Raw genomic sequence first — 57671 nt, 5'->3', positions numbered from 1 at the left:
CCAGCGCCCGCGCATCATCGCGGTGGACGCGATTCCCGACAGCGTCGGCGAGAGCTGGGTGCGCCCGGACATCGCGATCGACGACATCGCCTACCTGCAGTACACCTCGGGGTCCACCCGGGTGCCCGCGGGTGTGGAGATCACGCACCGCGCGGTGGGCACCAACCTGCTGCAGATGGTCGACGCGATCAACCTGGACTGGAACTCACGCGGCGTCACCTGGCTGCCGCTGTTCCACGACATGGGCCTGCTGACGGTGATCCTGCCCGCGGTGGGCGGCAAGTACATCACCATCATGTCGCCGAGCGCGTTCGTGCGCCGCCCCTACCGGTGGATCAAGGAGCTGGCCGCGGTTTCCGACGGCGCCGGAACCTTCGCCGCCGCACCGAACTTCGCCTTCGAGCACGCCGCGGCGCGCGGTCTGCCGAAGAACGGCGAGTCGCTGGATCTGTCGAACGTCATCGGCCTGATCAACGGCAGTGAGCCGGTGACCACCTCGTCGATGAAGAAGTTCAACGAGGCGTTCGCCCCCTACGGGCTGCCCAAGACCGCCATCAAGCCCTGCTACGGCATGGCCGAGGCCACGCTGTTCGTCTCCGCCACCAAGGCCGAGGACGAGGCCAAGGTCACCTACGTCGACCGCAGGGAACTCAACGCGGGCCGCATGGTGAAGGTCGACCCCGGTCACGAGAACGCGATCGCGCAGGTGTCCTGCGGCTACATCGCGCTCTCGCAGTGGGCGACGATCATCGATCCGGAGTCGGTGGAGTCGGGCGGCGGTCGCGAGGTGCCCGACGGGCACGTCGGCGAGATCTGGCTGCACGGCAACAACATGGGCATCGGCTACTGGGGCCGTCCCGACGAGACGGCGGCGACGTTCCAGAACAAGGTCACCGAGCGCCTGTCCGAAGGCAGCCACGCCGAGGGCACCGAGCCGGACGCGAACTGGATGCGCACCGGCGACTACGGCGTGTACTTCGAGGGCGAGCTCTACATCACCGGCCGGGTCAAGGACCTGGTGATCGTGGACGGTCGCAACCACTACCCGCAGGATCTCGAGTTCTCCGCGCAGGAGGCCAGCACCGCGCTGCGTCCCGGCTTCGTGGCGGCGTTCTCGGTGCCCGCCAACCAGCTCCCGGCCGAGGTGTTCGAGCAGGGCAGCCACTCCGGCCTGCAGTTCGACGCCGACGACGCGTCCGAGCAGCTGGTCATCGTGGGTGAGCGCGGTCCCGGTGCGGGCAAGGCCGATCCGCTGCCGATCGCCGACGCGGTGCGCGCGGCGATCTCCCAGCGCCACGGCGTGACCGTTCGAGACGTGCTGCTGGTGCCAGCGGGATCGATCCCGCGCACCTCCAGCGGCAAGATCGCCCGCCGCGCCTGCCGGGCGGCCTATCTGGAGGGAACGCTGCGGGGTGGTTACACCCAGCAGGCTTTCCCCGATGCACCGGAAGAGTAATTGCCAGGGGCGGCCTCGGACCGACCATCGACGCTCGGCGCCGAGCTTCTCGAGCGCCGAGCATCAAACACGGTACGCCCGGTACGCAGACAGGTAGCTTGAGGAATTGATGGCTGACAACGAGGGCACGCCCACCCAGACGACCGACGCCCCACCCGTGGAGACCGTCGCCGACGCGGCGGCCCCGGCCGAGTCCGCGAAGGGCGGCGCGCAGACCGACATGTCGGTGGCGGAGCTGCGTGAGTGGCTGCGGCGCTGGGTCTCCGAGGCGACCGGGCAACCGATCGAGCAGATCACCGTGGACCGGCCGATGGAGGAGTTCGGGCTCGCCTCGCGGGACGCCATCGCCCTCGGCGGGGACATCGAGGAACTGACCGGCGTGATGCTGAACGCGACGATCGTGTACCAGCATCCGACCATCGCCTCGCTGGCCGAGCGGATCATCAACGGCGAGCCGGAGCTGCCCGCGGAGTCGTCCGACGACGCCTTCTACACGGCGGGCTACGCGCCGGGTGAGGCACACGACATCGCGATCGTGGGTCTGTCGACGCGGCTGCCCGGTGCGGGCGACACTCCGGAGTCGACGTGGGAATTTCTCATCGGACGCGGTGACGGCATCCGGGAGCGGCCCGAAGGGCGCTGGTCGGAGTTCCTGGCCGAGCCGCAGTTGGCGGAAGCGGTCGAGAACGCCAACACCAGGGGTGGCTATCTCGATCAGGACGTCGTCAAGGGTTTCGACGCCGAGTTCTTCGCCATGTCGCCGGTCGAGGTCGAGCGGGTCGATCCGCAGCAGCGCCTGATGATGGAGCTGACCTGGGAGGCGTTGGAGCACGCCAGGATTCCGGCCAGCGAACTCAAGGGCGAGCCGGTCGGCGTGTTCATCGGCTCGTCGGGCAACGACTTCATGCTGCTCGCGGCGCTCGGCCTCGGCAGCGAACGCGATCCGAACGTGCCGGTATCGGCCGAGGCCTACGCGATCATGGGCAGCGTCACGTCCATCATCCCCAACCGGGTTTCCTACTTCTTCGACTTCCGCGGTCCGTCGGTGGCCGTCGACACCGCCTGCTCCTCGACGCTGGTCGCGGTGCACGAGGCGGTGCAGGCGCTGCGCAGCGGTGACGCCGATCTGGCGCTCGCCGGTGGCGTGAACATGTTGCTCGCGCCGATGGCCACGCTCGGTTTCGACGCCAATGGCGGCGTCGCCAAGGACGGGCACATCAAGGCATTCTCCAGCGACGCCGACGGCATGGTCCGCTCCGAGGGCGGCGGTCTGGTGGTGCTGAAGCGGCTCGCCGACGCGGAACGCGACGGCGACACGATCTACGCCGTGATCAAGGGCTCCGCGGTGAACAACGACGGGCGGTCCAACGGTCTGCTCGCCCCGAATCCCGACGCCCAGGCAGAAGTGCTGCGTCGCGCCTACCGGGACGCGGGCATCGCGCCGTCGGCGGTGGATTACATCGAGGCGCACGGAACCGGCACCCTGATCGGCGACCCGATCGAGGCCGACGCGCTCGGCCGGGTGGTCGGCCGGGGACGTGCGGCCGACAAGCCCGCGTTGCTCGGTTCGGCCAAGACCAACTTCGGCCACCTGGAATCCGGCGCCGGTGCGGCGAGCCTGGCGAAGGTGATCATGTCGTTGCAGCACAACGTCATTCCGCCGAACATCAACTACGCCGGACCGAACCCGTACATCCCGTGGGATCAGGCGCACCTGAAGATCGTCGACGAGCCCACCGAGTTCCCCCGCTACAGCGGCAAGGCGACCATCGGCATCTCCGGTTTCGGATTCGGCGGCACCAACGCGCACGTCGTCGTCCAGGAGTACGTACCGACCGCGACCGAGACCGAGGCTCCGTTCTCCGAACTCGAGGCCCGGCTGGACGAGGACGCGGTGGCGGAGAGCGCCGACGCGGAGACGGAATCCGCGGCAGGCGACGCCGTGGCCGAGGCGGCCGAAGCCGACGCGGAATGGACCGCCGAGCGCACCGAGCCGCTGCCCCAGATCCTGCCCGTGTCGGGTTATCTGCCTTCGCGGCGTCGTCGTGCCGCCGCCGAGCTGGCCGACTGGCTGGAATCCGAGGCGGGCGCGCAGACTCCGCTCGCCGATGTGGCGCGGTCGCTGGCCAAGCGCAGCCACTGGCGTTCGCGCGGCGTGGTGCTGGCGAAGACGCACGAAGAGGCGATCGCCGGACTGCGCGCCATCGCGGCGGGCAAGCCGGGGACCGGCGTCTTCACCGCCGACGCGCCCGCGGCCATGGGCCCGATGTGGGTGCTGGCCGGTTTCGGCGCGCAGCACCGCAAGATGGGCAAGCAGCTGTACCTGGAGAACTCGATCTTCGCGAAGGCCGTCGACGAGGTCGACGAGCTGGTGCAGGACGAGGCCGGATATTCGGTGCGCGAACTGTTCCTCGACGACAGCCAGGACTACAACGTCGGCACCTCGCAGGTCGGCATCTTCACCATCCAGGTCGGCCTGGCGGCGCTGCTGCGCGCGCACGGCGCGGAACCCGATGCGGTGGTGGGTCATTCCATGGGCGAGGTCGCCGGCGCGTACATCGCCGGTGGTCTCTCGCTCGAGGACGCGGTGCGCGTGATCTGCGCTCGCTCCCGCCTTATGGGCGAGGGCGAGCAGATGATCAGCGACGACGATGTGCGCAACATGGCGCTCATCGAGTACAGCGCCGAGGACGTCGCGAACCTGCTGCCGGAATACCCGGACGTCGAGGTCGCGGTGTACGCCGCGCCGACGAACACGGTGATCGGCGGTCCGCAGGACCAGGTCGCGGCGATCGTCGCCCGGGTGGAGGCGGCGGGCAAGTTCGCCCGGGTGCTGCAGACCCGCGGTGCGGGCCACACCTCGCAGATGGATCCGCTGCTCGGCGAGCTGGCCGCGGAGCTGGCCGGTATCGAGCCGACCAAGCTGAAGACCGGCCTGTACTCGACGGTGCACAAGGAAGAGTTCTTCCGCTCCGGTCACGACCCGATCCACGACGAGGACTACTGGGTCAAGAACATGCGCCACAGCGTGTACTTCACCAACGCGGTGAAGCTCGCCGTGGACGCGGGGCACACGACCTTCCTGGAGCTGGCGCCGAATTCCGTCGCGCTGATGCAGGTGCTGGGCACCACCTTCGCCGCGGGCGTGCACGACGCGCAGCTCATCCCCACGCTCAAGCGCAAAGAAGACGAGTCCGCCGGTGTGATCGCCGCGCTCGCCCAGCTCTATGTCCACGGGCACAAGGTGGATCTGTTCTCGCTGCTCGGTGCAGGCGAGTACGCCGACGTTCCGCGTACCACGTTCGTGCGCAAGGAGTACTGGCCGAAGGTCCAGCTGTCCTCGGGCGGCAACGGCCGGGTTCCCGGTGCGCACGTGGCGCTGCCGGACGGCAGGCACGTCTGGGAGGTCCAGGCCTCCTCGGTGACCGATCTCGCCGGACTCGTGCGCGCCGCGGCGGCGCAGGTGCTCAGCGACGTGTCGCTGGGCGCGTCCATCCCGCACGCGCCGATCCCGGCCGCGGGCACGCTCACCACCACGCTCACCCCGCATCCCGGCGGCGCCTCGGTGCAGGTGCATGCCAAGGAGGGCAGCGCCTTCCGCCTGGTGTTCGACGCCGTGGTCACCTCCGGTGCTCCGCTGCCGGAACCTGTTGCGATCGAAACGGTCCCGGTGCCCGCCGCGCAGCCCCAGGGCGACGCCGACATCGAGGTCGTGGAAACCTTCGGCGACCGGTGGGATCCGAACGGCACGCAGACCGTCGAGGAGCGGCTCGCGCTGATCGTCGCGGAGTCCATGGGTTACGCGGTCGAGGATCTTCCGATGGAGATCCCGCTGATGGAACTCGGTCTGGACTCGCTGATGGCGATGCGCATCAAGAACCGGGTCGAGTACGAGTTCGACATCCCGCAGTTGCAGGTACAGGCTGTGCGGGACGCGAGCCTGCACGAGGTCGGCAAGGTGCTGCGGTACGCGATCGAGCACCGCGACGAGGTGCAGGCGATGGCGGATCAGCAGGCCGCAGACAAGGCCGCGGGCGGTACCGGCGAGCTGGCCGTCGACTCCGATTTCATCGCCACGGCCCGCGCGGCGCTGGCCACCGGGGCCGACCCGGTCGCGGCGGTCACCGGCAAGACGACCGACGCGCCCGAGGCGGTCACCGGCAAGACGACCGACGCGCCCGAGGCAGCACCGGCTGACGCGCCGACGGATTCCGTGACGCCGGAAAGCGCTGTGCCCGAAGCCGTGGCGCCCGCCCCCGAGCCTGCTGCCGCGCCCGCAGCCGTGTTCGGCGGCGCTGCCAAGCAGCCCGCCGACGAGGACGACGTCCCGCCGCGCGACGCCGCCGAGCGCCTGACCTTCGCCACCTGGGCGGTGGTTACCGGTAAGTCGGCCGGAGGTATCTTCAACACGCTGCCGATCCTCGACGAGGACACCGCGGAGAAGCTGGCCGCGCGCCTGACCGAGCGGGTCAAGGCCGAGGTCACCGTGGACGACGTGCTCGATTGCGAGACCATCGAGCAGCTCTCCGACATCGTTCGCAACCTGCAGGACAGCGGCGCGGATGTGGACGGTTTCGTGCGTCCGCTTCGGGCTCGCGCGGAGGGCTCGAACGCGGTTCCGGTATTCGTGTTCCATCCGTCCGGTGGAAACACGCTGGTGTACGAGCCTCTGCTGAAGCGTCTGCCCGCCGACACGCCGATGTACGGCTTGGAACGGGTCGACGGTTCCATCGAGGAACGAGCCCGCCAATACCTGCCCGAGCTGCGCAAGCTCCAGGGTGACGGGCCGTTCGTGCTGTACGGCTGGTCGCTGGGCGCGGTGCTGGCCATGCAGACCGCGCAACTGCTGCGGGCCGAGGGCGCGGACGTGCGCGTGGTCGGCCTGATCGATCTGGCCATTCCGACGCAGGGCGAGGACAACAGCCCCGAGGAGCGGGTGCGGCGGATCGAGCGCTACCAAACCTTCGCCAAGAAGACTTACGGCGTCGACGGCGAATTGGACCGCGAGCAGTTGGAGACACTGGCCGCGGCATCCGACGAAGAGCAGTTCAAGATGATCAGCGACCTGATCAAGATCAGTGGCGCGAAGATTCCCGGTGGCGTGCTCGAACACCAGCGCACCTCGTGGATCGATAGTCGCCACCTCGCCCGTACCCAACCGTCCCACTACGACGGCAACGTCGTGCTCTACCTCGCCGATCGCTACCACGACGGGATGATCGAGCTCGAGCCACGCTTCGCCGACCGGGTGCCGAACGGCGGCTGGGACGAGTACATCCCGAATTTGGAGGTCGTCCACATCGCGGGCGACCACCTGCAGATCATCGACGAACCGCGGATCGGCAAGATCGGAGCCGACCTGACCGCGAAGCTCGCCGCGATCGAGGCGAAAGGGGCCAAGTGAGCACTACTGCCGAGAAACTCGCCGACCTGCGCAAGCGCCTGGATTTAGCGCAGGAGCCGGCGGGTGAAGCGGGCGTGGCCAAGCGGGCGAAGAAGGGTATTCCCAGCGCCCGCGACCGGATCAACATGCTGCTCGATCCGGGAACCTTCGTGGAAATCGGCGCGCTGGTCCGCAAACCGGGCGACTCCGCCGCGCTCTACGGCGACGGCGTCGTCACCGGGCACGGTTTGGTCGAAGGCAGGCCCGTGGCGGTGTTCTCGCACGACCAGACCGTCTACGGCGGTTCGGTCGGCGAGATGTTCGGCCGCAAGGTGGCCGGGATCCTGGAGTACGCCGCCAAGGTGGGGTGCCCGGTGGTCGGCATCAACGACTCCGGCGGCGCGCGCGTGCAGGAGGCGGTGACCTCACTGGCCTGGTACGCCGAGCTGGGGCGGCGGCAGGAGCCGCTGTCCGGGCTGGTCCCGCAGATCTCGATGATCCTCGGCAAATGCGCCGGTGGCGCCGTCTACGCCCCGATCAACACCGACGTGGTGGTGGCGACCGAAGAGGCGTACATGTTCGTCACCGGGCCGAAGGTGATCCGTGAGGTCACCGGCGAGGACGTGAGTCTCGAGGAACTCGGCGGCGCGCGCAGCCAGGCGGAGTACGGCAACATCCACCACGTGGCCAAGGACGAATCGGCCGCGTTCGAGTGGGTGCGCGACTACCTGAGCTACCTGCCGACCAGCTGCCAGGAGCTGGCGCCGATCGTGAATCCCGGCTTGGAGCCGGAGATCACCGACACCGACCTGGAGCTGAACTCGATCGTCCCGGACTCCGACAACTCCGGGTACGACATGCACGAGATCCTGCTGCGCATCTTCGACGACGGCGCGTTCCACGAATTCGGCGCTTCGGCGGGGCGCAACGTCATCACCGGCTTCGCCCGTGTGGACGGTCGCAGCGTCGGCGTGGTGGCCAACCAGCCGATGGTGTATGCGGGCGCGCTGGACGCCCGCGCCTCGGACAAGGCGGCGCATTTCGTGCGTCTGTGCGACGCGTTCGAGATCCCGCTGGTGTTCGTCGTGGACACGCCCGGGTTCCTGCCCGGTGTGGAACAGGAGAAGATCGGCGTCATCAAGCGCGGTGGACGGTTCCTGTTCTCCTACGTGGAGGCGTCGGTGCCGAAGGTCACCGTGGTGATCCGCAAGTCCTATGGCGGCGGTTACGCCGTGATGGGCTCCAAGCAGCTGGGCGCCGACGTGAACCTGGCCTGGCCGACGGCGCGGATCGCGGTCATGGGCGCCGAGAGCGCGGTCAGCTTGATCGGAGCCAAGCAGATCGACGCCGCGCCCGAGGACCAGCGGGCGGCGATTCGCCAGCAGATGATCGATTTCTACAACGCCACCGTGGCGACGCCGTGGGTGGCCGCCGAACGCGGATACGTCGACGCGGTCATCGAGCCGTCGACGACCCGACTGGAAATCCGTCGTGCGCTACAGCTGTTGCGGGACAAGTCCGTTGCCCGCAATCCGCGCAAGCATCACCTGCTGCCGCTGTAGCAACCGGTACACGATCGGGCCGCACCCCTTGGGGCGCGGCCCGATTCGCGTCTGGCGTCTCGAATGATCAGCTGACGGTGACGGATTCGATGACGACGTCGTCGACCGGCACGTCCTGATGCATGCCCGCCGAGGAGGTGCGGACACCCGCGATCTTGTCGACCACGTCGGTGCCCTCGGTCACCTCGCCGAAGACGGCGTAGCCCCAACCCGCCGCGGTGGGAGCGGAGTGGTTGAGGAAGTCGTTGTCGGAGACATTGATGAAGAACTGCGCGGTGGCCGAGTGCGGGTCGTTGGTGCGCGCCATCGCGACGGTGTACTTGTTGTTCTTCAGGCCGTTGTTCGCTTCGTTCTGGATCGGGGCTTTGGTGCCCTTCTGACGCAACCCGGGCTCGAACCCGCCGCCCTGGATCATGAAGCCGGGGATGACGCGGTGGAAGATGGTGCCGTTGTAGTGGCCCGCGTTCGCGTAGTCCACGAAATTGCGCACCGTGTTCGGCGCTTTCTGATCGTCCAGCTCGAGCACGATCGATCCGTAGTTCGTCGAGATATTCACCTTGGTCATACACCCACCTTTCCATCCTTTCGTAGACCGTTGCGTGATACGGGTACTTTTCCGGTAGCGTCCGATACCGACGAACTGGTTTCGTGAGCACATGGGTAACTCGCCGGGTACGCCCAGAACCTGAGTCGCACCTGACGTAGGACCTGAACGCAAATGGCGCGACGCCCCACTAGCACGGCCTAAAGACCCGGAGAGGCGGGGGAGCCAGCTAGCATTGCCAACCGTGCCCGACGCCGCAACCGCTGTACTCACGAAACCTCCCGCCGCCCCGGTGGTGACCCCGAACGATTTCCGGACCGCCCGGCTCATCGCGCTGGTGGCCGGAGTGCTCGGCGCGTTGTTCGCGCTGGCGACGCCGTTCCTGCCGGTCACGCAGACGACCGCGGTGCTGAACTGGCCGCAGGGCGGGACGCTCGGCAACGTGCAGGCGCCGCTGATGTCGCAGGTCCCGATCGACCTGAAGGCGACGATCCCGTGCGAGACGATCGCCCAGCTACCCGAGCGCGGTGGCATGCTGCTGGCCACCGCGCCGCCGCAGGGCGACCGGGCCGCGTTGGAGGCGCTGTTCGTGCGGGTGTCGGAGACCTCGGTGGACGTGGTCGACCGCAACGCGGTGGTGGTGTCGGCCGACCGCAGCCGCATGGGCGAGTGCACGTCGTTGAGTATCGCCTCGGACAGCGACAGCACCTACGGCGTGTTCAACGGGCTCACCAGGCAGGTGGAGCGTCCGATCGAGGGCGGGGCGGCCGGGGCGAACGAGTCGGTCACCGTGCCGGTGGAGGGGCAGCTCGGCGGCGATCTGCGGCCCCAGGTGGTCGGGGTGTTCTCCGATCTGAAGGGCGCGGCGCCGACCGGTTTGTCGTTCACCATGACGGTGGACACCCGCTTCTCCTCCAGCCCGACCGCGATCAAGCTGGTCGCGATGATCGCGGCGGTGCTGTGCACGCTGATCGCCCTGGCGGCGCTGGCCCGGCTCGACAGCAGTGACGGGCGTGGGCACCGCCGGTTCCTGCCCGCGAACTGGCTGAAGCCGACCTGGGCGGACGGCGCGGTGGTCGGCACGCTGCTGCTGTGGCATTTCGCGGGCGCGAACACCTCCGACGACGGCTACATCCTCAGCATGGTGCGGGTGGCCCCGCACGCGGGGTACATGGCCAACTACTTCCGCTGGTACGGCGTGCCGGAGGCGCCGTTCGGCTGGTACTACTACGTCATCCAGGTCTTTTCGGAGATCTCCACCGCCAGTGCCTGGGTGCGGTTGCCCGCGCTGGCCTGCGCGATCCTGTGCTGGCTGGTGATCAGCCGCGAGGTGGTGCCCCGGCTGGGTCGCGGGGTGCGCACCAGCAAGGTGGCGCTGTGGACCGGCGGGCTGGTGTTCCTGGCGTTCTGGCTGCCGTTCGACAACGGCCTGCGCTCCGAGCCGATCGTCGCGCTCGGTGCGCTGCTGACCTGGGTGTCGATCGAGCGGGCCATCGCGACCGGGCGGCTGCTGCCCGCCGCGGTGGCCGTCCTGGTGGCGGCGTTCACTCTCGCCGCCGCGCCGACGGGCCTGATGTGCGTCGCCGCGCTGCTGGCCGGTATCCGTCCGATGCTGCGCATCGTGGTGCGCAAGCACCGGCAGTTCGCCGCGCTCGGCGCCGGTCGGTGGGGCTCGACGCTGCCGCTGCTCGCACCGATCGCCGCGGCGGGCGTGCTCGTGCTGACGGCCGTCTACACCGACCAGACCTTCGCGGGCATCCAGGAGGCCAACCGGGTGCGTCAGGTGACCGGGCCGAACCTGGCCTGGTACGAGGACTACCTGCGCTACTACTACCTGTTCGTGGAGACCGTCGACGGCTCGCTGTCGCGGCGCTTCGCCTTCCTGGTGATGCTGCTGTGCCTGTTCACCACCATGCTGGTGCTGCTGCGCCGCAGGCGGGTGCCGGGTATCTCCAGCGGTCCGACCTGGCGGTTGATGGGCGTGGTCTTCGGGACGATCTTCTTCATGATGTTCAACCCGACCAAGTGGACCCACCACTTCGGCGCGTACGCGGGCATCGCGGGTTCGCTGGCGGCGGTCACCGCGGTCGCGGTCTCGGCGAGCGCCCTGCGAGCCCGCAAGAACCGGGCCATCTTCCTGGCCGGGTTGCTGTTCGTGCTCGCGATCGCGTTCTCCGGCATCAACGGCTACTGGTACGTGTCCAGCTTCGGTGTGCCGTGGTTCGACAAGCGCGTCTCGCTGCACGGCTACCAGTCGAACACCCTCATGCTCGTGCTGTTCGGCGTGGCGCTGGCATTGGTCGGTTGGTACGCGCTGCGGGAGGACTACACCGCGCCGCAGCCGTCGGCCAAGACGGCACGTGGCAGGCGGATCCGCCGGTTCGCGGCGATCCCGCTGACCGTGGTCGCCGCGCTGATGGTCGCGCTCGAGGTGCTCTCGCTGGTGAAGGGCGCGGTCTCGCAGTATCCGGCGTACTCGCTGGCCCGGTCGAACATCGACGCGCTCAGCGGCAGCACCTGCGGCCTGGCCAATGACGTGCTGGTCGAGCCGGACCCGAACGCGGGCAAGTTGCAGCCGATCATGGATCCGGCGCACCCGCCGACGAATCCGTCCGATCCGCTCGCCGGTGTCGATCCGGTCGGTTTCGACCCCAACGGCGTGCCCAATGATCTGTCCGCCGACAGCGTCGAGGTGAAGCCGGGCACCGGGAACACTTCCACGCAGTCGGTCGGCGCGGCGTTCGCGGAGGGGCAGAGCGCGGGCACGGGCGGCGGTCAGGGCGCGCGCGGCGTCAACGGCTCCACCGTCGCCCTCCCGTTCGGCCTGGATCCGGCGACCACACCGATCCTCGGCAGCTACCAGAACGGCGTGCAGCAGCCCGCGAACGTCACCTCGAGCTGGTACCAGTTGCCCGCGCGTTCGGCGGACAAGCCGCTGGTGGTGATCTCGGCCGCCGGTCGCATCCTCTCCTTCGACGACACCGGCGCGATGAAGTACGGCCAGTCGCTGACCGTCGACTACGGCAAGCGGCAGCCCGACGGCAGCGTGCAGAAGCTCGGCACCTACCTGCCGCGTGACATCGGCCCGTTCCCGTCCTGGCGCAACCTGCGGGTGCCGCTGGACGAGATCGCGCCCGACGCCGACGCGGTGCGCATCGTCGCCAACGACCCGATCCTGATCGGGGATCAGTGGCTGGCCTTCACGCCGCCGCGGATGCCGAAGTTGCAGACGCTCAACAGCCTGCTGGGTTCCCAGCAGCCGATCCTGCTGGACTGGGCGGTGGGCTTGCAGTTCCCGTGCCAGCGTCCGTTCGACCACCGCAACGGCGTGGCCGAGGCGCCCGGCTACCGCATCCTGCCGGACCGCCCGCTGGCCATCAGCTCGACGAATACCTGGCAGGCCGAGGAGTTCGGCGGCGTGCTCGGCTTCACGCAGATGCTGGCCAGGTCCATCTCCGTGCCCACCTACCTGAAGGACGACTGGGCACGGGACTGGGGCTCCCTGGAGCGCTACGAGCAGTACGACCGCAGCGCCGTCCCGGCGAAGCTGGACACCGGCACCGCGACGCGCTCGGGCCTCTGGTCGCCGGGCAGTATGCGGGTGTTCTGATCGGGTGAACCACCCGAAACCAAGGCCGCCGCGCAGGGCACCGATCCTGCGCGGCGGCCCTTTCATGAAGGCAGGCCGGTTGGACGTGCCGATATCCGTCGACGTCGCGTTCAGCGAGCTGGCCACGGGCTAGGTGCCCAGAACACAGGGCCGCCGCGCAGGTGAATCCTGCGCGGCGGCCCTGCCGTATGTCGCCGGTGCGTTACCGGGCGCTCAGACCTTCAGCCGAAGGCCGAGCTCGCGCCGGAGCACCTCTTGCGAAGGGAGGCGGCCGAGCACGCGCAGCACCGCAGGCCGCAGCTCCCGTTGTTCCTCTTCGTTGAGCAGTCCGACAAGATCGCGCAGATCCATTTCATCGAATGCCGTTGTCATGGATTCAGATTAAGGCCAGCGGCCCGATTCGTCCTGCGATGCATAGCCACAGGTGGGAGCATATTTTTCAGACCGGACAACCGGTTTATTGGACGGTGCGGTCGTAGCGCGCCCGCGCGGCGATCACGTCGTCCATGCGTGTCTCCGCCCATGCTTTGACCGCGCTCATGACCGGCTGAAGACTGTGGCCGAGCGGGGTGAGTTCGTAGTCGACGCGGACCGGGACTTCCGCGGTGATCCGTCGCTCCACCAGGCCGTCGCGTTCCAGTCCGCGCAGCGTTTGCGTGAGCATCTTGGGACTCACGCCCGCGATGATCCGGTTCAGTTCGCCGTAGCGCAACGGCCCGTCGGCGAGGGCGGCCAACACGAGGCTCACCCATTTGTCGCTGATCCGGTCCAGGAGTTGCCGGGTCGGGCACTCGGCGATGTACGCGTCGTACCGCTGTTTTGCCAGCTCACGGCGCTGCGCCGCGGTCTTCGTCGCCATCGGGAGCACCTCGCTGCCTCTAACGCACTTTCGGGTAACTACTACCCATTGGATAGTAACCGTTCCTAGATTGGTCGGCAGCAGACAGGAAGGAACATCATGCGTGCAGTGGTAGTCCGCCGGCCGGGACCGGAAGCCGTGGTGGAGATCGTGGAAGTGCCGACTCCGCAGCCCGGCCCGGGTGCGGTTCGCATCGCGGTCGCGGCGGCGACGGTGAACCCCGTGGATCTGATGGTGCGGGCGGGCGTGGGCGGCACGCCGTTCGCCGCGCAGCGCGATCAGTGGGGCGTCGGCTGGGATGTCGCGGGCACGGTCGACGCGCTCGGCGCGGGCGTCACGGAGTTCACGGTGGGGCAAGCGGTGATCGGCATCAGCGACCGGCTCGACGTCTCGCTCGGTGCGCAGGCCGACTACGTGGTGCTGGAGGTCGGGAACGTCGCGCCCGCTCCGGTTTCCGTGTCGCCGGTGCAAGCGGCGACCCTCCCGCTCAACGGTCTCACCGCGCTCCAGGCGCTCGACGCGCTGGATCTCGCGTCCACCGACACGCTCCTGGTCACCGGCGCGGCGGGGGCTGTCGGCGGCTTCGCGGTCGAACTCGCGGCGGCGCGGGGTATCCGGGTGATCGCCGCGGCCGCACCCGCCGACGAGGACGCGGTGCGCGCCTTGGGCGCCACCGATTTCGTTCCGCGCCAGGCATCCTTGCCGGATGCCGTCCGCGCCATCGTCCCCGGCGGCGTCGACGCCGCCCTGGACGCGGCCGCCCTCGGCCCGGCGACGCTCGCCGCGGTGCGCGGCGGCGGGCGATTCGCGTCGATCAGCGTTCCCGACACCCCGATCCCGTTGCGCGGCACCAAGGTCCACACAGTCCTGGTCCGCGCCGACCGCACCCGACTCGACCACCTCGTAACCCAAGTAGACGCGGGCAAACTAACCCTCCGCGTAGCGGCGACCCACCCCCTCACCGCCGTCCGAGAAGCCCAATCCCGCCTATCCCTCGGCGGCCTCCGCGGCCGCCTCGTCCTCACCCCCTGACACCCTCCACGAGTGGCACACGGCTGCGGCGGATCGCGAGAAGCCCGCTCCACCGTGTGCCACTCGCGGAGTCAGCGGATGCGGATGGGGTCGTCGGTGGAGAGGCCGGTGCGAGTTCGGGTTGTGGTGGTGATGGGGGCAGGAATGGCGGTGGGGTCGTAGGGGGTGAAGCGTTCGAGGGAGCCCCAGTCGCGAGCCCAGTCGCGGTCGAGGTATGCGGGGACGGTTTGGGATTTCAGCAGCAGGCCGGTCCAGCCGAGTGGGCCGCCGCCGATGTCGTCTTGCCAGGCGTTCGAGGCGTCGGAGCCGACCCGGTCGGGCAGAATGCGCCACTGCGGAATCTCGCCCACGCCGTCCTTGTGGTCGAACGGCCGCTGGCACGGGAAGGCGAGGCCGACGTGCCAGTCGAGTAGCACGGGAGCCTGCGATCCGACCACGGAATTCAGCGTGGCCAGCTTGGGCAGCCGGGGCGGGGTGACGGCCAGCCACTGCTTGGGCGTGATGTCGTTGTCGATCGCGACCAGCCGCACCGCGTTCACTTCCGCCGGCAGCCGGTCCAGCGGCACCCGCAGGTTGCGCCAGGACGGCGCTGGGCCGATGTCCAGCGGATCGATCGAGCCGAGCGTGCGCACCTCGCCGTCCGCGCCACGGACGCCGTACTCCAGGTGCAGTTCCTGTCCGTAGGTGAGCACACCGTCGGCGTCCACCGAGCGGATCCGGCCCGCCGCCGTGATCGCGAGCACCTGGTAGGCGGGGTCGTTGCGCATGCTGTCGGTCAGGTCGAGCCGGTACCACTGGGTGGTCAGCTTCGCCTGCTGTTGCTCGCCCTCCTGGTAGCTGCCCAGCACCGGGGTTCTCGCCGGGTCGAGACCGAACGGCAGCGCGACGGTGCTGCCGTTGATGCCCGCCTGCTCGGTGGTGCCGCCGCCGGTGCCCGCGCCGGTGGTGTTGGTGGTCTTGTTCTCCGAATCCTTGTCCACGGAGTTCGCGCCGCCGCTGACCGTCTCCTCCGCGTCCGCGGTGAGGTCACGCGCGACCCCGTTCGGGGTGAATCCTTTATTCTGCGCGGCCAAGCCGTCCGCAGGCGATCCGGTGAAGGGCTGCAGCAGCGAATCGGCGGTGTCGGTCTCGACGAGCACTTCGTTGGCCAGCGCGCACGAATCCCCGCCGACCGATTGCACATTCGACTTGGTGATCGAGTACGCGGGGTACTGCGTGGCAGCGGCCTTGGCGAGCGAGGCGACCTCGAAGATCACCAGCAGCGCGGCGGCCACGGTCAGCGGCGCGGAGGCCCACCGGTCGAATCGCCGTGGCGCTCCGGGCCGCTCACGCCGGTACGGCTCGCGATAGTGCTGCCATATCGCGACCAGCAGCGCGAGGACACTCAGCCCGAGGAACAACGTGGACAGCCCCTTGCCCGCGACCAACGGCGCCTTGTCCCACCACGGGACACCATAGCTGGACACGTACCACCACCCGTTCGAGCCGGTGAACGTCACGGCGAGCAGGAAGAGCACGGCGGCGGCGAACAACGCGCGGTTGCGCGGCGAGCGAATACCGGTGGTGCCCACCGCGACCGCCGCGAGCGCGGCCAGCGATCCGGCCAGTCCGGCGTACACGCCGAAGTGGTGCGTCCATTTGGTGGGGGTGAACATCATCAGGAACAGCGATGCGAACACGATGCCGAGAATGCGCACCGAGGGGCCGCGCGAGGTGCCCGGAATCCGGCCCTTCCGCAGAACTTGCAGCACGCACACGAGCAGGCACAGCAGCATCACCAGCACGCCGAACCGCCGCGCCAGCGAACCGTCCGGCGAGAGCATGAGCAACGAGTCCCAGCGGGTGCGCTCGTCGAACCACGCGACGTTCGGGCCGACGATCGTGCGCACCCGGGTGGCTTCCAGCACCGTCGCCAAGGTCTGGTCGGCGAAGATCACCACCAGCACCAGCGTGCCCGCGGCGAGGCCGGGGGCGACCAGCGCGGCGAACCGGAACACCGCGCCCGCCCGGGACGGCTCGCGCACCTTCGCGGGGGCGTTCACCGCGGCCGCGGCTTCGGCGGAACCGGCGGCGGCCGCGTCGGCGTCGGGCCCGGTCCGGGCCGGGACGGCGCCGCGAGCGCGCTTGATGATGATCAGCAGCACCGGCCGTGAACCGGCGATCAGCGCCGCGATGCAGATCAGGCCGGTGGGGCCCGCCGCGAGGGAGAACGCGGCGATCAGGACGGCCACCGCGGCGGGCAGCAGCCGTCCGGTCGCGATGGCGCGCTCGATCGAGCACCAAGTGAGCAGCGCGCCCGCCGCGATCAGCGGTTCGGGGCGCAGGCCGTTGTCGTAGGGCAGCCAGAACGCGAGGAAGACCAGGCCCGCCGTCCACAGCGCCACTTTGTTGCGGCGCACCCGCGCGCCTAGGCGGGGCAGCACCTCGCGGCTGATCACCAGCCAGCAGATCACGCCCGCCAGCAGCGTGGGCAGTCGCATCCAGAGACTGGCGTCGGAGATCCGCGACATCCACGCCAGCACCTCGTATGACCACCCGAACGGGGCCTCGGGGACCGCGAACCACCGGTAGTAGTTCGCCATGTAGCCCGCGTGCCCGGAGACGCGCGCCATGTTCAAGATGTAGCCGTCGTCGGACGTGTTCGCCCCGATGACGTGCCACAGCGCCAGCGTGCCCAGCACGACGCCGTCCGCGGGGGTGACCCGCCACCAGTGCGCGGGCAGGAACCGGCGCGGTCGGCGCCCGTCGGCGGTGTCCAGCAGATGCAGTGCGACGAGTGCGATCAGCGTGAACACGGCGGCGGCGATCATGGCGGCCAGCTTCAACGGCGTCGGCGTGGAGGAGAAACGCGAGTCGATGTCCGCGTGCACCTGCGCTCCGGCGAGCCGATCGGCCTTCAGATCGGTGAACACGCCCACCAGCTGCGGCCGGATGTCCCGGCCGACCGTGGACTGGAACGGCGTGCCGTCCTGCCGGGTGACGCCGGTGAGTTCAGCCGTCGTCGCGGCGGCGGTCGACTCGATGCGGATCGTGGCGCAGGACCCGACCTCGGCCAGCGGCGCGGACAACAGCGGGATGTCGCGTTGCACCACCGAGAGGACGCCGTCGGCGACCGAGACCACCAGGCCCTTGGTAGCCGCCCGCCCGGAGGCCACAGGGGCGGTGGACAGCAGCGTGCCGCCCGATCCGAGCTCTCCGGTCATCGAGCAGGGCAGCGTCGCACTGAACCGCAGCGGCTCGTAGGACACCAGCGGCGCCGCCACGCTCCTGGCGCCGGACTCGGGCCAGTCCAGGCTCGCCCGATCCTGCCGCACCGGCAGCAGCGGGGTCAGCAAGGCCAGCAGGAATCCGAGAAGCCCGGAGAGGAGGGCGATCAAGCGGATACGGGTGAACGCTGGAGAAGATCGGTCCGGTCGCACGGTGGTTGATGCTAGCTACCGCCCGGTGTGATGCCGACTGCCCCCGACGCGCGCAGCGAATGAACGTCCCACAGCCAGACGTCCTCGACCCGCGTCGGCGTGAATCCGAGCAGCTGGGTCACGGTCTCCCGCAACACTTCGCCGTTCTTCGTCGCGGGCAGCACCAAGACGTCGGCTTGCCAGAACCGCAGATCGTCCAGCGCACGGGTACGCACGCCCGCGTCGATCGGCGGTACGACTCCAGTGTCCTGGGCCTGTACCAGCAGAGCGGTGGTCGGACGGGCCTCGGGACCGTAGATGCCTTTCTTGCTGGTACCGGTAGGGCCGACGAAGTAGCCGCCCGCCAGCGGGAAGGTGAAACCCGCGTCGGCCTGCCAACGTAGCGCCCGTGCGTCGGGTGGCCGGGGCGGCGGCACCAGGACCACCGATCCGTCGCCGACGTAACGGCGGACGGCGCCGTCGGCGAAGAAGTCCGGTGTCGGCGGTCGCTCGACCACCGGCAGGATGGTCGGGATCAGCGGCAGCAGCGCACCGGTGAGCGCCGCGAACCAGGCCAGCGGCTTCCAGTCCACCGCCGATTGCGTCCATGTCCCCACCGCGCGGTCGCTGGCCAGCGCGAGCACCACCGCGATGGCCGGGATCGCGGCCATGCTCATCCTGCTCTCCAGCACGGTGTTCAGCAGCGGAACATGTTCGGCCCAGCGCCACGGCAGATTGATGCCGGTCGGCTGTTTACCGATCGTGGCGACCGCGCCCAGCGACAGCAGGCCGAAGACCGCGATCACCACGCCCGCGGCCCGCACCACGCGGTCGCGCCACAGCATTCCCACCGTGAACACGACCAACAGCAGCAGCGGCCAGCCGAAGTACGCGTTCTGCTCGGTCGGATTGATCGCCACGTTCGCGCCGGGCGCGAACACGCCGCCCAGCGATTCGGACGGGAACTGCACCAGCGCTTCGAGGTCGTTGCCCATCGGGCCGTGGTCGATCGATCGATAGCTCTGCGGGCCGAAGAATTGCCACCACAGCGGAATCTCGGCGAGTGCCAACGTGATCACCGCGGCCAGCGCGAAAGTCGGGGCGACCACTCGCGTCACGCGCAGCGCGGTGCGCGGAGCATGCGCGTAATACACGATCCCGAACAGGCCGAACGCGATGGCGAAGATCAACAGCGGTTCCTCGCCGAGCGCGATCTGCGTCGCGACCAGAAGTCCGAGAACGGCGGCATCCCGTACCCGCCCGCCCGGCCGCTCCCGTTCCGCCGCGGCCGCTCGCCGCGCCATCCGGATCAGCAGGCCCGCGATGATCGGAAGCAACAGCAGCAAGACGAAATTCGGGTGGGCGTTGGCGTGCGAGATCATTCCGGGCGCGAATCCGCAGAACAGTCCGCCGATCACCGCCGCGACCCGGGACCGGACGAGCTCGCGGACGAACAGGCGATACCACGCGAACGCTGTTCCGGCCAGACCGAGGGTGAGCACGAGTACGAACGTGACGGTCGGCCCGAAAAGCAAGGTGACCGGTGTCAGCGGCACGCCGACACCGAACATGGCCGTGTTGGCCATCATGTTCACCCCGGCCGGGAAATTCTGCAGATCGGTACCGAGCGGGTTGTGCAGGGCGGCCACCGAGTGCGCGGTGACGGCGAAGAACCACTCCCACATCGTCTGGTCCTGACCGCTCTTGATCAGGTATCCGTTGTCGGTATCGCGCCACTGGCCCGACAGCACCGTCGCGGCCAGCGCCAGGTAACCGGCGCATACGAGCAGATCGGCGAGCGGAAGTCGGGACAGCCGCCGGGTACGCGCGGGAGTGGTGAGCACTCCGGTCGCCGTCGCCTCTTTCGTCGCGATCGCGACCGTCGCCGATTCCGCCGGTAGGTCGGTCTCGGCGTCTTGTGCCTGTGTCACCTGCGCATCACTCCTCGCCAGCGCCCTCCGTTGCAACCACGCTGTGCGTGGACCGACAAACGAGAGGGGTATCCACTGCGCGCGAGTTCAACCGCCGCGATTTCAGCGGTGGACGGTGACCAGCGTGAACGGTCCGATGTCGGTGGTGGTGAAACGCGGGTCGGCGAACAGTTCCTTGGGGAAGCTCACCGAATAGCGCGCCACGTTCGGGTCGTTCGGGTAGACGTCCTTGGCCAGCCGCAGTGTGTAGGTGTCGCCGCTGCGCCGGAACAGGAACGCGTCCGGTGCGCGCCACGGGCTCGCCGCGAGCGCGTCGATCAATTCCTGCGGCGTCTTCAGCTTGCTCCAGCTCTCGATGGTCGCCGCCCGGCCCGCGAAGTCGGCGAGCGGGTTGGCGTAGTGGGAGGTGAGCGCCTGGAAGCCGAAGTAGGGATAGAAGGACAGGAAGCTGGTGTCGGCGGTGAGTACCACCGTGTCCGAGCGTGGCCGCCCGGTCTGCGCGGTGAGCGCCGCATCCACTTCGTCATAGAAAGACACGGCCGACACAGGCCGTTTGTCGGCTCGCCTTCCGTCTCCGTCGGTGTCTGTGTAGGCAGTCGTGATCTCCGGAGTCAGCACGTGCGGGATGTCTTGGGCGAACGCCAACGCGCCGATCGTCGCGACGACGATCGCCACCAGCCGGAACCGGGCGGGCTCGTTCAACGCCTGGTAGATCGCCCGCGCGCCCTCCACGAACCCGAACGCGCCCGCGACCGACAGCAGCACCAACAGCACCGGCTCCAGACGGAACGACAGCAACGTGGTGCCCGCCGCGGTCGCGGCCATGGACAGCAGCGCCCACAGGTAGATCGCCGCCACCCCGATGCCCAGCGCCTGCGCCCGTCGCGACGACGCGCCGCGCAGCACCAGCCAGATGATGCCGACCAGGCACAACGCCCCGAGCAGGGAGAACTGGAACATCGGCAACGGCAGTTCCGCTCCCGCTTCGGGCAGATAGTGCTGGGCGGTCCCGGAGCTCGCCGTCGCGCTGCGCAGCGCCTTCGCCAGGTACGGCGCCCACACGACGAGCGCGAACAGCCCGGCGATCACCGCGATCACCACGAGCCGCACCAGCGGCGGCGCCGCCGCGCGCCACGCGGGACGGGTCGGCCCGGTCGCCGCGCGTGCGCGGCGCGGACGGTCGGCGCGCCGCGCACGCACCGCGAGGAAGGCCGCCACCAGACCCATCAGGGCCACCGCGAAGGCCGCCACGAGGAAGTAGAGGGTGTAGAACGTGGCCGCCCAGCCGAGGAACAGCCCCGTGCCGACGACCGCGCCCCAGCCACCGGCCGTGCGATGCTCCTCCGTCACGCCCTCCAGCGGGCGATACAGCGCCCCCCAGGCGAGCACCAGCGCGGGCGGCAGCAGCAGCACGATGACGGCGCTGTAGGCCTCGGGGGCGGCGTAGGCCAGGGTGACCGCCGTGCTCGCCGCCGCGACGCCCACCGCCCAGTCCGCGCGGATCAGCTTCGACCACAACACCAGCGCGACCACCGCGGCCACGGCGAGGAACGTGATCGCGTACGGCTTGAATACTTCCCAGCCGTCCATCCCGAGCAGATTCGCCACCCGCCCGCCGATCCAGAACCAGCCCGCGGGGTAGAACGACGGTAGATCCGCGTACGTCATGTCGCGCAGCGCGGCGGAATCGGTGAGCCGGGTGAGGAACTCGGTGCGGAACTCCTGATCCACCGAGACGCCGAACAGGTACAGCTTCGTCGCCGCCAGCGGCATGCCGACCGTGAACGTGACGAACGTCGAAAGACCCACCCAGGACAGCAGTTTCGCTATCCGGGGCCACTTGCGCAGCCGCAGCAGCGCGATCGCGACCGCGAGCACGACCGCAGCGCCGACCTGCCCGACCGTGGTCAGCGCCCGCGTCACGTTGGAGGAGTTGAACGCGGGCCACTGCACCAGCGAGAACGCGACGAGCCCGACGACGGCCACCACGGCGGCGACCACCGCCGCGAGCGCGGCCTCGCCGACGCCGACCGCGATCTGACGTGCCACGAGTGACCCGCGCCCCGGCGCGGGGGCCGGATCGACGGGACGCGGCGGCGCTTCGTCCGCCGCGGTCACCGTGCTCAACGGACCGCTCCGCGCTCGTCGCACTGGATTACTCGCATGGCGCCTCCGGGTTCACAGGGTCACTCCGTCAGACGATAGGTGCCCGCGCGATCACTGATCACGCGGGCACCATGTCCGAGTTCGGTCGCCGATCAGATCGGCAGTCTGCGGAAGATCGAGCGCGGGATGTGCCGCAGCACCATCATCACGTAGCGGAAGGTTCCCGGCGCCCAGACCAGTTCCTTCCCCCGCTGCGATGCCGCGACCGCCAGCGCCGCGACGTCTTCCTTGTCGACGGTGAGCGGAGCCTCTTTGACATGCGCGGAGAACTGGGTCCGCACCATGCCGGGCCGGATCACCAGTACACGCGGGCCGTGCGGCCGCAGCGCTTCGCCGAGCCCGAGGTAGAAGCCGTCCAGACCGGCCTTGGTCGATCCGTAGACGAAGTTCGAGCGGCGCACCCGTTCGCCGGCGACGGAGGACATCGCGATGATCCGGCCGAAGCCCTGCGCCTTCATCTTCTCGCCGACCAGCACGCCGACGGAGACCGCGGCGGTGTAGTTGATCTGGGCGACTCGCACGGCCTTGGCCTGGTTCTGCCACAGCTCTTCGGGATCGCCGTCGAGGGCGAAGGCGACGATCGCGACGTCCACGTCGCCCGCGTCCCAGGCGGCGTCGATCACCTTGGCGTGCCCATCGGTGTCGAGCGCGTCGAAGTCGATGACCTCGACCTGGCTCGCGCCCGCGGCCTTCATCTGGGCGACCGCGCCCTCGCGCAGCGGATCACCGGGCAGCGCCGCAAGGGTGATGCGCGCGGGCCCCTTCTTCAGGTACTCCGCGCAGATTGCCAAGCCGATCTCCGACGTGCCACCCAGCAGCAGAATCGACTGCGGGTTACCAACGGCATTGATCACTGCAGCTCCAGCCTTCTCGCCATATCGGACATGAAAACGCCTGTGGGGTCGACGCTACGGCGGACCTTGATCCACTCGTCGATCCGGGGATACATCTTGTGGAAGGTCTCGGCGGTGGTCCGCGAATCCTTCGCGGTGTACAGCCGCCCGCCGAACTCCAGCACGCGCCGGTCCAGCTCGCCGACCAGCTCGTTGAGACCGGGCTTGATCGGGAAGTCGACGCAGATGTTCCAGCCCGGCATCGGGAAGCTCAGCGGGGCCTGGTTGCCCGGGCCGAACAGCTTGAACACGTTCAGCGCCGAGTAGTGCCCGGAGGCCTGGATGTCGACAATGATCCGCTTGAACTCCTCGACCGCCTCGGTCGGCACCACGAACTGGTACTGGAGGAAGCCGTTGGAGCCGTAGCCGCGGTTCCACTCCGCGATCATGTCCAGCGGGTGGTAGAACTGCGTCAGGTTCTGCACCTTGCCGGTGTAGTTGCCGCCCATCCGGTAGTAGGCCTCGCCGATGGACATCAGCGTCAGCTTGTTCATCGTCCAGTTCGGGAAGATGTCCGGGACGGTCATCAGCTGCGGCGCGTCGAACTTCAGCGGCTTGCTGCGCAGCCGCTTGGGCAGCTCGTCGAGCTTCGCCAGCCTGCCCCGGGTGATGGTGGCCCGGCCCAGCTTGGGCAGCGGGCTGATCACGTCGAACCAGGCGCTCGAGTAGGTGTAGTCGGCCTCGCTGCCGTCGCTGTGCGCGGCGATGGTCTCGTCGAGGGTCGTGGTCTTCACGCCGTCGTTGAGGAAGTAGGCCGTCTCCGTCGGCACCATCTCGATGGTGGCGCGCAGGATGATGCCGGTGAGCCCGTTGCCGCCGACGGTCGCCCAGAACAGCTTGGCGTTGCGCTTCGGCGTGATGTGCTGCACCTGCCCGTCGGCGGTGAGCAGATCGATCGAGCGCACGTGATTGCCGAAGCTGCCCTCGCTGTGGTGGTTCTTGCCGTGGATGTCGGAGGCGATCGCGCCGCCGATGGTCACCTGGCGGGTGCCGGGGAGCACCGGGACCCAGAGGCCGAACGGCAGCGCGGCCTTCATGAGCTGGTCCAGGCTGACGCCGCCGTCCACGTCCACGATGCGGGTGTCGCGGTCGATCCGGTGGATGTTGTTCAGCGCGGTCATGTCGACGACCAGACCGCCGGCGTTCTGCGCGTGGTCGCCGTAGGAGCGGCCGAGGCCGCGCGCGATCACGCCGCGCCGCAGGTGGGCGGGCTTGCCGTCGTTGTCCTCGGCGACCATGGCGACTGCCTTGGCGATCAGTTCGGGATCGCTGGTCGAGAGCACTTCGGAGGAGGTGGGTGCGGTGCGACCCCACCCGGTCAACGTGCGGGTGCGCGTCGGAAGAGTGAACGCGGTGCCCGCGGCCGGGCCGTCGTTCGCGACGCCGGCGCCTTTGTCGTTCCCGGTTGTCTTGGTGGCGGTCGGAGCTTTCGTGGACATCGGCATAGAGGCTACAGGTATGACGGCAGATGGGGACGCGGTCGCTCTACCCATGGGTAGTGACGAACACGTCGGTTTAGAACCGAAATGAGTGCCCAACCCGGTCCGGCGCTACGCTCGTCGGCGTGCAAGCCGAACCCCAACTGCCGCTTCCGGCCGAGTTGCCCCTGGTCGACGAGCCCGGCGGCACCGAGGTCGACCTCAAGACGCAGATCATCCGGTTCACCCTCACCGGCGGGTTCTCGGCCGTCGTCGACTACGGGCTCTACAGCCTGCTGCTGAACCTGGTCGGTCTCCCGGTCGGCGTCGCCAAGTCGATCAGCTTCGTGGCGGGCACCACAACGGCTTACCTGATCAACCGCCGCTGGACCTTCCAGGCTCCGCCCAGCCGCATCCGCTTCCTCGCGGTGGTCGTTCTCTACGCGGTGACCTTCGCGGTGCAGGTCGGCATCAACAACCTGCTGTACTTCTCGCTGGCCGACGAGTGGTGGCGCCAGCCGCTTGCCTTCGTCGTCGCCCAGGGCACCGCGACCGTCATCAACTTCATCGTCCAACGCTTGGTGATCTTCAAGCTCCGCTGAGTTATCCGCTCGTCGCGGCGTGGTCGGCCAGGAAGGCGCCGACCAGACGATTCACTTCGTCGGGGACCTCCGCGGCCGCGAGGTGTGCGGCTCCGTCGAGGACCACGAGCCGCGAGCCGGGGATGGCGTCGGCCATGACCTCGAGCTCGGGCACGGGGAAGGTGCGGTCCTCGCGGCCTCCGATGACCAGCGTGGGGCAGGTGATCGAGGAGAAGAGGCGCCGCTGGTCCGGGCGGTCGGTCACCACGGATCGGACGGCGTGCACGAGCGACGCCGGATCATTGCGGCGGGCGACGTCGAGAACCTGTCGGACGACCTGCGGGCGCGTGCGTTCGGTCGTCGGACCGAGAAATGCCCGGACCACCGATCCGGTGAGCGGCGGGCGAATCCCGCCGAGTATCCGGACCGCCATCAGCAGCATCCGGTACTGCGCCCGCTGGGCGAGCGGGGCCGATGACGCCGTGCCGTTCATCAGGATCGCGGATTCGACGCGGTCAGGGAAACCGGCGGCGAAGGTGCCGCCGATCATGGCGCCCCAGGAGTTCCCGAGGAAATGGGTCTTCGGTAGTTCCAGCTGATCGAGGATGTCGGCGACGCACGCCGCGCACTCGTCGAAGGTGAAGGGTCGTTCGAGGCGGCTGGACCGCCCGTGCCCGGGCGGGTCGACCGCGATGGTCAGGAAATCCCGGGCCAAATGGTTCACTTGGGCGTCCCAGAGGGCAGCGTCCATGAGAAGGCTCGGCCACATCACGATCGGATCGCCGCTGCCGGTCAGGACGACATGCAGCAGCCCCAGCCGAGTCGGTAGATGAATATGCCTGCGGTCCATGACTGTGCTCATTCCTTGCAGTGAGCGGGCGGCCGATCTGCGTCGCATGTTCCCGCACACGGTGAAACGCCGGTGTCCTGGTCTGTGATCTGTACGATCGGGACTCACGTTAAGCGTGGACCGCTGCGCGCTCGACCTGATCCGTGCACGGGTCTGACGGAAACGCGCACGTCGGTCTGGGAGGTTGCTGGTGTCGGTCGCCGAGCCGTATTTCGTGGGGCGGGTCGATACCGGCGCGGTCCTGCCCCGGGAGTCGGCCGACCTCTGGGCCGAGCACGTCGGTCGTAATCAGGGCACCTTGCAGTGCCGTTTCGCCAGTCCGTCGTCGTTCCGAGGAGCGATGGCCGTGCAGCGATACGCGGGCTATCAGCTGATCGACTTCTGGTCGGACAGCATCGTCTATTCCAGATCCCGTGCGGATATCCGGCGTGACGGCGATGAGGGTCTGAGGGTGATGATCGCGACCGACGGAGAAGTGCGGCTCCGACAGGACGACGCCACCGCCCAGGTGTTGCCGGGGTACGGCGCGGTCGTCACCAAGACGCGTCCCGTCGACTTCGGCCAGCCCCTCGCTGCGCGCGGGTGGGTGATGAACGTCCCCGCGGGCGCTCTGCCGCTCGAAGTCGGCGCGGGACCTGCGCTGATCGACCTGCGCGAGGGCTTGGGCGCGGTCGTCTCAGGCCTGATCAGCGAACTCGGAGAGCAGCGTGCGACTGTCGACGGTCCCGAGTTCGCCGCCGCCTGCGACACGATCATCGATCTGCTCCGCCTCTGCCTGCGCCGCCGCGCCGCGATGCCGACCGTGCTGGCCACGGTGGACACCGCGGTTCGTGACCACGTGCTCCGGCACGCCGACGATCCCGATCTGACTCCGATCGAGATCGCACGAAGCCTCGGTTGGTCACTGCGCCAGGTCCAACTGGCCTTGCATCACACCGGCACGACACCGAGCGAGCTGATCCGCGGCGCGCGGCTCGACCGCGCCCACCGCCGCCTGCGCGAATCTTCCTCCGACCGCACGGTCGCCGAAATCGCCTACGCCAGCGGCTTCCGCTCCCTCAGCGCCTTCGGCTCCGCGTTCAAGGCACGATTCGGGGTCACCCCGCAGGACGTACGATCTCGTTGACGGCGTCCGGGCGCTTCTCGGATCCGCGGAGCGGTGGCCCAAGCCTCGCCCCGAATTGATCAGTCGAGAGAGGTTCGAGTCGAGGAATCGCGCTCAGCCGGTCAGAACGAGCAGTCGGTGGGACGGCCTGCCCAGCCGCCCTTCAGGAATTTGATGACGGCGCAGAACAGATCCTCCGACCAGGAACCCACCGGGGTCACGGCCGAGATCGTGGCGACGGGTGTGGAGACAGGTGCGGCGACAGGTTCCGCGGCGGCCGAGCCCACCGGAACGACGAGTCCTGCGATCACGGCGGTGACGACGACAAGCTTCTTCATCAGGTGGCCTCTTCCGTGGTTGTGGATGGCGGCTCGTAGTGCCGCACAACCGACTGATCGGCAGCAATTACCCCGACGTTACGAAGTATGTTGAGCACCAAGCAATTAGACCTCGCTGTCGGCCAGGCACACGGCTGTGGCATTGCCCGAGAGAGGTCTCGATGATGTGCCGCTCGCGGGCAGGCTGATTGATTGGCTGTGCCAACGATGTATGGTGGCTGTTGTGGAGGAGACACCCGCGCGCCTGGCCGCGAAGCCGAGTTGGCTGGTCACCCAGTTGGCCGTGCACGCCCACCGGTTGGCGTCCGACAGCTTCGGCGAGGTGGGTGCGCGTGGGTACCACTACCGCATTCTGGCCGCGCTGGACGAGTTCGGGGCGGCGAGCCAGGCCGAGCTCGGGCGCCGGTGCAACATGGACCGCAGCGACGTGGTGGCGGCGATCAACGAACTGGCCGGCCAGGGTTTCGTCGAGCGAACGCCGGACCCGGACGACCGAAGGCGCAATATCGTGACCCTCACCGAGGCGGGCAAGGGGCAACTGCGGCGCATGGATCAAGCGCTCGAGAAGGTGCAAGACGACCTGCTCGGACCGCTATCGGCCGAGGACAGAAACGATCTGACCCGCCTGCTCACCCGCCTGCTCGCGCACCATCAGCGGGGTTGACGGGCCTGGTCCACCGCTGGCGGCGCCCGGCAAACCTCGCCGCAGCCGGTGATCCGCCGCGCCACGCCCTTCAGGAGCCGCTGATCGTCGTGTCGGCCAGCTCGCGTTTCTCCGCCTTCGCCCCGAAGTAGTCGCCGCCTTTGGCGCGAATGTTGTCGGTGCCCCACTCGCGTTGTTCGCGCGGGGCGGGGATCAGGTGTGGGATGTGCTTGCGGCAGTGGATGTATGCCTCTTGCACATCGACCACCACCCACTGCTCCGCGGCGCGGCCTTTGTGGTTGACGGGCAGGTCGGGCACGGTGGTGCGAAGTGCCGGGTCGGAGACGATGCGGGCCGAGCCGTTGATGTGCAGTCCGATGAGGTCGCGCACGAAATCGATGAGCAGAATCCCGACGTGCGGATTCTCCAGGATATTGCCGAGACTCGCCATGACGCCGTTGCCGCGGTATTCCGGATAGGCGATCGTGCGGTCGTCTATCACATGGAGGAAACCGGGCAGTCCGGCGCGGAAACTCGAGTCGCATTCGCCGTGTTCGTCGGCTGTGGCGATGAACGCCATATCCATCCGGCCGATGAAATCTATCATCGTCGGATTGAGCCGGTCGAGCACCTGATCATCGTAGAAGCGCTGTGCTCGATCTGCTGTTCCGTACCGTTCTTGCAGCTCACGCTCTCCGTCGCTGCCACTGTGTCCACCGGGCATCGCAGCCCCCTCCGGTCGCCGGAATGCGGGTTACACCAGGCTCGACGTTGAACCGCGGTCGTCTCGAGATCGCGTCCATTTTAGATGAGATCCACGCGGCAAAACGTCGAAATCCCCGTCGAGAATGCCCCTGATTCGGCTGCGGCGCAAGTATTTCCGACGGTTAGCTAAAAGCCGACCGGCCGGAATAATATCCGGCCGGTCGGGATTTGCGGGATCGGTTGGAGAGATGTCAGGCCGGAGTCAGTGTCACCGGAACGCCGTTGAACACGGCGTTGCCGGAGGGCGCGTCGACCACCGAATCATCGGTGAGCACATTGGCATTGACGCCCGCGTGCGTGCGGGCCACGGTCTGCGCGCTGTCGGCGTGGCCCCACCCGTGCGGCAGGCTGACCACCCCGGGCATGATGGCCTCGGTCGGCTCCAGCGGGACCGTCAGCGTTCCGGCGGCCGATTTCACCACCGCCTCGTCCCCCAGCCCCAGTCGCTCCACATCGGCCGGATTGATATGCAACGTGCACCGATTCGATCCGCTCACCAGCGTCGAGATGTTGTGCATCCAGCTGTTGTTCGACCGCAGCTGCCGCCGTCCGATCAGCACGATCTCCGGCGCGGCGTCGGCCAGGCGCGCCCGCATCCGTGCCACGTCGTCCAGCAGCGGCTGCGGGGCCAGGTCCACCCGCCCGCTCGCCGTACGCAGCGCGCCCGGCAGGCGCGGCTGCAACGGACCCAGGTCGATACCGTGCGGGTTGTCCAAGAGCACTCGCAGATTGAGTGTGCCGCCGTTCCATTCGCCGTACGGCCCGAGGCGCAGCATCAGGTCGATGCGCTGCTCGGTGCTGTTCTCGCCGATCAGGTCGCCGCGCCGTTCGGGGAAACCGGCCTTGTGCAGCATCCCCGCGATGACGAGTTCGTCCACGGCGGTGAGCGGATCGATCCCGTCGGAGCCGTCGTGCGGCCTGCCGGTCAGCGCGGCGGCGAGGCGAGCCAGGACGGCGGGTTCGGAAGGCCGGTCACCCAGCGGCACCAGCGGGCGCGAGTAGCGCGTGTAGTTGCGCACGGCGAATTGCAGCAGCGCGAAGTCGTAGTGCGGGGATTGCGTCGGACGCGGGGGAGGCAAGATCACATCCGCGTGCCTGGTGGTCTCGTTCACGTACCGGTCCACGCTCACCATGAACTCGAGCTGGGCGAAGGCCTCGTCCAGACGCGCGCCGCTCGGCGCGGACAGCACCGGATTGCCCGCGACCGTCACCAGGGCACGGATCTGCCCTTCGCCCGGCGTGGTGATCTCGTCGGCGAGCGTCGCGACGGGCAGCTCGCCCATCGCCTCGGGCAGCCGGCGGACTCGACTGGTCCAGCGCCCGGCGCGGAACGGCTTGGTGCGGGGGATGCCGCCGGCCGCGGCGGTGGCGAACATCGCGCCGCCGGGGGAGTCGAGGTTGCCGGTGAGCGCGTTGATCGCGTCGACGAGCCACTGCGTGATGGTGCCGAATTCGGCGGTGCACGTGCCGATACGGGCGTACACCGCGGCGGACGGCGCCGCCGCGAGCTCACGGGCGAGCCGCACGACCGTGGACGCCGGTACGCCGGTGCGGGCCGCGACCGTCTCCGGGTCGAACGTGGCGGCGGCCGTGCGCAATTCGTCCAGGCCGGTCACCTCGACGCGCAGATCGGTCAATTGCTCGGCGAAGAGCGTGTGCACGATGCCGAACAGCAGGTACGCATCGCTGCCCGGCCGGATGAACAGGTGCTCGTCGGCGAGTTTCGCGGTGCGGGTGACCCGCGGATCGACCACCACGAAACGGCCGCCTCTGCCACGCAGCGCCTTCAGCCTGCCCGGGAAATCCGGTGCGGTGCACAGCGAACCGTTCGATTCCAGCGGATTGGCCCCCAGCATCAGCAGGTAATCGGTGCGGTCGAGGTCGGGCACCGGCACGGTGAGCGGATCGCCGAACATCAGCCCACTGGCCACCTGCTTGGGCATTTGATCGGCGGTGCTGGCGGAGTAGATGTTCTTGGTGCCCAGCGCGCGTAGCAACGCCGGTACGTACAGCGTGCCCGCCACGGTGTGCGCGTTGGGATTGCCCAAGTAGGCCGCTGCCGACTGGGTTCCGTGCTCGGCCACGACGGCGGGGAACCGCTCGGCGATGTAATCGAAGGCTTCGTCCCAGGTCACGGTGCGCCAGGCACCGGTAGCGCGGTCACGAATCAGCGGGTCGGTCACCCGGTCCGGGTCCTCGTCGAGATGACCGAAGCTGGCTCCCTTCGGGCAGATGAAGCCTTTGCTGAAGGGATCACTGCGGTCGCCGCGGACCGAGGTCACGTGGTCGTCGGGATCCAGGGTGATTTCCAGGCCGCAGACCGCCTCACAGAGCGGGCAGGTCCGCAGCAGATTGCGCGATTGCGTGATCGGGGCCATACCCCATCTTCGCGTTCGACAGTGGAACTGAAAAGAGAACGCTTGATATCGGCGACGCCGAACGACCGGTACCCGGCAGCGCTCCGGGGTGGGGATCCGGAGCGCCGGGACGGATACCGGTCGCAAACAGGCCGGGTAGCGCGGGCCCGGCCCGCGATCAGCAGGTGAACTCGCTCAGGGGTGCGTTGCTCAGCAGGCGATGGTCAGCTTGGCGCGGCGCGACGTGGTGGCGGCGCGCACGGCCGCGGCGATCGCGACGACCGGCGGAACCCAGCGGGCCTCGCCGGGCGCGACGCCCCAGCAAGCCGAACCGGCCGAGAGGTGGGTGGGCGGCAGCGGGATGCCCGCGCCGTCGGTGTACACGGTCGCTCCGGCCTCGCGCAGCGCCTCGAGCGCCATCGCCGCCTTGCGGACGCCCGTGACCAGGTGAATCTCGCGACGCTCCGTGCCCGGGATCTCGATAACCGCACCCGACAGGTTGTTCGCCCGCAGGAAGCGGCGGACCTCGCCGGCCAGCTCGCCGGTGACCTCGATGCCGGACAGGTCGTCGTCGGTGATCAGGCTCAGACCGTTGGCCGTTTCGGCGACCGTCCACCCGCGCTGGTTGTAGTCCTGCGCAGCGGCGGTCAGCTCGGCCGCCGTGACGGAAGTCGGAAACGTGGTGCGCACTGTCTTCTCCATTCCCCGGTAGATCTCTGGGTCCTGCATTCATGGGTCGTATCGGCGGGGGACGCCGTGGGCGTTACGGGTTCTCCGAAAGAATTTCCAGAGTGTCGCCTACGTCTCATTTCCGGAAGGTTCGTCCGGGTATCGCCGGGCATCCCGAGGTGGCTCGCCATGCTTGCCACGCAGCTACTTTCGGCCGTGGACCTGGCCACTCGCTGCGCCGGAGCTGTGAGATCGCTGTGGGGTGGGCGTGATGGGTGTTGCGGGTGCGAAAACATACCGGGGGCGTGTGTTTCCGGCTGGATCCCCCCGCCTCGGACAGGGAGGATTCTCGGCATGAGCGTCAGGCTCGAAGGAGGACCCGGCATGAGTGACGAAGCCAACGGACCCGGCGCGCCCGCGGACGCCGACGAGTACGAGGCCGAATCGCGCTGGATCACGTGGAAAGAGTCGGCGGCCGAGCGGTTCTCCAAGTCCGCTCCCGGCGAAGAGCAGCCCGCCGAGCCGTTCCGCAGCCCGCGCGCGTTCGCGCAGTGGAGCGCCGCGGCCGCGCGCGCCCTGCTCGACGTGCAGTTCCACCGCCCGGCCACCGGCACTCTCTTGCCGCTGGCCTACATCCTGGGACTGGTGTTCGCCTTCGCCGTGCCCATCACGTTGACGGTATCGGCGTGGCGGGTGTCCGCGGTGCTCGGCGTGCTCGCCGCGGTGCTGGGCGTGCCGCTCGGCCTGACCATCGCCGCCGCCGTGCGCCTGATGCTCGAGTTCCTGGTGAACGCCTCGCGTCTGGCGACCAGGGTGGAGCACATCAGCGAGTTGGCCGACGACCTGTTCCAGGCGTTGTCGGACGTGGCCGAGCCGGTCAACCAGCTGTCCGAAGACGTTCGGGCGGTGCAATTCTGGCGCTTCCGCAAGCGAAACCCGCGCAGGTAGGGACGAAATCGCGTCATGCGGAAGTAGTTTGACTCGCAGGGGCCACCGGCCTGGCTGGGACACGCGCCGTGACCGCTGCGAGCTTCACTGTGAACAATGCTGTTCGGATACCCGGCATCCACCTCGGGTGTCCGAGGGCGTGCCGCGTCGCAGACCGAGGATGGTTCACGGTGCGCGCGGTGCAGGGCGAACAGGGGGGAAGCATGGCTTTACCGCAGGGAACGACCGGATCGACCATGCCGCGGCGGCAGCTCGGCAGGCATTTGCGTGATCTGCGCAACCGGGCCGGGATGACCACGCGGGTGGCCGCGCAGCAGTTGGAGTGGTCGGAGGCGAAGATCTGGCGGATCGAGACCGGGCAGACCTCGCTGCGCGGACTCGATGTCGAGGCGATGTGCAAGGTCTACGGCGCGCCGCCCGACCTGCTCGAACCGCTGCGCGCGTTGGCGCGCGACACGAAGGCCAAGGGCTGGTGGACCACCTACGGCGACGTGATCGCGGAGGGCTTCGACGTCTATATCGGGCTGGAAGAGGCGGCCACCAGGCTGTCCACCTACGAGAACGAACTCCTACCCGGCCTGCTGCAAACCGAGGGCTACACTCGCGCGCTGTGCACGGCGGCGCACCCGGAGTTGGCCGCGCATGAGATCGACCGCCGGGTGCGCTTGCGCCAGGCCCGGCAGACCCTGGTCACCCGGGCCGACGCGCCGCTGCGGCTGGACGCGCTGATCGATGAGGCGGTGCTGCGACGGCGCATCGGCGGCCCGGCGGTGACCGCCGAGCAACTCGACCATCTGCTCCGCATAGCGCAGCTGCCGAACGTCCGGATCCGGCTGGTGCCCGCGGATTGCGGCTATCACGACGGCATGGCGTCGGGTCGTTTCGTGCTGTTGGAGTTCGCCGAGGCGGGTTCCGGCGAGCGGCCGGAACCGCCGGTGGTCTACCTGGAGACGTTCACCGGACCCGTCTACGTGGACAAGGAGCACGAGATCGCGCGCTTCCGAGCGGCGTTCGCGAGCATCGAGGCGGCGACGATCGACGCGCGTGAGCGCATCGAGGACGCACGGAAAGCGCTCTGAGTAAAACGCTTCAGGCCGCGCTGATCAGCACTTCGGCGGCCCCGGCAATTCCCAGGTGTCGCTCAATACCGCCCGGTGGGTGGGCAGGGCCCGGTCGTAGACCTCGCGGCCCTTCTCGGTGAGGCAGACGAACACGGCGCGGCGGTCTTCCGCACACATGGTGCGCTGAACGAGGCCGTCGCGCTCCAGCCGTGCCACGGCCCGCGACAGCGCGCTCTGGCTGAGGTAGATGTCGTTGGCGAGGTCGCTCATCCGGTAGTCGCCACAGTTCGCGTCGATCAGCCGGTCCAGCGTCTCGAATTCGCTGAGCCCGATGTTATGACCGTTCTGGAGCGCTTTCTCGAGCGCACAACTCACCGCCGCGTGTCGGTCGAGCAGCTCGCGCCACTCTCCAACCAGCCCGGCCGGCGCGGGAGCGCGCCGGGCTGTGCTCACGGTGGTCGGCTTCGACATGGCCCCATCTTAGTGGGCACGGCATGTCCATGCAACCGCATTAAATGTGTTGGCATTTAATGCGTGCGCATGTAATGTTCCCCGCATGACTTCACCAGCAACGCTCTCGGCCGCTCAGGCGACCGATCCGACCAGATGGTCAGCCCGGCTCTGGGGCATGCTGATCACGCTGTGCATCGTGTTGTTCCTCGACGGTCTCGACGTCTCGATGATCGGCGTCGCGCTGCCGTCCATCGGCACGGAACTCGATCTGTCCACCTCGACCCTGCAATGGCTGGTCAGCGGTTACGTCCTCGGGTACGGCGGTCTGCTGCTGCTCGGCGGCCGCACCGCCGACCTGCTCGGGCGGCGCAAGGTCTTCCTGATCGCGCTCGCCGTCTTCGCGGTCGCCTCGCTGGCAGGCGGTCTGGTCAGCTCCGGTCCGCTGCTGATCCTCACCCGCTTCGTCAAGGGCCTCGCCGCCGCGTTCACCGCACCGACCGGCCTTTCGATCATCACCACCAACTTCGCCGAGGGCCCCGCCCGCAACAAGGCGCTGTCCATCTACACGGTGTTCGGCGCGGGCGGCTACTCCATGGGCCTACTGTTCGGCGGTCTGATGACGGGCGTCGGCTGGCGCTGGACGTTCCTGCTCCCGGTGCCGATCGCGCTCGCCGCGCTGGCCGCGGCCTACGTGCTGGTGCCCAAGGACAAGCCGGCCGAGGAAGGCGGACACGACCTGTTCGGGGCGCTGCTGTCCACCGCCGCCATGCTGCTGCTGGTCTACACCGTGGTCGCCGCGCCGGAAGCCGGGTGGGCGTCCGCGCGCACCATCGGTTCGTTCGTCGCGGTCGCCGCGCTGTTCGCCGGATTCGTCGCGGTGGAGAAGCGGGTGCGCTACCCGCTGGTGCGCCTCGGGATCCTGCGCAAGTCCTCGCTGGTCCGGGCCAGTCTCGCGATCGTGGCGGTGGCGGGCTCCTACTTCAGCTGGCAGTTCATCGTGACCCTGTACATGCAGGACACTCTCGGTTGGTCTCCGCTGAAGCTGGCCATGGCGCTGCTGCCGGTCGGTCTGCTGGTCGTGCTGTCGGCCTTCTTCTCCGACCGACTCGTCGATCGTTTCGGCACCGGGCCGGTGATCGCGGTGACCATGACCGTGATGGCCGTCGGTTACCTGCTGTTCCTGCGGTTGGACACCGCACCCTCCTACCTGACCATGCTGCTGCCCGCGGTGCTGCTCATCGGCATCGGGTGGGTCGGCTTCCCCGCCATCAACATCCAGGCCACCAACGGCATCGATGACGAGGAGCAGGGTCTCGCCGCAGGCGTGCTGCAGACGTCCATGCAGGTCGGCGCGGCCATCGTGCTCGCGGTGACCACGGCGATCATCGCCTCCGGCGCACACGCCGACATCTCGGCCGCCGGGATGCTCGACACCTACCGTCCCGGTCTGGAGTTCGCCGCGGGCGTGTCCATCGTCGGCGCGCTGGTCGCCCTGCTGGCCTTCGTGCCGCGATTCCGCGGCCGGGAGCAGGCGGCGGACGAGGTGAAGGAACTGGAACTCGTCGCCTGACTGCCGTGCCGCCGAGCGCTGTCACCCGTATCGGGTGGCGGCGCTCGGCGCTATGCGGCCTCGCTGAGCCCGGACTTCCGGACTGCCTTCGCGCCGCTCGGCTCGGCGCGGACCGCGTCTGCTGCGCGTCTCACCACGCTCGGCTCGGCGCGGGCGATATCCTCATGCCGCTCATGAGAACGGCGGGGCCGCGGTGTCTTTCGCGGAGCGGACGAAAGTGAGTTCCCGGCCGTCGCGCCCCACCCGCGGCCACTCGATGCCGAGCGCGGGATCGAACGCGTCGATATCGTGGTCGAACTCCGGCTGATACTCCAGGGAGCACAGATACGTGACCGTCGAGCCGTCCTCCAGCGAGAGGATCGCGTGGCCGAGCCCTTCGGACAGGAACACCGAGCGCCGGTCGACGTCGTCGAGCAGCACGCTGTCCCAGCGGCCATAGGTCGGCGAGCCGGGGCGCAGGTCGACGACCACGTCGAGGAAGGCGCCGCGCACGCAGGTCACGTACTTGGCCTGTCCGGGCGGGTCCTCGGTGTAGTGGATCCCGCGCAGCACCCCCGCGGCCGACACCGAGCAGTTGACCTGTCGCAGGTCGAACGGCCGCCCGGTCACCTTCTCGAACTCCGAGGCTTTGAACCCCTCGAGGAACATGCCGCGACTGTCGCCGTGCTGGCGCGGCGTGATCACCCACGCGCCCGGCACCGCGAGTTCCCGGAACTCCATGCTCACCAGTCCCGTCCGCGTTCGAGCAGATCGAGCAGGTAGCGGCCGTAGCCGGAGCGGACCAGCGGCTCGGCCAGCGCGCACAACCGCTCGTCATCGATGAAGCCCATCCGCCAGGCCACCTCCTCGGGGACGCCGATCTTGAGGCCCTGCCGTTCCTCGATGGTGCGTACGTAATTGGCGGCGTCGAGCAGGGAATCGAAGGTACCCGTGTCCAGCCAGGCGGTACCGCGGGCGAGCACGTCCACGCTCAGACGATCCTGTTCCAGGTAGGCGCGATTGATGTCGGTGATCTCGTACTCGCCACGGGCGGACGGACGCAGCGACCGGGCGATCTCCACCACGTCGTTGTCGTAGAAGTACAGCCCTGGAATGGCGTAGTTCGACCGCGGCGTCTTGGGCTTCTCCTCGATGGACACCGCGCGTCCCTCGGTGAACTCCACCACGCCGTAGGCGGTCGGGTCGGACACCCAGTAGGCGAACACCGCGCCGCCGTCGATTCCGTGGAAGCGATTGAGGCTGGTGCCGAGGCCGGGGCCGTGAAAGATGTTGTCGCCGAGCACCAGTGCGGCGCAATCGCCGCCGATGTGGTCGGCGCCGAGGACGAAGGCCCTGGCCAGGCCGTCCGGCTCCGGCTGGACCACGTAGCTCAGGGACAGCCCGAACTGCGTGCCGTCGCCCAGCAGCCGCCGGAACGCCGCCGCGTCCTCGGGCGTGGTGATCACCAAGATGTCCCTGATCCCCGCGAGCATCAGCGTGGAAAGGGGGTAGTAGACCATGGGTTTGTCGTAGACCGGGACCAGCTGCTTGCTCACCCCGCGCGTGATCGGGTGCAACCGGGAGCCGGTGCCGCCCGCCAGAATGATTCCGCGCATGCCTTGGAGTCTGCCAGTTTCGCGGCTCCGGGATTCGGTGAGGTTCCGAGTAGTCCTCGATTCGGTTACGGGCGTTCCGCGGCGGCGGGCTTCGAGCGATTCTGTTGCGTAGGTCACGATGCGCATGGTGTTCTGAAAAGACACTGTGTGAGATGTCAGCGCCGACAGCTCGCCTGGGCACGGTCCGGTCGTGATTCGGCGCGCCAGTTGTGAGGTAGGTGCGCGATGTCGACCAGAGACGGCGAGCCCGGTGCGGTGATGAATCCGAACGGCCCCAGCGCGCAATCGCGTCTGCTGCTGGCCACTTGCATGGGCGTGGTCCGCCCGGTGCTGCGAACCTTCCCGGTGACGAGGACGACCATCCCGGTCGGCGCGGCCACCGTCGACGGGCTGGCGCGGCTGCGTCCTCGACCGCAGGGGATCGATCGAGAGCAGGTGTCGCTGCACGGCATCCGCCTGGAGATCATCCGCCCGGCCGGTGCGTCGCGTGCGTTGCGCCACGGCGCGGTGCTGTACATGCACGGCGGTGGCTTCGCGATCTGCAGTACCCGTAGTCATCGCCCGGTCGCGGCGAGCCTGGCCCGGCGCACCGGCCTGCCCGTGATCAACGTCGAGTACCGCCAGTTGCCCCGGACGCGGATCAGCGATTCGGTGGGGGACTGCCTCGCGGCCTATCGCTGGCTGCTGCGCCATGGCGCGGATCCAGGGCGGATCATCTTCGCGGGTGATTCGGCGGGTGGATACCTCACCTTCGCGACCGCCCTGCTGGCACTGGAGTCGGGGCTGCCCGCACCGGCCGGGTTGGTCGGCTTGAGCGCGCTGCTCGACCTGGACTACGCGGCGAAGCGGGACTACGTGAACGTCGCGCGCGATCCGTATATCCCGCTGTCGGCGCTGGAAGCGGTGGTGCGCATCGGCGCGGAGGTCGACGGGACGCTGGATCCGAGCCTGTCGCCGGTCAACGCGGTGCTGTCCGCGCTTCCGCCCGTGCTGCTGGTCGCGGCCGAGGACGAGGTGCTGCGCTTCGATTCCGAACTGATGGCGCAGCGGCTCACCGCGGCGGGCGTGCCGAACGCCTTGGAGTTGTGGCGCGGCCAGGTCCACGCCTTCATGAGCATCGCGCCGAATCTGCCGGAGAGCAGGGCGGCGCTGGCGCGGGTCGCGCGGTTCGTGCGGGCCAGGATCGAAGGGGACCAGCGGGCTCGGACGGCGTAACCGGTCGGGCCCTGCCCAGGCGAGCCCCGCCCCGCATCAGACGGGACGGGGCTCGCGTCTGTGCGGGGGTGGTGCGCTGCTCCGGGCGAAATTATTTCCGAATCGAAGTTATCTGTCCTTGATAGCCGAGGTCACGACGTCGCAATCTTGGCGCTTCACTTTTTGTTCAGGATTAGTTAACTTTCGTTCGCGGCGGTGATGAATGAAGCCCCATCCGCGTGGACAGCGCGGAGGGGGCTTCGATTCGTTTTCAGTTGTCCGTACGGTCGCGGATTACTTCGGGGCGACGAACGGCTGGTTGATGGTGGTGAAGTACTGGATCGCAGCACCGATGGCGACCGGGGCGGTGATCAGCAGCTGGCCCGCGAGGGTGCCCAGCGCGCCGACGGCGATGATGCCGCCGAGGCAGCCGATGGCCGCGGCCGGGATGAACGCGCCGAACAGGCCGACGATGGCCGCCGAGGCGACGGTCGCGCCGGCGATGCCGCCGAGCACGCAGCCGACGGCGCCGCCGCCGATGCCGCCGACCAGGGTGCCGATGGTCGCGCCGGTCGAGATGGTGTCCTTCATGCGGTTGAAGGCGGCCTGCTCACGGTCGTACTCGGACTTCCAGGGCGCCTTGTCCTCGAACGGCAGGGCGACGGGCTTGTAGGTCGCGTGCGCCATGTCGAACTGCGGGGTCAGGGTGGCGGTGTGGTCCGCGATCTCGGCAGCGATCGGGAACTCGAAGTCATCCACCCGGAAGGTCATCGGCATGCCGGTCAGCACGTTGCCGTTGGCCGCCTTGACCTTGAAAACGCCATCCTCGACGACCATGGAACCGGCATCGGTCGTGATGATGGACTGGGTGTCGGTCGCGTGAGCGGTGAAGTTCACCGCGTCATCGGCCTCGGCGGCCGGAGCCGCGTTCACGGTGCCGGCGGTGACGCCGAGGGCGGCGATCAGCAGTGCCGACGTCGCGGCGAATTTCCTCATCAGCATTTTGTTTGGAACCTCGATTGAAGCGTTCGGAGGGGACTAGACGAGCAAAATCTAGACCAGCTAACGCGTGGTGAACCCCTTGTGACTGTTTATTCAAATTTTGTTCACCATCGAGACCCATGGCTTGGTGGGGTCGCGGAAATAGGGGCGCTGACCGGGCTTTTCCGTGCAATATCAATCTGAGGGTTCCAATCGATGGGAAGTCAATGAGACGAATGTCACAGATCGAAAACCTGGGAGTTCGGTTTGGCCGCACGGGGTTTCGAGTCCGTCGCCGGTGCGGCGGGCCCCCACGTACAGTCATGGGGTGCGATTGCTCGTCACCGGTGGCGCCGGATTCATCGGCGCGAACTTCGTCCAGCAGACCGTGTCCGCCCACCCGGATACGGCCGTCACCGTCCTCGACGCCCTGACCTATGCCGGGAACCGAGCCTCGCTCGACCCGGTGGCCGATCGCATCGAGTTCGTGCACGGCGACATCGCCGATCTCGACCTGGTCGACGAACTGGTCAGCGGCGTGGACGCGGTGGTGCACTTCGCCGCGGAGTCGCACAACGACAACTCCCTCGCCGAGCCGTGGCCGTTCGTGCAGACCAATATCGTCGGCACCTATTCCCTCCTGCAGGCCGTGCGCAGGCACGACGTGCGCTACCACCACGTGTCGACCGACGAGGTCTACGGCGACCTCGCCCCGGACGATCCGGCCTTCACCGAGACCACCCCCTACAACCCGTCCAGCCCGTACTCGGCCACCAAGGCCTCGAGCGATCTGCTGGTGCGCGCGTGGACCCGCTCGTTCGGCGTACGCGCCACGATCTCCAACTGCAGTAACAATTACGGGCCCTACCAGCACGTGGAGAAATTCATCCCGCGCCAGATCACCAATCTGATCGATGGGCTCCGTCCCCGGCTCTACGGGGCGGGACACCAGGTACGCGACTGGATCCATGTCGACGACCACAATCGCGCCGTGTGGGAGATCCTGCGCCGGGGCCGGATCGGGCAGACCTACCTGATCGGCGCCGACGGCGAACTCGACAACAAGTCCGTGGTGCAGATGATCCTCGCGGAGTTCGGCCGCGACCCCGACGATTTCGACCACGTGACCGACCGGCCCGGCCACGACCAGCGCTACGCGATCGACGCGACGTTGCTGCGTTCCGAACTCGATTGGCGCCCCCGTTACGCGGACTTCCGCGCCGGACTGGCCGCGACGATTCAGTGGTACCGGGACAACGAGAACTGGTGGCGCCCGTACAAGGCCGCCACCGAGCACGCCTACCTCGCCGCGGGCGAGCGGACTCTCAGCGCGGCGGGCGACTGAAAGGCGCCCCGGGAGATACCCGAGACGTCGCGCCGCTCAGCCCCAGACGATGGTGTAGTACTTCGCCGCCGCCGCGATCAGCGCCACGCTCGTCGCCACCAGCACGGTGACGGCCGGGCCCACCGTCGGGGTCTTCCCCGCGGAGTCCGTGAGCCGCAGCGGCATCCAGCGCAGCAGCACCGCGAGCGTCACGATCGCCAGCGGCACGAAATAGCGGCCCTGCACGCCGTCGATGATGTAGTAGCCGACCGGCGTGAACGACATGTACAGCGTCACGTAGATCATCGCGACGCTCGCGGCCATGGTGAGCGCGACGATCAGGGTGCGGCGGAAGGCCGGGACGGTCATCCGTTCCGCGATGCCGATGCTCACCGCGAACGCGAGCAGGCAGGCCAGCATGGCGATGGCGGGCACGTCGACGTAGGCGAAGCCGAGTTCACCGAAGAACTGGCTGAACCAGCGCTGGTCGCGCAGGGCGATGCTCTCGCCGAACACGTGCACGAACTCCGGTGGATCGCGCAGGATGCCGCTGAGCTGGTCGCCGGGACGCACCGAGTGCCACTGGTGCGGCGGCCGCATCAGGCCCATGCCGTCGCCGGTCGGCGCCGCGATCTTCATCCACACCGCGAACGCTAGCGCGCCCGCCGCGGCGAACACCCACGGAATCCCGCGCCGCCACCCGCTGAATCCGAATCGGTCGGCGGGAACCAGGGCGACCAGCAGCGCGAGCAACACATAGGTGGGCTTGCTCACCGGCAGCAGGATCGTCGCGGCCAGCAGCGCGCCGATCTCCACCCGGCCCAGTCGCATGCCGAGGAACATGGCCTTCACCAGCAGCGCGGAGACCAAGATGGCCAGCGCGTTGGTCATGGTGTCGGCGGTCACCGTGCCCGCCTGGAACACCGCGATCGGCAGCACGGCGACGGTGAACGCCAGCCACTGCACCCGGTGCGCACGCAAGGCGTACAGGCCGAACCCGACCACAGCGAGATAGGCCACCAGTCCGGCGAACCGGGTGAGCAGGAGCAGGCCACCCACGTTCAGCCCGAAGAGTTCGCCGAGGCGGATGCCGATAGCGGCCGGAATGTAGGGGATCGGCGAGTAAGCCGCGGTATTGGTGAACCACACCGGTTCGGTGGCGTCCGAGACCGCGGCGCCGGTCAGTTGGTCGTAGCGGGCCGGGTCGGCCACCATGGGATCCGGCTCGTCCGGGTTGGTGGAGTAGTCCCGCAGCGCGTAGCCCATCAGCTCGGTGATGCTGGACGGGACGTCGCCGCCGTAGGCGATGCCGCGATCGTCGTGGATCCGCTGCGGCAGGAACCCGCCGTGCGCGACCTGGTAGGCGCGACCGAACTGAGTGATCTCGTCATGACCCCAGAACGGCGGGGTGAGAACGGTGAACAGCGCACCGAAGATCGTCGCCAGCAGGGTGAATGCGATCGTCGCCGCGCCCAGGCGCGTCACCACTCGCTCCGCGAGACCTTTCGCCGACCGGTCCGTGCCGGTGGTCGCCGCCTCGGCGTCCACAGCCGGTAGCGGCGCGGTGTCGGTGGCGGGTAGCGGCGCGGTGTCCGAACGCTCGCCCAGATTCTCCTCCGGCGTCGCGGCCCGATCCGCCGAGGTCGTCAACGCCCGGCTCCGCCGTTGCTCGCGCTGCGCGGGTCCTCCGCGCCCACCGCGGTGTAGCGCAGGTAGACCAGGCGCGCGGCCTCGTGGCGGGAGCGCCGGATGCCGTCGAGGATCAGTCCCGCGGTCCAGGCGAGGCTGCCGAGCAGCAGCAGCGTGAAGGCGAGGAACAGCGTCGGGAACCGCGGCACCGTGTGGGTGTTGTAGAACTCGACGACGATCGGAATGGTCAGGACGATCGAGACCAACCAGCTCAGCGTGCCGAACAGGCCGTAGAACGCGACCGGCCGCTCGTGCCGGGCCAGCCCGATGATCAGGGCGAGGATCTTGAATCCGTCGTGATAGGTGCGCAGCTTGCTCTCGCTGCCCGCCGGACGATCACGGAAGCCGACCGGCACCGCCGTCCGCGGCACCCGCAGGTGCAGGGAATGCACCGTGAGCTCGGTCTCGATCTCGAACTCACGAGACACCGCCGGAAAGCTCTTCACGAACCGGCGGGAGAACACTCGGAAACCGGAGAGCATGTCCTCGACGTTCTCGCCGAACACCTTCCCGACCACGCCGTTGAGCACCTTGTTACCGGTCTCGTGGCCCGCGCGGTAGGCCGAGGCGCCCTCGTCCTGCTTGCGCACGCCGAGCACATGGTCGTAGGGGCCGTCGAGCAACGTCTTGATCATCAGCGGCGCGGCGGACGCCTCATAGGTGTCGTCGCCGTCGACCATCAAGTACACGTCCGCCTCGATGTCGGCGAAGGCGCGGCGCACCACGTTGCCCTTGCCCTTGGTGTGCTCGTGGCGCACGATCGCTCCGGCCTCGCGTGCGCGCTCGGCGGTTTTGTCCGTGCTCAGATTGTCGTAGACGTAGACGACGATTCCCGGCACGGCGGCCTGCAGATCGGCCACGACCTTGGCGATCGAGGCCTCTTCGTTGTGACACGGAACCACGGCGGCAATACGGAGCTCGGTGGAGTCCACCCGGGTCAATCCTCGCGATCGGTGGTGAATGTGGGAACACGGGGAGGGTACAGGGAACTCACAGTTTGCGCGTGGCCGACCTCACCGTGTGCGGAGGCGGAATTTCCCCGCGCGGGCGCTTCGGCGCTCCTGCGGTACCGTCGGGCCGTGCCATCCAGTGAGTCCACCGCGCCCGCGGACGAGCCAGTGACGCAGGAGACCGAAGCGATCGTTCGCAAGGTGCTCACCGCGCTGCGCCGAGGCGGGGCTTTCCTGGTGGTCGGCGCGATCGGGTTCCTGGTGGACGCGGGCACGTACAACCTCCTGGTCTTCTGGGGTGGCGAGGGCGTGCTCTATCACTACCCACTGCCGGCAAAGATCATCGCGATCGCGGTGGCCACGGTGGTGACCTATTTCGGCAACAAGTGGTGGACCTTCGCGCACAAGCGGACTGACAATCCCGGTCGCGAATACCTGTTGTACGCGGTGTTCAACGTCGTCGCGATCGGCCTGCAACTGGGCTGTCTCGGCTTCTCCCGCTACGTGCTCGACCTGTCCAGCCCGCTGTCGGACAACATCTCCGGTACGTTGATCGGGCAGATCGTGGCCGTGGTGTTCCGGTACTGGGCCTATGACAAGTTCGTCTTCACCGGAGCGCGAGCGGGTACCGGCAGCGCCACCGACAACGAATCGGCGAACGTTTAGCAATGCTTCGAGCACACGTCGGCGTGGCCGTACGGCGGGCATCCGCACAGGGCGGTTGATATCCTCACCCCCGCCGTGAAGGCATCGAGGGGCGTGTCTGTCCCGTCCGGCACAATGAGAATTTCGAGGATTTCATGGATCAGTCGGCTATCGAGGCCGTTACCGAAACAAACGATCGCTCGACGGCCGCTGAGGCGCCTGCCGCGCTGCGCGCCGACCATCGGGCGCCGGACCGGCTCGTGCTCCAGCGCGGTATCTTCGCCGGTCCGTCGGCGAAGGTGAGCGACGAGCTGTACGCCGTCGTGAAAGGTGGCGCGCACCGAGAACGCCAGACCCTGCGTTTGGACAAGGGCGCGACCGCGCACACCAACACCTATTTCGGCCGGTTCGCCGCGAGCTACTGGCAGCGCTGGACCACGGTCACCGATGTGCGGGTCAGCATGGTGCTCGACGTCGCCGCCAAGGCGAACATCCGTCTGGTGGCCTCCGACATCGCCGGTCACCGCAGGATCATCGACACCCAGCGGGTCGACGCGAGCGGTTCGGTCACCCTGACCGCCCCGCTGGACCAGTACGTCGACGGCGGCGCGCTGTGGCTGGAGTTCGACGCCATCGGCGGCGCGCTCGGCATCGCGGAGTTGAGCTGGACCGCCGTCGCGCCGGAACGCGTCCGTCCGGTCGCCATCGCGATCTGCACCTTCAACCGTGCCGAGGACTGCGCCGAGACGGTCGCGGCGCTGTCCTCCGACCCGACCGTGCTCGCCGCGATCGACGCGGTGTACGTCGTCGACCAGGGCACCGATCTGGTCGAGAACCGGCCGCGTTACCAGGAGGTCGCACCGGTCCTCGGTGAGAAGCTGCGCTACCTGCGTCAGCCCAACCTGGGCGGCGCGGGCGGCTTCACCCGGGGGCTGTATGAGGTGTCCGCGGTCAACGAGCACGCCGACGTCATCCTGATGGACGACGACATCCTGTGCGAACCGGAGACGGTGCTGCGCCTGAACGCGTTCGCCAACCTGACGGTCGAACCGACCCTGGTCGGCGCGCAGATGCTGTTCCTGCTCAACCCCGACTACCTCAACGTCGGCGCCGAGGAAGTGCATCTGAACCGGCTGCGGCACGGCCAGAAGGTGCCCAAGGCGCTGCGCAACACCAGCATGTTGAAGAAGAACCAGGAGCGCCGCGTGGACGCGGGCTACAACGCCTGGTGGACCTGCCTCATCCCGGCCGAGGTGGTCGCGAAGATCGGCCTGCCGATCCCGATCTTCTTCCAGTGGGACGACGTGGAGTACGGCATCCGGGCGCGCGAGCACGGTTTCGTCACCGTCACGCTCCCCAACGCCGCGGTCTGGCACGCGGACTTCTACTGGAAGGACTACGACGACTGGGCGCGCTACTTCAGCACCCGCAACTCGCTGATCGTCGGCTCGCTGCACACCGAGCTGGACGGTAAGGACATCTCGGGCCGGCTGTTCCGGGAGATGTCCGAGCAGCTGGTCGCGATGCAGTACGGCTTGGTGCACACCACCCTGCAGGGCATCGAGGACTTCTTGAAGGGCCCGAAGGTATTGCGGGACGGCGGTATCGAGGCGCTGGCCGCCGCGCGGAGCAGCCGGGCCGACTACGCCGAGACGATCAAGCATCCGGCCTCGACGCCGCCGGTCCCTTCCGCGGACATCCAGTTGCGCCGTGCCGGTGGGGAACCCAGCCGCGCGAAGCTGGTGCTGATCAAGCGCGCGATCAATCAGTGGCTGGGCCGCACCCAGCACGGCATCATCGGCGTCACCAGGGAAGACGCCTACTGGTGGCATGTCTCGCTGTTCGACCACGTGGTGGTCACCGACGCCTCGCAGTCCGGCGTCCGGGTGCGTCGGCGCGACAAGGCCCGCGCGCTGCGGCTGCTGCGTCGGATGGTGCGTGTGCTGCGTCGCCTGCGCCGTGAGCTGCCCACGGTCCAGGCGCAGTACCGCGCGGCCATGCCGGAATTGACCAGCCGCGAGAATTGGGAGCGGTTGTACGGGATCGAAGGTCAGCGCGACCGCTGAGTTCGTTGGTACATCGGGGACGGGCCGACCAGCCCGTCCCCGATGTAGCCGCGAACGCTGCTGCCGCGGCAGCTGAATCCGGCCTGAAGACGCGGAGAGGCCTACAGGAAGAGGTCGGTGGTGAGTTCGCCGTCGCCCGGGGTGACGCGATACTTGTCCAGGTCGGTGATGCCGTGGGCGGCCAGGACATCATCGTCGATGAAGAAGTTGCCGCTGGTTTCCTTGCCGGGTGAGGTGAGCACCAGGTAGGCGGCGTCGGCGTAGATGTCGGGGGTGCGCGAGGTGGAGACCATCTCCTCGCCGCCGAGCAGGTTCTTCACCGCCGCGGTGGCGATCGTGGTGCGCGGCCACAGTGAATTGACGCCGATGCCGTCGCCTTTGAGTTCCTCGGCCAGCCCCAACGTGGTCAGCGACATGCCGTACTTGGCGATCGTGTAGCCCAGCGCCATGCCCGCCCACTTGGGGTCCAGGTTCAGCGGCGGGGACAGCGTCAGGATGTGCGGGTTGCGCCCGGCCTTCGCCGATTCGCGCAGATGCGGGATGCTCAGCTTGGACAGCAGGAAGCTGCCTCGGCAGTTGATGTCCTGCATCAAGTCGTATTTCTTCATCGGCAGTGCGTCCGTGGGGGACAAGTCGATCGCGGAGGCGTTGTTCACCACGATGTCGATGCCGCCGAACCGCTCGACCGTCTGGCGCACCGCCTCGGCCACCGACTCGTCGACGCGAACGTCGCCGACGAACGGCAGTACCTGCCCACCCTCCGCCTCGAGTTCCGCGGCGGCGGTGTGGATGGTGCCCGGCAGCTTGGGATGCGGCTGATCGGTCTTCGCGATCAGGGTGATGTTGGCGCCGTCGGCCGCGGCCCGCTTGGCGATCTCCAGCCCGATGCCGCGACTGCCGCCGGACATGATCATCGTCCGGCCCGCTAGCGGCTTGGATCCCGGTTCCGTCATCTGACCTGCTCCTTCGTTTCCGCCGCAGGCATCAGCCCGCGGCTGTACGCGCTTGCAGACTAAGCGTAAACCCGCTCGTTATGCAACCAGTTGCATAGGTGGTGCGAAGAGAGGGCACCGGCGTGCCGGTGCCCTCTTCCGGTTCAGGCCGTGGCGGCGATGAGCACGATGTTCAGCAAGAACATCAGGCCGACCAGGGCCCAGACGATGTACAGGAACAGCAGGCCCGGCGCTTTCTGCGGAACCGGTCCGATCGCGCCGTTGAGGAAGATCACAACCGGCGGCTTGTAGTAGAACCGCGCGGCCTGTCCCTCGGCGATCGGCACGGTCACGTTGGCCGAACCCATGTCGAACAACCACGGGGTGGTGACCCGGACGTGGTACTGGCCCGGGCCGACCGGGATGTGGTTCGCGCCCCAACGGGTGTTGGGCACCCGCTGTCCGTTGACCAGGATCTTCGGCTTGGTCAGCCCGAGCATGAACGTCCAGAGCGAGTACGAGGCATCGATGGTGATGCCCGGCGGATCGGCGGGCCTGCCGTAGCCCTGCGGGCCGAACTGCTGCGGTTGACCGTACGGTTGCGGTTGACCGTACGGTTGCGGCTGGCCGTAGGGCTGCGGCTGCCCGTACTGCGGTGCGGGCTGGGCGAATTGGGGCGCGGGCTGCCCGTATGGCGACTGGCCCACCTGAGGTTGGGCGAGATGCGGTTGGCTCGGATGCTGCCCCGCGGGCGGCGCGTACTGCGCGGGCGCCTGCTGAGGCGGGTACTGGCCGACTGGCGGCTGCTGACCGAATGTCGGCTGTCCGGGCCATTGGCCGGGCTGCTGACCGGGTGGCGGGTACCCGCCGGGCTGACTCATCTATCCCTCCCAGATAGCGAACGATGCGAAGGGCACCCTACCGTGCCCCCGCTCGATCAGCGTCGCGAGTTCCGCTCCCGGAACATCTTGCGGTGCTGCTTGCTGATGTCCCGCCAGGCTCGCTCGCGTTCGGCTTGCAGCCGTTTGTCGGTGCGCGCCCGCATCCACTCGTTCTCCCGGGCCAGCTTGTCGTAGCTGTCGAGCCTGCGCTGGGTGAGTTCGCCGTTGTCGATCGCCTCCCGCACCGCGCACCCGGGTTCGCCGTGGTGCGCGCAATCGCCGAAACGACACTGGGCGGCAAGGGTTTCGATGTCGCTGAAGGTCTTCTCGATGCCTTCGGCGGCGTCCCACAGCCCGACGCCGCGCAGCCCCGGCGTATCGATCAGGGTGCCGCCGCCGGGCAGCGGGCGCAGCTCCCGGTGCACCGTGGTGTGCCTGCCTTTCTTGTCGGTGTCGCGAACCGCGGTGGTGGCGAAGACCTCCGCGCCGAGCAGCGCGTTGGCGAGAGTCGACTTCCCAGCACCGGAGGGTCCGAGCAGCGCGACGGTGCCGTCGAGCAGCGCCGTGAGCACGTCGAGCCCGAGGCCGGTGTTCGCGCTCACCTCGAGCACGGCAGCGCCCGGCGCGACGGCGCGTACCTGGGCGAGCGGGAGGTCGTCGGCCGCGTCGGCCTTGGTGAGCAGCACGATCGGCTGGGCATTGCTCTCCCAGGCCAGCGCGAGCAGGCGTTCGATGCGGCCGAGATCCACGTCGCCGTCGGCGGCGGCACAGATCAGCACGGTGTCGACGTTGGCGGCGAGCACCTGGCCCTGGGACCGGCCGGAGACCGACGATCGCATGATCGCCGATCGGCGCGGCAGCAACCGGCGCACCGCCGAGGTGGCGTCGACGGTCACCCAGTCGCCGGTGCACAGCCCACTGACCTCGGAATCCGGGCGCGGGCAACGAGCGCGGGCGAGCCCGTCGGGCGTGGCCACATCGCATTCGCTGCGATCCATGCGGATCACTCGCGCGGGCACACAGTCTTCCTCGATCATCGAGGCGTACTGCGCGGCAACGGCTTCGGTCCAGCCGTAAGGGACGAGAAGGTCGTGGACGACCATGATGGAAGGAGTCCTTCGTCGGGCGCCGAACCCGACGAAGGGTTCAGCGAGCGGAGAATGAGGTGGAGTTTCGTGTGGCGGCATGACCGACGTCAGCTCGCCTGAACACGACAACCCGAACGTTCCTCGTCACGGTCCACACCTCCTTGCCTCTCTCGCAGTTCTGCCCACTCTTGCACTCGACTCCGGCTCCGCACAACCGAATTACCGATTCGGGTCGGAAGCGCCACGCATCGGACTGATCCGAGGCGCCGCGCGGGCGACCTTCCGAGCTCAGTCGGGCTTGCCGAACTGCTCGTGGCGGCCGAGTGAGCGTAGGTGGAACCATTCGCGCAGGCCGGCCGGGTCGCGGCGGGTGACGAGGAAGAACCAGGAGAAGCGAACCCACTCCTGGGGCAGCAATTTCCGCATACCCGGCTGCGACATCAAGTAGCCGCGGTTGCGGTAGGTGAAGTAGCGCTTCACCGGATCGTCGGGATATTGCGTGTGCATCCGGCCGCCGAGAATCGGCTTGAACTCCGCCGCACCGTTGGGATGCAGATATGCCGTCTGCAGGCAGGTGCCGAACGGCAGCCCGGAGCGCACCAGCCTGCGATGCACCTCCACCTCGTCACCGCGCACGAACAGGCGCAGGTCCGGCACGCCGATCACGTCGACCGCCCGCGCGGAGATCAGCGCGCCGTTGAACAGCGAGGCGATGCCGGGCAGGAAGTCGTCGTCGCCGAGTTCCGAGCGCAGCCTGCGCCAGACCACGCCGCGGCGCAGCGGGAAGGCGAGACGGTCGGGTTCGTCGATATCGCAGACCACGGGCGAAACCTCGACCAGACCGTGCCGGTTCGCGCAGTCCAGCAGGGTGGACAGCACGTCGGGGCCTTCGGGCCTGCCGTCGTCGTCGGCGAGCCACACCCAGTCCGCGCCGATGCTCAACGCGTGCAGCATGCCGAGCGCGAACCCGCCCGCGCCGCCGAGGTTGTGCGCCGAGCCCAGGTAGGTGGATTCCACCGGCTGGTCGCGCACCAGATCGGCGACTTCGGTCTCGTTGCCGTTGTCCACCACGATCAGGTGGTCCACCGGCCGGGACTGCGAGGTGACGACCTTCAGTGACTCGGCGAGCAGTTCGCGGCGCTTGTGCGTGACGACGACGGCAACGATGCGCGGCTGCGAATCCGGGTCCGGCGCCGCGGATTCCGCGGCGGGATCGGCGAGCTCGACGGCATCCTCCGGTGCGGAGCCGATCCGGGCCTGCGCCCCTTCGTCGATCGGGGTGTCCTGCCCGGTCGGCTCACTCATGCTGTGGCCTTCCCGGCATGTGCGGGGCCCTCCGTGGTCACGCTTCGCTGCCGCCTCCGGGCCTGACCGCTCATGCCTGATTCCGCTCCAATTCTCGATCTGATTTCTCGCCCCGCTCCGCTTCCATCTCGCGCAGCACGGTCGCGACGTGATTCCCCGCCTCCGGCCCCTCATAGGCTCGCACCACTTCTTCGATGCCGCCACGCAAGCGGATCTGGCCGTGGTCGATCCACAACGCCGTGTCGCACAACTGCGCGAGGAATTCGTTCGAATGGCTGGCGAAGACCAGGATGCCCGAACGCGCCACCAACGACTGCAACCGCTTGCGGGCCTTCTTCATGAATTCCGCGTCGACGGCGCCGATGCCCTCGTCGAGCAGCAGGATCTCGGGATCGATCGAGGTGACCACGCCCATCGCGAGGCGCACCCGCATACCGGTGGAATAGGTGCGCAGGGGCATGGACAGGTATTCGCCGAGCTCGGTGAAATCGGCGATCTCATCGATCTTCGACAGCATCTGCTTGCGGGTCTGTCCGAGGAACAGTCCGCGGATGATGATGTTCTCGTAGCCGGAGATCTCCGGGTCCATGCCGACGCCGAGGTCGAACACCGGAGCCACCCGCCCGCGGATGCGCGCACTGCCCCGCGACGGTTCGTAGATGCCCGAGAGCAGGCGCAGCAGCGTCGATTTGCCCGCGCCGTTGTGCCCGACCAAGCCCACCCGGTCGCCCTCTTTCAGCGACAGGTTGATGTCCCGGAGGGCCTCGACCACGACGACGTCGGATTTGTTGCGTCCGATCGCGCCGCCGGCCTTGCCGAGGAACGCCTTTTTCAACGACCGCGATTTGGCGTCGAAGATCGGGAATTCGACCCAGGCTTCCTGGGTCTCGATACTCACACGACTCATCGGGGCGCTCCTATACCCAGTACGGTACGCGCGAACGGAACTGCTTCATCGCGAGGATCGCCACGATCCAGCCCAGCAGGGTGATCACGCCGACGACCAGCCAGTGCCGCAGTTCTTGCGGTTCGCCGAGCAGGGGCGCCCGGACGATTTCGAGATAGTGGAACGTCGGCACGAGTTCGGCCAGCTTCGCGCGATCGCCGTTGTTCATCTGCGATTGCAGCGTCTTGGTCGTCCACATGACCGGGGTCAGCACGAACAGCATCAGCGTCGTGCTGCCGAGAATCGGCGCGATGTCGCGGTAGCGCGTGCTGAAGATGCCGAACACGATCGACACCCACATCGAATTCAGGAAGATCAGCGCGATCGCCGGAATCGCCATGAGGCTGGCCACCCCGAGATGGCGCCACACGCCGAACGCGGCGAGCATCACCACGTAGATGACCATGTTGTGGGCGAAGAAGAGCAGTTGCCGCCACACCAGCCGGTAGACGTGCACGCTCAAGGCCGAAGGAAGCTGCTTGATCAGGCCCTCATTGGCGATGAAGACCTCGGAGCCCTCCAGGATGCTCGCGCTGATCACGTTCCAGATGATCAAGCCGACCGTCACATAGGGCAGGTACTCCCGCAGCGGCTGGCCGAGCAGCGCCGCGTACAGCACACCCATCGCCACGGCCTGCAAGCCGGTGGCGATGGTGATCCAGAACGGACCGAGCACCGAGCGCCGGTAACGCTGCTTGATGTCCTGCCAGCCGAGCGACAGCCACAGCTCCCGCTGCGCGAAGCCGACCGCGAAGTCCTGGAACGCGCGCCGGAACGTCTGGGAGTCCGGCACGATCTTCGCCACGGTGGCTCCGGCGTGCAGGGTCTCCGTCTCCGGTGTTGCCGCGCTCACCGTGTCCTCCGGTGAGTCGTCGCCGGAACGCTCCGTGTGCTCGGCCGAGGGGGTCGGCGAGCTGTCATCTGAACGTGCTTGGTCATCGGAACCAACTGAGCTCTCTTCAGGACGCACCGCACTCGGATCGGAGACCGAGTCGGAGCGAGCGGCAGCGGCGGGCACGGTGCACGAGACTACCCCGGCCGCTTCCCGCCGCCGCGTGGCACACGCGCGTCACCGGTCTCACAGGTACTGGCCGGAACCGCCGGTGACGTGACCGGCTTGACCGCCGCGCGGGTCGGCGGCGTTGAGGCCGGGCGGTAGCGCGCCTTGGCGCATCTGTTCGAGCTGGGCGCGCGCGGCCATCTGCTGGGCGAACAGCGCGGTCTGGATGCCGTGGAACAGGCCCTCCAGCCAGCCGACCAGCTGGGCCTGCGCGATCCGCAGCTCGGCGTCGGTCGGGACGGCGTCGTCGGTGAACGGCAAGGTGAGCCGCTCGAGTTCCTCCCGCAGTTCCGGGGCGAGGCCCTGCTCCAGCTCCCGCACGGAGGACGTGTGGATCTCCTTCAGGCGATTGCGGCTGGCCTCGTCCAGCGGGGCGGCGCGCACCTCCTCGAGCAGCTGCTTGATCATGGTGCCGATGCGCATGACCTTCGCGGGCTGCTCGACCATGTCGGCGAGCGATTCGCCGGAGTCGTCCCGATCGCCCGACTCGTCCTTGTTATCGTCGGTCACGACCTGCGCGGTGAAGGGAGCCCCCGGTCCGGCCGCCGCCGGGATGGCCAACGGCCTGCCGTCGGGTCCGACAACGACGATGTGGTCCGGTGCCTCGTCCGAGTGCGTCATGGTCCCTATCATGTCGTGTTCGCTCCGAACGCGCTAAGCCGGTGTTCCGCGGACGGGGCACACTGGGCAGGGCGCGGCGCGTGGCCCTGGTACGCACCGCCCTGGGAGCCGGCGTTCTATTCTGTTCGGGTCGTGTGATTCGGATTTGTCGAAAGTCGGTCGCCATGCTGAGTCCCAGGTCGCTGTGCTCTCGCCACGATGTGGAGGGGAACGCGGTTACACAGGCTCGCCTGCTGCCCTTAGAGTGGCCAGCATGACTTACGACGTCGCGCGGGTTCGGGGCCTGATACCGTCCCTGGGCGACGGCTGGATCCATCTCGACCCGCAAGCGGGCATGCTGATCCCGGACGCGGTATCCCGGGCCGTTTCAACGGGTTTCCGAACTTCTTCCTTCTCGCATATCGGCCGAACCGCCGCGGCCGTGCGCAGCGCGGCGATTCTGGACGCGGCCCGCGAGGCCGTCGCGGACTTGGTCGGCGGTGACCCGGCGGGTGTCGTGCTCGGTCCCGACCGTGCGGTCCTGCTGGCCTGGCTGGCCGAATCGCTGAGTTCCCGCCTCGGACTCGGCACCGGCATCGTGTTGTCCAGGCTGGACGACGAGGCCAATGTCGCGCCGTGGCTGCGCATCGCCAACCGCTACGGCGCGCACGTGCGCTGGGCCGAGGTGGAGATCGAGACCTGCGAGATGCCGTCCTGGCAGTTCGAGGAGCTGATCGGACCGACTGCGCGGCTGGTCGCCCTCACCGCCGCCTCGCCCATCGTCGGCTCGGCGCCCGCCGTGCGGGTTGCCGCGGACCGGGTGCACGAGGTGGGCGGCCTGCTGGTGGCCGACGCGTTCGGCGCCGCGCCCTACGCGCTCATCGACATCGAGGAACTGAACGCCGACGTCGTCGCGTTGAGCGCACCGGCGTGGGGCGGTCCGCAGATCGGCGCGCTGGTCTTCCGTGACCCCGCGTTCCTGGATCGGATCCCGTCCATGTCGCTCAACCCCTATGCGAAGGGCGCCGAGCGGCTCGAGGTCGGCGGGCACCAATACGCGCTGCTCGCGGGCCTGACCACTTCGATCGATTTCCTGGCCGGGCTGGACGAGCGGGCCCACGGCACCCGGCGCGAGCGGCTGGAGATGTCGATCACCTCGTTGCAGGACTACCACGACCAGCTGTTCGAGCACCTGATGAGCATGCTCGACTCGATCCCGAGCCTCACCGTGATCGGCCGCGCGTCCACCCGCATTCCCACGGTCAGCTTCACGCTCGCGGGCATGCAGGCGGAGAAGGTCGCGGCGAAGCTCGCCGATAACCGGATCGGCACGGTGAGCGGTGTGCACGGCGGCAGCAGGCTGCTGGACGCGCTCGGCGTCAACGACGAGGGCGGCGCCGTGACCATCGGGCTCGCGCCCTACACCACCAAGTTCGAGATCGATCAGCTCGGCAGGGCGCTGCTGGCGCTGGAGTGAGCGCCGCTCAGAGTTCCGCCACCCGCAGCACGACCTTGCCGACCACCTCGCCGGAGTCCAGCAGCCGGTGCGCTTCGGCGGCCTCCTCGATCGGCAGTTCGGCCGCGATGACGGGCGCCACCGTGCCGTCGGCGATCAACGGCCACAGCTGCCCGCGCACCTCCGCCACGATCTCGGCCTTGCCGCCCGCTCCGGTCGCGGGCCTCGCGCGCACGTTGGTGGCGTGGACGGTGCCCCACTTGCGCAACAGGGCGCCCAGGTTCAGTTCGGCGGTCACTCCGCCCTGCATGCCGATAACCACGAGGCGGCCGTGCTCGGCCAGCGCGTCGACGTTGCGTCCCAGGTAGGCCGCGCCCATGTTGTCGAGGATGACGTCCGCGCCGGAGCCGCCGGCGCCCGAGCGCTCGGCACGCACGGCCGCGACGAAGTCGTCCTCTTTGTAGTTGATCAGCACGTCCGCCCCGAGTTCCGCGCAGCGCGCCAGCTTCTCGGCCGATCCGGCGGTCACCGCTACGCGCGCGCCGAGGGCCTTGGCGACCTGGATGGCGTGCGTACCGATCCCGCTGCCGCCGCCGTGGATCAGCACCAGCTGGTTGGCTCGCAGGCCCGCGGTCATCACCAGGTTCGACCACACGGTCGCCGCCACCTCGGGCAGCCCGGCCGCCGCGCCCAGGTCCAGGCCGTCCGGCACCGGAAGCACCTGGGTGGCGGCCACCACGACCCGCTCGGCGTAGCCGCCGCCGGACAGCAGCGCGCACACTCGATCGCCGACCGCCCAGTCGCGCACTCCGTCGCCGATTCCGGCGATCACGCCGGAGCATTCCAGGCCGAGTAGCGGGCTGGCTCCCGGCGGGGGCGGGTAGAAGCCCTGACGCTGCAACAGATCGGCCCGGTTGACACCCGCGGCGGCCACCTCGATCAGCACTTCTCCGTGTCCCGGCTTCGGCTCCGGCGCTTCGGCCAAGACCATGACATCGGGACCGCCGAAACCGTTCAGATCTATAGCGCGCACCATGCCATAGTGCTCCGCGCGGACGGACGGCCGCGCCCTGGCCCCCGGAGCCGTCCTTTCCGGACCGATCCGGCAAGCGGCCTGCGGTGACCGGCGTCACGGACTACCGTTCCGGTGATGAGTGGCGGCTTCATCGATTTCCAGAACGAGATCTACCTCGGCGGTCTGGGCGGCGTGAGACCCGAATTGCCCATGACCGCAGCGGGTCTGGAGTCGCTGGCGCGGGAGCGGCTGGATCCGGCCGCCTTCGCCTACGTGGCGGGCAGCGCGTCCGCGGAGCGCACCGCCGCCGCCAACCGATCCGCCTTCGACCGCTACCGCATCCTGCCGCGGATGCTGCGCGGCTCCACCGGCCCCGGCGCCCGGGATCTGTCCGTCGAGGTGCTCGGCACGAAACTGGCCGCGCCCGTGCTCACCGCGCCGGTCGGCGTCCTGGAACTCCTGCACGAGGGCGGCGAGGTGATCGTGGCGGAGGTGACCAAGGAACTCGGCCTCGGCACGGTGCTGTCCACGGCCGCTTCCTCCACCATCGAGGACGTCGGCGCGGCGGCCGGTGCGTGGTGGTATCAGCTGTATTGGCCCGCGGATGACGAACTGGCCTGCTCTTTCGTCCGGCGCGCCGAGCAGGCCGGAGCTTCGGCGATCGTGGTCACCGTGGACACTCCGACCCTCGGCTGGCGGCCGCGCGACCTGGAACAGGCGCACCTGCCGTTCCTGCACGGCAAGGGCATCGCCAACTACCTGTCCGACCCGGTGTTCCGGGCCAAGCTGCCCGCCGCGCCGGAGGAGAGCGAGGAGGCGATGCGGACGGCCATCCTCACCTGGGTCGGCCTGTTCGGCAACCACACGCTGCGGCTCGCGGACCTCGCGCTGCTGCGCGAATGGACGGATCTCCCGATCGCGGTGAAAGGCATCCTGCACCCGGACGACGCGCGTCAGGCAGTGGATGCCGGCGCCGATGCGGTGGTGGTGAGCAATCACGGCGGCCGCCAAGTGGACGGCTCGATCGCGGCGCTGGACGCGCTGCCCGCGGTGGTGGCCACCATCGGCGACCGCGCCGACGTCCTGTTCGACTCCGGCCTGCGCACCGGTTCCGACGTGCTCGTGGCGCTGGCCCTGGGTGCGAAGGCGGTGCTGTACGGGCGGCCGTGGGCCTATGGCCTCGGGCTCGCGGGCGCCGCGGGGGTACGGCACGCGCTGCGCACGTTGCTCGCCGATTTCGACTCCACCCTCGGCCTCGCCGGATGCACCAGCCCGGCCGCGGTGAACCGCGCACTGCTGTCCACGGTGCGCTGACCTGCGAGAGTTGCCCATTTCGGCAGTTCGTCGCGCATAGAATGACCACCGTGCATCCCGAACCGAGCGGTCGCGTCGTGGCTGAGCCCCGCTGGCTCACCCCGGCCCAGCAGCGCGCCTGGCGCGCGTACATGGACGGCCACCAGCGCCTGATGACGGCACTGAATCGTCAGCTGCAACGTGACAGCGACCTGACCGTCGCCGAATACCGGATCCTGGTCCTGCTCTCCGAGGCGCCCGACCGCTCGTTGCGGATGAGCGAGCTGGCCGACGGCGTGCTGTCCTCGCGCAGCAAGCTGACCCACCAGATCCGGCGGCTGGAGGCACAGAAGATGGTCCGCCGCAACACCTGCCTGGAGGACGGCCGCGGCGTGCTCGCCGAACTCACCGACGAGGGCCTGCGCCGCCTGCAAACCGCCGCGCCCGGCCACGTCGAAGCCGTCCGCCGCAATTTCATCGACCTGCTGGCTCCGGCCCAGCTCGAGGTGATCGCCGACGTCTTCGGCCGCGTCGACGAGGAAATCGGCAAGCACTCCGGCTGAGCCGTCCGCTACGATCAGGTCCCTGGAGACGTGGCAGAGCGGCCGAATGCACTCGCCTTGAAAGCGAGCGTCGCGAGAGCGACCGGGGGTTCAAATCCCTCCGTCTCCGCTCCACTCGTCGCTGGCCCATGCTCATGGAGAGCATGAGCCGGGCTCGTTTCGCAATGTTTTGTGGGGGTGCAACCCCACACCCCGCCCGGCGGGCGTCGCCCCCGGACCCCGCTGTGGGTTGGGCCGGGTCTTTCGCTGCTGGCTGGGTCACATTGCTGGTCCGGGCACCCGCTGATGGCCGGGGTTGCCGTTGACGGTTGGACCTTCAGTTGTTGGCTCGGCACTGTCCCGTTGGAACCGCCGCTGGTTATAGTCCCATGCCCACGCGGAAGTCTCTGCGGACGAAATTCGGCCGGATGTCCATGTCGGGTGGGTCGTAGTAGCGGTGGAAGGTCGGGGTCAGGCCGGAGGAGATCGGCGGGTTGATCCAGGACCAGTCGGTGGG

At 68.5% G+C, this 57671-nt stretch carries 46 protein-coding genes and 1 tRNA gene (1 of these 47 running past the window's edge); 19 read left to right on the top strand and 28 right to left on the bottom strand.

What is annotated here, in order from left to right; all coding sequences use genetic code 11:
* From fadD32 to ACIHAX_RS18560, 3 genes are all read left to right on the top strand, one after another.
* On the top strand, nt 1-1456 hold the 3' portion of the coding sequence (fadD32, locus tag ACIHAX_RS18570) for a long-chain-fatty-acid--AMP ligase FadD32 (RefSeq protein WP_355073128.1). Its footprint begins 458 nt before the window's first position; the window shows 1456 of its 1914 coding nt (coding positions 459-1914); its start codon lies beyond the left edge, outside the window; it ends in the stop codon at nt 1454-1456.
* Between the two features lie 109 nt (nt 1457-1565).
* Nucleotides 1566-6860: a polyketide synthase Pks13 gene (gene pks13, locus ACIHAX_RS18565; RefSeq protein ID WP_397278672.1), complete on the top strand. Its 5295-nt coding sequence runs from the start codon at nt 1566-1568 to the stop codon at nt 6858-6860.
* The gene (locus tag ACIHAX_RS18560) at nt 6857-8401 is read left to right on the top strand and encodes an acyl-CoA carboxylase subunit beta (RefSeq protein ID WP_355073124.1); all 1545 of its coding nucleotides are present in this window, start codon (nt 6857-6859) and stop codon (nt 8399-8401) included. Before pks13 ends, ACIHAX_RS18560 begins: the two co-directional genes overlap by 4 nt.
* A 67-nt stretch (nt 8402-8468) precedes the next feature.
* Here ACIHAX_RS18560 and ACIHAX_RS18555 read toward each other — a convergent pair whose 3' ends face one another.
* Nucleotides 8469-8966 (bottom strand): peptidylprolyl isomerase, encoded by a 498-nt coding sequence (locus ACIHAX_RS18555; RefSeq protein WP_397278670.1) that lies wholly within the window; start codon nt 8964-8966, stop codon nt 8469-8471.
* A gap of 223 nt (nt 8967-9189) precedes the next feature.
* Between ACIHAX_RS18555 and ACIHAX_RS18550 the strand changes: the two genes are divergently transcribed.
* Nucleotides 9190-12555: an arabinosyltransferase domain-containing protein gene (locus tag ACIHAX_RS18550; RefSeq protein ID WP_397278668.1), complete on the top strand. Its 3366-nt coding sequence runs from the start codon at nt 9190-9192 to the stop codon at nt 12553-12555.
* A 213-nt stretch (nt 12556-12768) separates the two neighbouring features.
* Here the strand turns inward: ACIHAX_RS18550 and ACIHAX_RS18545 are convergent, their stop codons facing one another.
* Together ACIHAX_RS18545 and ACIHAX_RS18540 are read right to left on the bottom strand one after the other, a co-directional pair.
* Nucleotides 12769-12927, bottom strand: a complete 159-nt coding sequence (locus ACIHAX_RS18545; RefSeq protein ID WP_169332658.1) for a hypothetical protein — start codon at nt 12925-12927, stop codon at nt 12769-12771.
* Nucleotides 12928-13012: 85 nt separating this feature from the next.
* A complete protein-coding gene (locus tag ACIHAX_RS18540; protein ID WP_355073117.1) occupies nt 13013-13414 on the bottom strand; it encodes a helix-turn-helix domain-containing protein in 402 nt (133 codons plus the stop codon).
* A 99-nt stretch (nt 13415-13513) separates the two neighbouring features.
* On the opposite strand from ACIHAX_RS18540, the gene ACIHAX_RS18535 reads away from it, so the two are divergent.
* Entirely contained in the window at nt 13514-14446 is a 933-nt protein-coding gene (locus ACIHAX_RS18535) for an NADP-dependent oxidoreductase (protein ID WP_397278666.1), read from the top strand.
* Nucleotides 14447-14517: 71 nt separating this feature from the next.
* Here the strand turns inward: ACIHAX_RS18535 and ACIHAX_RS18530 are convergent, their stop codons facing one another.
* From ACIHAX_RS18530 to ACIHAX_RS18510, 5 genes are all read right to left on the bottom strand, one after another.
* Nucleotides 14518-17865 carry an arabinosyltransferase domain-containing protein gene (locus ACIHAX_RS18530; RefSeq protein ID WP_364432921.1) on the bottom strand — a complete coding sequence of 1116 codons (3348 nt, stop codon included), beginning with the start codon at nt 17863-17865 and terminating at the stop codon, nt 14518-14520.
* A gap of 11 nt (nt 17866-17876) precedes the next feature.
* The gene (locus ACIHAX_RS18525; protein WP_397278663.1) at nt 17877-19775 is read right to left on the bottom strand and encodes a glycosyl transferase; all 1899 of its coding nucleotides are present in this window, start codon (nt 19773-19775) and stop codon (nt 17877-17879) included.
* Nucleotides 19776-19877: 102 nt separating this feature from the next.
* Nucleotides 19878-21893 (bottom strand): galactan 5-O-arabinofuranosyltransferase, encoded by a 2016-nt coding sequence (locus ACIHAX_RS18520; protein WP_397278848.1) that lies wholly within the window; start codon nt 21891-21893, stop codon nt 19878-19880.
* Nucleotides 21894-22033: 140 nt separating this feature from the next.
* A complete protein-coding gene (locus ACIHAX_RS18515; protein WP_355073111.1) occupies nt 22034-22795 on the bottom strand; it encodes a decaprenylphospho-beta-D-erythro-pentofuranosid-2-ulose 2-reductase in 762 nt (253 codons plus the stop codon).
* Nucleotides 22792-24279: an FAD-binding oxidoreductase gene (locus ACIHAX_RS18510; protein WP_355073109.1), complete on the bottom strand. Its 1488-nt coding sequence runs from the start codon at nt 24277-24279 to the stop codon at nt 22792-22794. The genes ACIHAX_RS18515 and ACIHAX_RS18510 overlap by 4 nt, the downstream gene beginning before the upstream one ends.
* 119 nt (nt 24280-24398) lie before the next feature.
* Between ACIHAX_RS18510 and ACIHAX_RS18505 the strand changes: the two genes are divergently transcribed.
* Entirely contained in the window at nt 24399-24854 is a 456-nt protein-coding gene (locus ACIHAX_RS18505) for a GtrA family protein (RefSeq protein ID WP_355073107.1), read from the top strand.
* Between the two features lies 1 nt (nt 24855).
* On the opposite strand, the gene ACIHAX_RS18500 is transcribed toward ACIHAX_RS18505, so the two are convergent.
* On the bottom strand, nt 24856-25695 hold the full coding sequence (locus tag ACIHAX_RS18500; protein ID WP_355073105.1) for an alpha/beta fold hydrolase: 840 nt from the start codon (nt 25693-25695) through the stop codon (nt 24856-24858).
* 178 nt (nt 25696-25873) lie between these two features.
* Here ACIHAX_RS18500 and ACIHAX_RS18495 point away from each other — a divergent pair, with 178 nt between their 5' ends.
* Nucleotides 25874-26809 (top strand): AraC family transcriptional regulator, encoded by a 936-nt coding sequence (locus tag ACIHAX_RS18495; protein WP_397278661.1) that lies wholly within the window; start codon nt 25874-25876, stop codon nt 26807-26809.
* A gap of 101 nt (nt 26810-26910) precedes the next feature.
* On the opposite strand, the gene ACIHAX_RS18490 is transcribed toward ACIHAX_RS18495, so the two are convergent.
* A complete protein-coding gene (locus ACIHAX_RS18490; protein ID WP_355073102.1) occupies nt 26911-27126 on the bottom strand; it encodes a hypothetical protein in 216 nt (71 codons plus the stop codon).
* A 223-nt stretch (nt 27127-27349) separates the two neighbouring features.
* Here ACIHAX_RS18490 and ACIHAX_RS18485 point away from each other — a divergent pair, with 223 nt between their 5' ends.
* Complete coding sequence (locus ACIHAX_RS18485) at nt 27350-27790, top strand: MarR family transcriptional regulator (RefSeq protein ID WP_355073100.1); 441 nt, start codon at nt 27350-27352, stop codon at nt 27788-27790.
* 70 nt (nt 27791-27860) lie between these two features.
* Here the strand turns inward: ACIHAX_RS18485 and ACIHAX_RS18480 are convergent, their stop codons facing one another.
* The 3 genes from ACIHAX_RS18480 to ACIHAX_RS18470 all read right to left on the bottom strand — a co-directional run bounded on the left by ACIHAX_RS18480 (nt 27861) and on the right by ACIHAX_RS18470 (nt 31620).
* Nucleotides 27861-28493: a pyridoxamine 5'-phosphate oxidase family protein gene (locus tag ACIHAX_RS18480; protein WP_364432936.1), complete on the bottom strand. Its 633-nt coding sequence runs from the start codon at nt 28491-28493 to the stop codon at nt 27861-27863.
* Nucleotides 28494-28725: 232 nt separating this feature from the next.
* Nucleotides 28726-30912 (bottom strand): molybdopterin-dependent oxidoreductase, encoded by a 2187-nt coding sequence (locus ACIHAX_RS18475; protein WP_397278657.1) that lies wholly within the window; start codon nt 30910-30912, stop codon nt 28726-28728.
* A 189-nt stretch (nt 30913-31101) separates the two neighbouring features.
* Nucleotides 31102-31620 (bottom strand): hypothetical protein, encoded by a 519-nt coding sequence (locus ACIHAX_RS18470; RefSeq protein ID WP_355073094.1) that lies wholly within the window; start codon nt 31618-31620, stop codon nt 31102-31104.
* Nucleotides 31621-31944: 324 nt separating this feature from the next.
* On the opposite strand from ACIHAX_RS18470, the gene ACIHAX_RS18465 reads away from it, so the two are divergent.
* A complete protein-coding gene (locus tag ACIHAX_RS18465; protein WP_397278655.1) occupies nt 31945-32508 on the top strand; it encodes a DUF4282 domain-containing protein in 564 nt (187 codons plus the stop codon).
* 203 nt (nt 32509-32711) lie between these two features.
* Complete coding sequence (locus ACIHAX_RS18460) at nt 32712-33587, top strand: helix-turn-helix domain-containing protein (RefSeq protein ID WP_397278653.1); 876 nt, start codon at nt 32712-32714, stop codon at nt 33585-33587.
* A gap of 24 nt (nt 33588-33611) precedes the next feature.
* On the opposite strand, the gene ACIHAX_RS18455 is transcribed toward ACIHAX_RS18460, so the two are convergent.
* Entirely contained in the window at nt 33612-34040 is a 429-nt protein-coding gene (locus tag ACIHAX_RS18455) for a MarR family transcriptional regulator (protein ID WP_356963355.1), read from the bottom strand.
* 85 nt (nt 34041-34125) lie between these two features.
* Here ACIHAX_RS18455 and ACIHAX_RS18450 point away from each other — a divergent pair, with 85 nt between their 5' ends.
* On the top strand, nt 34126-35592 hold the full coding sequence (locus tag ACIHAX_RS18450; RefSeq protein ID WP_355073086.1) for an MFS transporter: 1467 nt from the start codon (nt 34126-34128) through the stop codon (nt 35590-35592).
* A 171-nt stretch (nt 35593-35763) separates the two neighbouring features.
* Here the strand turns inward: ACIHAX_RS18450 and ACIHAX_RS18445 are convergent, their stop codons facing one another.
* Nucleotides 35764-36312 carry a dTDP-4-dehydrorhamnose 3,5-epimerase gene (locus ACIHAX_RS18445; RefSeq protein ID WP_364433006.1) on the bottom strand — a complete coding sequence of 183 codons (549 nt, stop codon included), beginning with the start codon at nt 36310-36312 and terminating at the stop codon, nt 35764-35766.
* A 2-nt stretch (nt 36313-36314) separates the two neighbouring features.
* Nucleotides 36315-37187, bottom strand: a complete 873-nt coding sequence (gene rfbA, locus ACIHAX_RS18440) for a glucose-1-phosphate thymidylyltransferase RfbA (protein WP_355073084.1) — start codon at nt 37185-37187, stop codon at nt 36315-36317.
* 225 nt (nt 37188-37412) lie between these two features.
* Here rfbA and ACIHAX_RS18435 point away from each other — a divergent pair, with 225 nt between their 5' ends.
* Complete coding sequence (locus ACIHAX_RS18435) at nt 37413-38402, top strand: alpha/beta hydrolase (protein ID WP_355073082.1); 990 nt, start codon at nt 37413-37415, stop codon at nt 38400-38402.
* Nucleotides 38403-38675: 273 nt separating this feature from the next.
* Here ACIHAX_RS18435 and ACIHAX_RS18430 read toward each other — a convergent pair whose 3' ends face one another.
* Nucleotides 38676-39383 carry a hypothetical protein gene (locus tag ACIHAX_RS18430; RefSeq protein WP_355073080.1) on the bottom strand — a complete coding sequence of 236 codons (708 nt, stop codon included), beginning with the start codon at nt 39381-39383 and terminating at the stop codon, nt 38676-38678.
* Nucleotides 39384-39690: 307 nt separating this feature from the next.
* Here ACIHAX_RS18430 and rfbB point away from each other — a divergent pair, with 307 nt between their 5' ends.
* A complete protein-coding gene (gene rfbB, locus ACIHAX_RS18425; RefSeq protein WP_397278650.1) occupies nt 39691-40707 on the top strand; it encodes a dTDP-glucose 4,6-dehydratase in 1017 nt (338 codons plus the stop codon).
* A gap of 36 nt (nt 40708-40743) precedes the next feature.
* Here rfbB and ACIHAX_RS18420 read toward each other — a convergent pair whose 3' ends face one another.
* Together ACIHAX_RS18420 and ACIHAX_RS18415 are read right to left on the bottom strand one after the other, a co-directional pair.
* Nucleotides 40744-42336 carry a DUF2142 domain-containing protein gene (locus ACIHAX_RS18420; protein WP_356963358.1) on the bottom strand — a complete coding sequence of 531 codons (1593 nt, stop codon included), beginning with the start codon at nt 42334-42336 and terminating at the stop codon, nt 40744-40746.
* On the bottom strand, nt 42333-43307 hold the full coding sequence (locus ACIHAX_RS18415; RefSeq protein WP_355073074.1) for a glycosyltransferase: 975 nt from the start codon (nt 43305-43307) through the stop codon (nt 42333-42335). The genes ACIHAX_RS18420 and ACIHAX_RS18415 overlap by 4 nt, the downstream gene beginning before the upstream one ends.
* 147 nt (nt 43308-43454) lie before the next feature.
* On the opposite strand from ACIHAX_RS18415, the gene ACIHAX_RS18410 reads away from it, so the two are divergent.
* Together ACIHAX_RS18410 and ACIHAX_RS18405 are read left to right on the top strand one after the other, a co-directional pair.
* A complete protein-coding gene (locus ACIHAX_RS18410) occupies nt 43455-43991 on the top strand; it encodes a GtrA family protein (protein ID WP_355073072.1) in 537 nt (178 codons plus the stop codon).
* A gap of 134 nt (nt 43992-44125) precedes the next feature.
* A complete protein-coding gene (locus tag ACIHAX_RS18405) occupies nt 44126-46036 on the top strand; it encodes a glycosyltransferase (RefSeq protein ID WP_364432963.1) in 1911 nt (636 codons plus the stop codon).
* 101 nt (nt 46037-46137) lie between these two features.
* On the opposite strand, the gene ACIHAX_RS18400 is transcribed toward ACIHAX_RS18405, so the two are convergent.
* The 7 genes from ACIHAX_RS18400 to ACIHAX_RS18370 form a co-directional block, all read right to left on the bottom strand.
* Complete coding sequence (locus ACIHAX_RS18400; RefSeq protein ID WP_355073068.1) at nt 46138-46989, bottom strand: NAD(P)-dependent oxidoreductase; 852 nt, start codon at nt 46987-46989, stop codon at nt 46138-46140.
* Between the two features lie 143 nt (nt 46990-47132).
* Nucleotides 47133-47849 carry a hypothetical protein gene (locus ACIHAX_RS18395; RefSeq protein WP_364432969.1) on the bottom strand — a complete coding sequence of 239 codons (717 nt, stop codon included), beginning with the start codon at nt 47847-47849 and terminating at the stop codon, nt 47133-47135.
* A 56-nt stretch (nt 47850-47905) separates the two neighbouring features.
* Nucleotides 47906-48952 carry a ribosome small subunit-dependent GTPase A gene (rsgA, locus tag ACIHAX_RS18390; RefSeq protein WP_397278647.1) on the bottom strand — a complete coding sequence of 349 codons (1047 nt, stop codon included), beginning with the start codon at nt 48950-48952 and terminating at the stop codon, nt 47906-47908.
* 273 nt (nt 48953-49225) lie between these two features.
* Nucleotides 49226-50242: a glycosyltransferase family 2 protein gene (locus ACIHAX_RS18385; RefSeq protein WP_355073062.1), complete on the bottom strand. Its 1017-nt coding sequence runs from the start codon at nt 50240-50242 to the stop codon at nt 49226-49228.
* A gap of 70 nt (nt 50243-50312) precedes the next feature.
* Nucleotides 50313-51149 (bottom strand): ABC transporter ATP-binding protein, encoded by an 837-nt coding sequence (locus tag ACIHAX_RS18380; RefSeq protein ID WP_355073060.1) that lies wholly within the window; start codon nt 51147-51149, stop codon nt 50313-50315.
* A gap of 10 nt (nt 51150-51159) precedes the next feature.
* Complete coding sequence (locus ACIHAX_RS18375) at nt 51160-52041, bottom strand: ABC transporter permease (RefSeq protein WP_379249917.1); 882 nt, start codon at nt 52039-52041, stop codon at nt 51160-51162.
* A 225-nt stretch (nt 52042-52266) separates the two neighbouring features.
* Entirely contained in the window at nt 52267-52869 is a 603-nt protein-coding gene (locus ACIHAX_RS18370) for a bacterial proteasome activator family protein (protein WP_355073058.1), read from the bottom strand.
* 253 nt (nt 52870-53122) lie between these two features.
* Between ACIHAX_RS18370 and ACIHAX_RS18365 the strand changes: the two genes are divergently transcribed.
* Complete coding sequence (locus tag ACIHAX_RS18365; protein ID WP_355073057.1) at nt 53123-54325, top strand: cysteine desulfurase-like protein; 1203 nt, start codon at nt 53123-53125, stop codon at nt 54323-54325.
* 7 nt (nt 54326-54332) lie between these two features.
* On the opposite strand, the gene ACIHAX_RS18360 is transcribed toward ACIHAX_RS18365, so the two are convergent.
* Nucleotides 54333-55337, bottom strand: a complete 1005-nt coding sequence (locus tag ACIHAX_RS18360) for an NAD(P)H-quinone oxidoreductase (RefSeq protein WP_364433011.1) — start codon at nt 55335-55337, stop codon at nt 54333-54335.
* Nucleotides 55338-55454: 117 nt separating this feature from the next.
* On the opposite strand from ACIHAX_RS18360, the gene ACIHAX_RS18355 reads away from it, so the two are divergent.
* The 3 genes from ACIHAX_RS18355 (at nt 55455) to ACIHAX_RS18345 (ending at nt 57284) form a co-directional block, all read left to right on the top strand.
* The gene (locus tag ACIHAX_RS18355; RefSeq protein ID WP_355073055.1) at nt 55455-56633 is read left to right on the top strand and encodes an alpha-hydroxy-acid oxidizing protein; all 1179 of its coding nucleotides are present in this window, start codon (nt 55455-55457) and stop codon (nt 56631-56633) included.
* A 41-nt stretch (nt 56634-56674) separates the two neighbouring features.
* Complete coding sequence (locus ACIHAX_RS18350; protein ID WP_397278643.1) at nt 56675-57175, top strand: MarR family winged helix-turn-helix transcriptional regulator; 501 nt, start codon at nt 56675-56677, stop codon at nt 57173-57175.
* 24 nt (nt 57176-57199) lie between these two features.
* Nucleotides 57200-57284: transfer RNA gene (locus ACIHAX_RS18345), tRNA-Ser, on the top strand.
* A gap of 249 nt (nt 57285-57533) precedes the next feature.
* Here ACIHAX_RS18345 and ACIHAX_RS18340 read toward each other — a convergent pair.
* A partial coding sequence (locus ACIHAX_RS18340) for a nitric oxide synthase oxygenase (RefSeq protein ID WP_364433017.1) occupies nt 57534-57671 on the bottom strand: 138 nt, incomplete at its 5' end.

It is taken from the genome of Nocardia sp. NPDC051929, from assembly GCF_044548645.1.
Lineage (GTDB): Bacteria > Actinomycetota > Actinomycetes > Mycobacteriales > Mycobacteriaceae > Nocardia > Nocardia sichangensis.
Note: the sequence above shows the minus strand (reverse complement) of the source record. Positions and strands in the feature narration are given on the sequence as shown.

What these genes read in the sequence shown, in the direction of transcription:
- pks13 (WP_397278672.1), top strand. Translation starts at nt 1,566, where the DNA reads ATGGCTGACAACGAGGGCACGCCCACCCAGACGACCGACGCCCCACCC.
- ACIHAX_RS18555 (WP_397278670.1), bottom strand. Translation starts at nt 8,966, where the DNA reads ATGACCAAGGTGAATATCTCGACGAACTACGGATCGATCGTGCTCGAG.
- ACIHAX_RS18545 (WP_169332658.1), bottom strand. Translation starts at nt 12,927, where the DNA reads ATGACAACGGCATTCGATGAAATGGATCTGCGCGATCTTGTCGGACTG.
- ACIHAX_RS18540 (WP_355073117.1), bottom strand. Translation starts at nt 13,414, where the DNA reads ATGGCGACGAAGACCGCGGCGCAGCGCCGTGAGCTGGCAAAACAGCGG.
- ACIHAX_RS18535 (WP_397278666.1), top strand. Translation starts at nt 13,514, where the DNA reads ATGCGTGCAGTGGTAGTCCGCCGGCCGGGACCGGAAGCCGTGGTGGAG.
- ACIHAX_RS18510 (WP_355073109.1), bottom strand. Translation starts at nt 24,279, where the DNA reads ATGCCGATGTCCACGAAAGCTCCGACCGCCACCAAGACAACCGGGAAC.
- ACIHAX_RS18500 (WP_355073105.1), bottom strand. Translation starts at nt 25,695, where the DNA reads ATGAGCACAGTCATGGACCGCAGGCATATTCATCTACCGACTCGGCTG.
- ACIHAX_RS18490 (WP_355073102.1), bottom strand. Translation starts at nt 27,126, where the DNA reads ATGAAGAAGCTTGTCGTCGTCACCGCCGTGATCGCAGGACTCGTCGTT.
- ACIHAX_RS18480 (WP_364432936.1), bottom strand. Translation starts at nt 28,493, where the DNA reads ATGCCCGGTGGACACAGTGGCAGCGACGGAGAGCGTGAGCTGCAAGAA.
- ACIHAX_RS18475 (WP_397278657.1), bottom strand. Translation starts at nt 30,912, where the DNA reads ATGGCCCCGATCACGCAATCGCGCAATCTGCTGCGGACCTGCCCGCTC.
- ACIHAX_RS18470 (WP_355073094.1), bottom strand. Translation starts at nt 31,620, where the DNA reads ATGCAGGACCCAGAGATCTACCGGGGAATGGAGAAGACAGTGCGCACC.
- ACIHAX_RS18465 (WP_397278655.1), top strand. Translation starts at nt 31,945, where the DNA reads ATGAGTGACGAAGCCAACGGACCCGGCGCGCCCGCGGACGCCGACGAG.
- ACIHAX_RS18460 (WP_397278653.1), top strand. Translation starts at nt 32,712, where the DNA reads ATGGCTTTACCGCAGGGAACGACCGGATCGACCATGCCGCGGCGGCAG.
- ACIHAX_RS18455 (WP_356963355.1), bottom strand. Translation starts at nt 34,040, where the DNA reads ATGTCGAAGCCGACCACCGTGAGCACAGCCCGGCGCGCTCCCGCGCCG.
- ACIHAX_RS18450 (WP_355073086.1), top strand. Translation starts at nt 34,126, where the DNA reads ATGACTTCACCAGCAACGCTCTCGGCCGCTCAGGCGACCGATCCGACC.
- ACIHAX_RS18445 (WP_364433006.1), bottom strand. Translation starts at nt 36,312, where the DNA reads ATGGAGTTCCGGGAACTCGCGGTGCCGGGCGCGTGGGTGATCACGCCG.
- rfbA (WP_355073084.1), bottom strand. Translation starts at nt 37,187, where the DNA reads ATGCGCGGAATCATTCTGGCGGGCGGCACCGGCTCCCGGTTGCACCCG.
- ACIHAX_RS18435 (WP_355073082.1), top strand. Translation starts at nt 37,413, where the DNA reads ATGTCGACCAGAGACGGCGAGCCCGGTGCGGTGATGAATCCGAACGGC.
- ACIHAX_RS18430 (WP_355073080.1), bottom strand. Translation starts at nt 39,383, where the DNA reads ATGCTGATGAGGAAATTCGCCGCGACGTCGGCACTGCTGATCGCCGCC.
- ACIHAX_RS18405 (WP_364432963.1), top strand. Translation starts at nt 44,126, where the DNA reads ATGGATCAGTCGGCTATCGAGGCCGTTACCGAAACAAACGATCGCTCG.
- ACIHAX_RS18400 (WP_355073068.1), bottom strand. Translation starts at nt 46,989, where the DNA reads ATGACGGAACCGGGATCCAAGCCGCTAGCGGGCCGGACGATGATCATG.
- ACIHAX_RS18395 (WP_364432969.1), bottom strand. Translation starts at nt 47,849, where the DNA reads ATGAGTCAGCCCGGCGGGTACCCGCCACCCGGTCAGCAGCCCGGCCAA.
- rsgA (WP_397278647.1), bottom strand. Translation starts at nt 48,952, where the DNA reads ATGGTCGTCCACGACCTTCTCGTCCCTTACGGCTGGACCGAAGCCGTT.
- ACIHAX_RS18385 (WP_355073062.1), bottom strand. Translation starts at nt 50,242, where the DNA reads ATGAGTGAGCCGACCGGGCAGGACACCCCGATCGACGAAGGGGCGCAG.
- ACIHAX_RS18380 (WP_355073060.1), bottom strand. Translation starts at nt 51,149, where the DNA reads ATGAGTCGTGTGAGTATCGAGACCCAGGAAGCCTGGGTCGAATTCCCG.
- ACIHAX_RS18370 (WP_355073058.1), bottom strand. Translation starts at nt 52,869, where the DNA reads ATGACGCACTCGGACGAGGCACCGGACCACATCGTCGTTGTCGGACCC.
- ACIHAX_RS18365 (WP_355073057.1), top strand. Translation starts at nt 53,123, where the DNA reads ATGACTTACGACGTCGCGCGGGTTCGGGGCCTGATACCGTCCCTGGGC.
- ACIHAX_RS18355 (WP_355073055.1), top strand. Translation starts at nt 55,455, where the DNA reads ATGAGTGGCGGCTTCATCGATTTCCAGAACGAGATCTACCTCGGCGGT.
- ACIHAX_RS18350 (WP_397278643.1), top strand. Translation starts at nt 56,675, where the DNA reads ATGACCACCGTGCATCCCGAACCGAGCGGTCGCGTCGTGGCTGAGCCC.